The following is a 55,864-nucleotide window of genomic DNA, read 5'->3' on the forward strand; positions in this document are numbered from 1 at the left end:
TGCGGTCGCCGTCCACCGTCTTGCGGGAGCGTGTCCGAGTCGAGCACCCGATTCGCAAGTTCGACCAGCGCCTCGGCCCACCGCCGCGCGGCGGATCGGGTGTCGTCTTTCCCAGCGGGCCTGGCCAGCGGCGACAGCGCGGCTTTCAACACTTCGGCGCATTCGGGTGACAACCTGCCGCGCACCATGATCATGCCGTCAGTGTCGTCGACCATGGACAGTTCCATGCGTTTGCGGGCTTGTTGTTCGTCGAGGACGACCTGTTCGGGCTGTAGGTGTGCTCGGATACGGGTGGCCACCTGCCCGAGTTTCACGGGGTCGAAGACTGTGGCTTCTTCTACGAGCCGCTGTTCGACCTCGGGGTGATGCTCGACCGGGAGCTTGTCGAGGGTGGTGCGCACGATGTGCACTTGATCGCGGCTGATCGTCCCGTCCGCGAGTGCCTGTGCCGTCACGGGGAGCCGTGGCTCGATCGGCTGTCCGGTCAACGTCGCGGAGCCGAACAACGCGTTGGCGTCCTCCACCCGCCGTCGCGCGTCGGCCGGGCTGATGCGTAGTCGGCCGCGCAACAACACCGGCGTGGAGTAGGCGCCCATTTCCCTAGCGATGCCTTCATCCTCTATCTTCTTGATGAGCCGTAGTTGTTCGAATTGTTGTTTTCGGATCGCTATTTCGCGAGCGTGTAGCTCGTCGAGTAGTTGTTGTCCCCTCATACCTCGATTCTACCGAAAATGATCGGCCACTATGGGGTGAACAATGGGAGCAAGGTGGCGGCGCGGACAATTCGGGGCAGGCCCCCGGCCTGCCCCGATGTCGCCTGCCTTAGGGCCGATCGAGGCTCACAAGTCCAGGGCGAACCCCGCCAAGGGGTGAGTCGGCGAAGCCGACGCCGAAGGCGCCCTTGACTTGTGAGAATCGGCCCGCACAATTCCGCGCCGCCACACCCCAAGCCACAACAACGATGCGACTCAAAGCCACGACGGCGCAACTCGCGCGATGCACAGCGCGGAACTCACCAGTGCACAGCGCGGAACTCGCGAACCAGCCGACTACCGTGAACCCGTGGACCCGATCGAGATCAACGCCGGCGCGTACTACCTACGCGCACTCCGCGCCGACGACCGCCTCGACGACCGCCCGAGGATCGTCGAGGGCTTCACCGACCCGGTGTTCCGGGACTGGTCCCCCGGATTCACGATCACCGACCTGACCGCCGCCGGCCAGTACGTCGAGCACCGCGCCGAGCAGTGGGCGGACGAAACCCGCCTGTCGTGGGCGATCGCGGAGCCCACCACCGGCCTGCTCCTCGGCGAGGTCGGCCTCAAGCGACTCGACCTCACCGCCGGCACCGCGGACGCCTCCGTCTGGCTGCACCCCGACTCCCGGGGCAAGGGAATCGCCACCGAGTGCCTCGGCGCGATCATCCGATTCGGCTTCGGCGCGTTGGACCTCCGTGAGGTCTACTACCGCCACGCGCCGGGCAACGACGCCTCGGCCGCCATCGCCGAACGCCTCGGCTTCACCCGAAACGGTACCGAGAACCACCTCGTGCACTGGTTCAAGTCCGCCTGACCGCCGGCGTCAGTAGGCTGGAACGCGGGAAAGGGAGGCCCCCAACACATGATCACGAGCACCGAGCCCATCACGATCTCCGAGGTCGAGTTCGACGTCCTCTGGAAGCACCTCGACCTCGACGAGACGCCGCTGATCCTCGACGTCGCCTCGCCCGGCGCGACCTGGGACGAACGCAAACAGATCGAGCGCGCCACCTGGGACGAGCTCGGCCGCCGAGGGCTCGGCGTGCCGTCCAACGTGGACTACCGGCTCGAAGACCTGATGCGCCTGCTGTTCCAGCCGAAGCGGGAGATCGACGCGCGGCTGTGGGTGGGCCACCTCCTCCGCGCGATCATCGCCACCGACGGCAGGCGCGCGGTGCAGGCCACCTGGGAGCACGGCCAGATCGCGCTGCGTGAGGCGGACGTGACCGGCCTGCCGAGGCACGCGCTGGCCCTGCTGCCGCAGACGCCGGCCGGCCCCGGCGCCTCGGTGACCCTGCGCTCGGAGGACTTCGCCGCCGTGGCCCAGGCCGCCACGCCGCAGGAGTTCGAGCAGGAGCTGCGCGCCAGGGGTGTGCGCGCCCAGGACGTCGAGACGCTGAAAACGATGTTCGGCAAGGTGCTCGCCCAGGGGCAGTTCGGCAGCGCCGCGCGCGACTCGTGGGGCAGCCGGCACCGCGCCGACCGGGTGATCAGCTTCTACGACACCGAGGAAGGCGGCCGCTACCTCCAGGCGCGCAAGGAATCCGTGTCCAGCGAGGCGTGGACCACGATCTCGCCGGCCGACCCGCGCCGCATGCTGCAGCAGATCACCCAACTGCACGAGGAGAACGTCAACAACGCGGAACGCTAGCGCGCGCGGGGGCGCGCCCGCAGCCGAGTGGTGGGCAGTGGCGGAGCGGGCAGCCGCTCGTCGTGGTCGGGCACGTCACCGAACCGCTCGTCGCCGCGCTCCCATTCCTCGTGCACCCGCACGATCTCGTCGTGGTCGCGGGCCACGAAGTTCCACCACATCACCAGTTCCTCGGCGAACGGCTCGCCGCCGAGCAGCAGCACCACAGCCGGCTCGTCGGCCGCCAGCTCCACCTCGGTCCGCCCGGTCCCGAGGTACAGCAGCGGCCCGGCGACCAGCCCCTCACCGTCCACAGTGGACGATCCGCGCAGCACGAGCGCGCCGTGCTCGAACGCCGGGTCCAGCGGCAGCCGCACCGACGCGCCGGCGGCCAGATCGATCTGCGCGCCCACGATCGGCGAGAACATGCGCGCGGTGGACCGGGCATCGCCCACCGAGCCGACGATCACGGTGATCTCCGCGCCACCGTCGCGCACCACCGGCAGATCGGCGTGGTGGGAGAAACTCGGTGGCACGTCACGGCTTTCGTTCGGCAGCGCCACCCACAACTGCACGCCGTGCAACTCCGGCGGAGGCGCGGCCGGTGACTCCTCCGCGTGCGCGATTCCCCGTCCCGCCGTCATCAGGCTCAGCTCGCCCGGCCGCACGAGCTGCCGGGACCCGACGCTGTCGGCGTGCAGCACCTCGCCGGACACCAGCCAGGTGACGGTCTGCAGGCCGATGTGCGGGTGCGGCGGCACCCGCATGCCCGGTCCACCGCGGACGGACAACGGGCCGTAGCTGTCCAGGAAGCACCACGCGCCGATCATGCGCCGGTCCCGGTGCGGCAGGAGCCGGTCCACCATGATCGTCCGAGGGCCGAGTTGCACCTCGCGCGGCTCCAGCACCTCGTGCACCGGGTCCGCCGTCGCGGTCGCGTTGCACACCGTCTCTTGTGGACGGACCTGCATGTCGCTCACGGCGCCTCCACTGTGGACAGAGTGAAACCGTTGTCAGCTAACGGGTTCCATGATCTCCGGACGTGCCTCGGGTGCGGCGGAGCGCCTGGCGTCAGCCGCCTGATCGTCCGGTTGGGACTGTGAGTCGCGCTCGGCCTCGACCCGCGCGTTGTACACCTCGACCTCGCGCGCGACCCGGGCGTCGTCCCAGCCGAGCACCTCGGCCATCAGCTCGGCCACCTGCTTGGCGCAGTCCACGCCGCGATGCGGGTACTCGATCGAGATCCGGGTGCGCCGCGCCAGCGTGTCCTCCACGTGCAGGGCGCCCTCGTGGCTGGCCGCGTACACCGCCTCGACGGCGAGGTAGTCCGGCGCGCCGGCCAGCGGCTTGAGCCATTCCGGGTGACCGTCGGCCAGCCCCAGCACCTCGTGCACCAGCGAGCCGTAGCGGTCCAGCAGGTGCCGCACCCGGTACGGGTGCAGCCCGTGCCGCGCGGCGAGCTGATCGGCCTGGTTCACCAGCGCGTGGTAGCCGTCCGCGCCGAGCAGCGGCACCTGGTCGGTGATCGACGGCCGCAGCCGGCCGGGCAGGTCGGGCGCGGCGGCGTCCACCGCGTCGGCGGCCATCACCCGGTAGGTCGTGTACTTCCCGCCGGCGATCGCCACCAGGCCGGGCGACACGCGAGCCACCGCGTGCTCGCGGGACAGCTTCGAGGTCGACTCGCTCTCACCGGCCAGCAGCGGCCGCAGTCCGGCGTACACGCCCTCGATGTCGGCGGTCGTCAGCGGCGTGGCGAGTACGGAGTTGACCTGCTCGAGGATGTAGTCGATGTCGCGCTTGGTGGCCGCCGGGTGGGCGAGGTCCAGGTTCCAGTCGGTGTCCGTGGTGCCCACGATCCAGTGATTGCGCCACGGGATGACGAACAGCACCGACTTCGTCGTGCGCAGGATCAGCCCGGACTCGGACACGATCCGGTCGCGCGGCACCACGATGTGCACGCCCTTGCTCGCCCGCACCCGGAACCGCCCGCGCGAACCGGACAGCCGCTGCAGCTCGTCGGTCCACACGCCGGTGCAGTTGATCACCGCGTTGGCCTGGACCGTGGTCTCGCGACCGTCCTCCGAGTCCCGCACCCGCACGCCGGACACGCGGTCGGCCTCGCGCACGAAGTCGACCACCTGGGTGGAGGTGCGCACGACCGCGCCGTAGTGCGCGGCGGTGCGCGCGACGGTCATGGTGTGCCGCGCGTCGTCGGCCTGCGCGTCGAAGTACCGGATCCCGCCGACCAGCGCGTTGCGCTTGAGCGCGGGCACCATGCGCAGCGCGCCCGCCCGGGTCAGGTGCTTCTGGCCGGGCACCGACCGCGCGCCGCCCATCGTGTCGTAGAGGAACAGACCGGCCGCGGTGTACGGCCGTTCCCACACCCGGTGCGCCAGCGGGTACAGAAAGCTGACCGGCTTCACCAGGTGCGGGGCGAGTCGGGTGAGCATCAGCTCGCGTTCCCGCAGCGCCTCGCGCACCAGGCCGAACTCGAGCTGTTCCAGGTAGCGCAGGCCGCCGTGGAACAGCTTCGAGGACCGGCTGGACGTGCCGGACGCGAGATCGCGCGCCTCGACCAGCGCGACCCGAAGGCCTCGGGTGGCCGCGTCGAGCGCGGTACCGACGCCCACGACGCCACCGCCGATCACCACGACGTCGAACGTCTCCTCACCGAGCCGGCGCCAGGCCAGCTCGCGTTCGTCGTCACCGAGCCGGCCGGTGATCGGGTCCGGTGTGGAGGGCTTGCGGTTCGCCACGTCCCGCCTCCGTGTGCTCGAGGAGCTGACCTCGACCACGCTACCTCCAAACGTGATCGACTACCCCTCGCCGCGTCGACCATTCGGGTACCAGGGCCGTAGACAGTTGACCTTCCGTCCCGTAGCGTCCCGCCTCACTCAGGGTAGGCACCGGCGCCGGTCCCCTGGCTGAAGGTCGGTCGCCTGCCCCTCCGTCACGCGCGAGGGAGACCGGTGGTGAACCTGAACTTCGGCGAGATCATCCTCTGGGAAATGATGGGCACGGCCATGTTGACGCTGCTCGGCGTCGGTGTGGTGGCCAACGTCGTGCTGAAGAAGACGCTCGGAAACAACGGCGGCTGGTTACTGATCAACATCGGCTGGGGTTTCGCGGTGTTCGTGGGTGCGAGCATCGCGGCGCCGGCCGGGGCGCACCTCAACCCGGCCGTCACGCTCGGTGTCGCACTGGCCGACGCGGACGCGAAGATGGGTGGCTGGGGCAACTTTCCCGCGTACCTGATCGGGCAGATCGTCGGCGCGTTCCTTGGCGCGGTGCTGGCGTGGGCGGCGTACAAGCTGCAGTTCGACACGCACGACGAGCCGAGGAACACACGCGGGATCTTCTGCACCGGTCCAACCGTTCCGAACTACCTGTGGAACACCGTCACCGAGGTCATCGGCACGTTCGTGCTCGTCGCCTGGATCCTGCTCTCGCCGGGGGCGAAGGTCGGAGCCGGCTCGATCGAATTCGGCAACTCCGCACTCGGCTACGCGGCCGTCGCGTTCGTGGTGATCGGCATCGGCAGCTCGCTCGGTGGCCCGACCGGGTACGCCATCAACCCGGTCCGTGACCTCGGGCCACGTATCGCGTACGCCGTGCTTCCGATCAAGGGCAAGGGTTCCCCCGAATGGAACTACTCCTGGGTGCCGATCGTGGGCCCGCTGCTCGGCGGCTTGCTCGCCGGCCTCCTGTACCTGATCGTCACGTAATGAAGGTCGTGCTTGAGTTGCGTGGAACTCACGTAGGGCACGCCCAGGCGGCGATCTACGGCGTTGGCGCCCGCTCGAGTATGCCCAATACGAGTCGCGAACGCCGCCTTGTAGCTCATCCACCTGGGCGCGCCCGGCTGGGTCGACCTGCGAGGGCGGCAAACCAAGAACGAAGAGAGAGGGCGCGAACAAATGGCTCAGTACGTTGCGGCGATCGACCAGGGCACGACGTCCACGCGGTGCATGATCTTCTCCCATTCCGGTGAAGTGGTCGCGGTCGACCAGAAGGAGCACAAGCAGATCTTCCCGAGGGCCGGGTGGGTGGAGCACGATCCGGAGGAGGTCTGGACGAACACCCGCGAGGTGACCGCGGGTGCGCTCGCCAAGGCAGACCTGCACGCGCCGGACATCGCGGCGGTCGGGATCACCAACCAGCGCGAGACCTCGGTCGTGTGGGAGAAGTCCACCGGCAAGCCGGTGTACAACGCGATCGTCTGGCAGGACACCCGTACGGACAAGATCTGCCAGGATCTCGGCGCGCTCGGCGGCGGCCAGGAGCGCTACCGGTCCAAGGTGGGCCTCCCGCTGGCCACCTACTTCTCCGGTCCGAAGATCCGCTGGATCCTGGACAACGTCGAGGGCGCGCGGGCCAGGGCCGAGGCCGGCGAGCTGCTGTTCGGCAACATGGACACCTGGGTGCTGTGGAACATGACCGGCGGACCGGACGGCGGGGTGCACGTCACCGATCCGACCAACGCGTCCCGCACACTGCTCATGGATCTGTCCACTTTGGACTGGGATCCGGAGATCTGCGCCGAGGTCGGGGTGCCGATGTCGATGCTGCCCGAGATCCGCTCGTCCTCGGAGGAGTACGGAAAGGTCCGCGAGCGGGGTGCGCTCGCCGGTGTGACCATCTCCGGCATCCTCGGCGACCAGCAGGCGGCCACGTTCGGGCAGGCGTGCCTGACCCCCGGCGAGGCCAAGAACACTTATGGCACAGGCAACTTCGTGCTGCTGAACACCGGCACGGAGAAGGTGATGAGCGACAACGGCCTGCTCACCACCGTGTGCTACAAGATCGGCTCGAACGACACCGTGTACGCGCTGGAGGGCGCGATCGCGGTGACCGGCTCACTGGTGCAGTGGGTCCGGGACAACCTCGGCATGATCGCCACCGCGGCCGACATCGAGACCGACGCGAAGTCGGTGGAGGACAACGGCGGGTGCTACTTCGTGCCGGCGTTCTCGGGTCTGTTCGCACCGTACTGGCGGTCCGACGCACGCGGCGCGATCGTCGGGCTCACCCGGTTCGTCAACCGCGGCCACCTCGCACGGGCCGTACTGGAGGCGACGGCGTACCAGACCCGCGAGGTGATCGAGGCGATGAACGCGGACTCGGGTGTGCCGCTGAAATCGCTCAAGGTGGACGGCGGCATGGTGGTCAACGAGACCCTCATGCAGTTCCAGGCTGATCTTCTGGACGTGCCGGTGATCCGCCCGGTGGTCAACGAGACGACCGCGCTGGGTGCCGCCTACGCCGCCGGCCTCGCCGTCGGGTTCTGGGCCAGTGAGGACGACATCCGCAACAACTGGGCGCAGGACAAGCAGTGGAACCCCGCGATGGACGAGGCCACCCGGGAGAAGCTCTACGCCGGCTGGAAGAAGGCCGTCACCCGCACCTTCGACTGGGTCGAGTCCGAGGACTGACCGTCCACAGTGGACAACGGCCCGGCGCGCGAGCGCCGGGCCGTTCTTTGATTCTGATCGAAATCCACCCTCCCCTTCGTTACCGGCGAGCTAGCGTCCCCGCCGACGGAGGGAAGGAAGACGATGCGAAGTCGACTGGTGGGGTGCCTCGCGGCGGCCGCAGTTCTCGTAGCCGGGTGCACGGGCGGCGAACCGTCGTCATCGTCCGCGACGCCGGCGCCGCCGCCCCCGCGACAGCACGTCGAGCCACCCACGTTGGAACCGATCAAGGTGGACCCATCGCCGCTGTGGGACAGCGACTCCATTCCGCTCAAGATCGGCTACCACCAGCGGTTCGCGACCAGGCCGGAGATCCGAGGGGACACGGTGATCCTCTTCGGCACAGGCGACGACCTCAGAACCTCCGCGCTCGCCGTCGTCGACGCCCCGATCGGAAAGCCGCTGTGGTCCTATCGCGAAGGCGAGCGCCTCCGCAGCGGAAAGGGCGAGGCCTTCGTGTCGACCGGGGCGATCAAGACCGTGGATCTTCCCGGTGGGAGATGGGGTGTCCTGGTCGTGTTCGGTTTCCCCACGAAGCCCTACGGGTTGGTCGAGGCGCGTGGTCAGGCGCTGCTCGCACAAGACGGTCAGGTGTTGTGGACGTCCCCGATCGACGGGTCCCTGACGGCGATGGCGGCGAACGACAAGACGGTGTTCACGTGGCGCGGCTCCAATGCCGACAGGGCGACGGTCGCGATCGACATCGCCACCGGCAAGCGGATCTGGGACAACATCGGATCGATTCCCTACGCCGTGGCCAGTGGCACTGTGGTGTCTCTGCGGCCCACACCCGAGACCGCGGGTGGCAACCTCGACGACCAGGCCGGCGCGATCACCGGTGTCGACTCGGCTACCGGTACGCAACGGTGGGACCTGGGCGCCAGGTACCCGAAGGCGCGGCCGATCGCGACAGCAGGTCATTTGGTGCTGGTGCACACCGACTACGCGAAGTACGAGGCACGCCGCGTAATCGTGCTCGACGCGCGCACCGGCACGGAGATCGCCGATCTCGGCGAGGCGCCGTCGGACGCATGTGGGGGTGACGGCCGGACAATCGTCGCCTGTGCCGTGCGAGACAGGTCGGCACCGGCCTACCAGTACGACCTTCGATCCGTTCGAGCCGACGAGGGCAGGGTCCATATCTCGGCCAGAACCGTTACCGCAGGCCGGATTGACGGCATCTGGGCAGGACGGATCTTTCTCACCGATTTCCCGATGGGGAAGCACCCGCACGGAACGACAATTGTCGATCGCGAGGGTAACCAACTCAGCCAGAAGCTCCTCATGCTCGGCACCGCCGCGGTGTCCGACACGTACGTGGCTGTCCAGCAGCCGTCGGGTGTCGGCCCGATCGCGATACACCGCATCGTGCGGTGAGCAACTGCCCCGGGCCGTTTCGTCAACGGATCCCGTCGAGCGCGGCCAGGATGTCGGCGGGTTCGGCGCGCACGGTGTAGTCCGTGTCGACGAAGGCCCAGCGGATCACTCCGTGGGTGTCGATGACGTAGGTCGCGGGCAGCGGCAGGGTGCGCGCGTGTCCGGCGTTGACGTGCTGGAGGTCGAAGCCCAGCCGGTCGTACAGCGCGCCCAGTTCGTCGGAGAGGTCGAAGGCGATGCCGTACTGCTTGGCGGTGTCGGAGCCGATGTCGGTGAGGACGTCGAAGTCCAGTTCGTGCTTCTCGGTGAGTGAGAGGGACTCGTCGGGAACCTGTGGAGAGACGGCCACCAGGTGCGCGCCGCGTTCACGGATCGCGTCGTGGTGTAGCTGCAGGGCCCGCAAGGCGAGATTGCAGTACGGGCACCAGGCACCGCGGTAGAAGGTCAGCACCAGGGGCCCTCGGGTCAGCAGTTCGTCCAGCGTGACGTGCTCGCCGGTGGCCGAGGGAAGGCTGAATCGCGGGGCGACGGCGCCGACGCCCAGTGCGTGCTCGGACAGTCCGGAGTCGGCGAGCTCGTGCGCGCCCCGCTTCATGGTTTCGCGGACATCCGCGGGCAGTCGCAGGTGGCCGTTCTCGTACAGGGTGCGTAGTTCGTCGCGGAGACTCATCTCGTGCGGCCCTCTCGCCGTCAGGATCATCTTGGAATGTCCGTTCCAAGATGTCAGTGCGGAGGGGCGCTCGTCAAGGACTATCTTGGAATCGTCATTCCAAGAACCCGGGGAGCCGGTCATGCCCGACATCAAGCACTTCGACCCGGACGTGGCCCTGGAACGCGTCGAGGAGCTGTTCTGGCAACGCGGTGCGGCCACCACGTCGATCCAGGCCGTCGCCACCACGACCGGGCTCAACCGGTCCAGCCTCTACGCCACCTTTGGCGACAAGCGAGACCTCTACCTCGCCGCCCTGCGCCGCTACGTCCGCGTGCGCGCCGAACCGGCGCTGCGACGACTCGCCCAGGACGAGCGGGGACTGCCCGCCATCCGAGAATTCTTCGCCGAGCTGATCGAGGCGCGCTGCTCGGGCGCCTATGCCGGCTGGGGCTGCATGATCGTCAACGCCCACGCCGGCGCCGAGTGCGCGGACCCGGCCGTCCAAACGCTGCTGAACCAGCACTTCGAGTACTTGCGGGACGCGTTGCGCGACGCACTCGACACCGCCTGCCACCAGGACCAGGTGGCCGAGGGGATCACCGCCGAGGCCGCCGACGTGCTGACGCTCCTCGCCTACGGTGTCAACCTCCGCTCCCGCGCCGGAGCCGATGCCGACACGCTCCACCACGCCGTCACCGTCACCCTCGCACAGCTGGCCCGCGATCTCTGACCGGCCGCGTTTCCCTTGTGCCACAACGAAAAACGGGCGCACCGCGTGGGTGCGCCCGTCTCGTGGTCACTCGGTCACACGATGCCGCCGCCGGTCTCCACCCCGCCGACCGGCACCTCGACCACCTGGGTCGGCGCCTGCTTCGTGTCACTGCCAGAAACGGTGAACGACGCGGAGTAGGTCCGCTCCGGGCACTTCACCGACACGCTGTGCGTGCCCGACTTCCCAGTCACCGTGGCACTCCAGTGCCGCGTGCTGGTCAGCGCGAAGTCGCGCAGTGCGGACGAGGCCGGCTTGGCGTTCGCGTCGTTGCGGCAGCCGGCGTTCACCTCGACCTTGTCACCGGCCTGAACCCGTTGCGGCACAACGGAGATGAAGCCGCAGGAACCGGTCGAGCCCGGCTCGGGGTAACAGTCCTCGCTCGATCCGCCGATGGTGAACTTCGCGGTGACCGGGCTCGTCCAGTCCGGGCACTTGATGCTCGCGGTGTACGTGCCGGCCTGGCCGATCGCCTTGCCCTGGCCCGCGTACTCGCCGTTGCCGGCCGGGTGCATCGTGACGGCGCCGTCCAAGCCGGACGAGCTCACGGCGCTGGCCGGCGGATTCGGTGCCGGGCAGTACGACTTGAACTGCACGATGCCGCCCGGCTTCACCGTCACCGGACTGGCGATCAGGCTCGGCGGTCTTGTGGCGGACGCGGTGCCGCTGATCAACAGGCCCGCCAGCACGGCGACGAACACCGCCACCAGCGTGATGGTCTTGGTTCTCACGTCTTCCTCCCGTGGTACACCCTGGATTTCCCTTGTCCCGCAATCCCTCTACGTCAGCTGCGCGTAGACGATGATGTTGTCCTGGTAGCTGCGAGCCGACCTGTCGAACACACCACCACAGGTGATGAGCCGCAACTCGGCGCCGGCCGTGTCCCCGTACACGGCCTGCGTCGGGAACTCCGCCTTGGCCACCTGGTCGACCCGAGTGACCCGGAACCGCGCGGTGTTCCCGTCCTGACGCGCGACGACGACCTCGTCGCCGGGCGCCATCTCACGCAGCCGGAAGAAGATTCCCGGCTGCTTGTTGCCGTCGACGTGCCCGAGAATGATCGCCGGCCCGCGCTCACCCGGCGTGGGCGCCGCGGTGTACCAACCGGCCTGCATGGGCTGCTCCACCGGCGGCACCTGAACGGTCTTGTCCTTGTTGAGCCCCAACGGAACCAGCGACGAACGAGCACCGATCTTCGCGATCTCCACGGACACCGGCTCCGACTTGGGCAGCACCTTGTCCGAGGACGGCGGAGCGGCTTGCGGCGGAGAAGCCTGCTGGCTCACCGACGTGTTCGGCGCCTGTTGACCCGACTCGGCCGGCGGTGTGGAGCACGCGGCGCATAACAGTCCACAAAGGACCGCTAACGCGATGAGAAACCGTGTGTGCACCGGGCACCTCCGTCGAGAGGCCTGACGACCGAACACCGTTAACACGCCGTCACGACGGAAACGGTTGCCACGAAAGAAGTGTGGGCTGCTCGCCGGGGCGAGGGCGGCACCAGCGAGCAGCCCACACGGGGTGGTCAACCGATGGTGGCCGTCCCGCCACCGCCGGTGTCCACCGGTCCTTGGGGAATCTCCTTGACCTGCGTCCCCTGCTTGCGCTCCAGCACGGTGAAGTGCTGGGTCACCGGGTCACCGCCGCAGTGGAACGACACCGGGTAGGACCCCGGCTTCACGTCCTTGATGACCGTCTCGGCGAAGAAGGCCCACGGCTGGTGTCCGTCAGGGTTCGAGCCGAACGGCTCGGTCTGGCGCAGCGCGACCGCGGTCAGCGGTGACACCTCGCCGCGATCGCACGCCGCCGCGACGGACACCTTCTCACCCGGGTAGCCGCTGTATGCCGACAGCCGCAGCCACACCAGATCGGGGCCCGGCTGCGACGAACTGGTCGTCGTGGTCGGCTTCGACGTGGTGGTCGTCGGTTTCGGCGTGGTCGTCGTCGTGGACGAATCCTCTTGTGCCGCAACGGACACGGCACCAGCGACAACCAGAGTGATGCCCGCGAGTCCAGTACCCGCGGCACGCAGTGCTCGGTTCATGGCTACCTCTCCCCGAAGAGGGTCGCCGCCACAGCTTGGCGTTGTGGTGGTACTCAGAGGACGCTTCGGCCATGCTCGAGGTTGCCCGCTGGCCCCGGATCACCCATCCGGCGGACAGTCCGGTGACGCGGCCCTAGCTCTGGCAGCAGACCGGCTGCGGCCATTCCGGCTGGTGCCACCAGGGTTCGTCGCTGTTCACCCTGGTGTGCTCCCCCTCGGGACCGCTGGCGGCGTCGGCGTGCTGGAGCAGCCGCTGGTACTCGATGACCCCGCCGGCCCGGAGGACGTCACGGCGGCTCAGGTCCGCAGGTGTCATGTCGCCGATCATGGTGGATCAAGCGGCGCCAGGTACACCCCGTTTTCGGGCTAGTCCAAATCGTCGTGGCGCATGAGCTGGCGGCCGGCCTCGGTGATCGAACCCGACAGCGACGGGTACACCGAGAAGGTCAGCGCCAGGTGCTCGACGGTGAGCTGGTTCTGTACCGCCAGCGCGATCGGCATGACCAGTTCGCTGGCCGTCGGCGCCACCACGACACCGCCGATCACCACACCGGTCGCCGGGCGGCAGAACAGCTTCACGAAGCCGCGCCGCAGGCCCTGCATCTTGGCGCGCGCGTTGGTGGCCAGCGGCAGCATGATCGTGCGCGCCGGCACCTCGCCGGAGTCGATCGCCTGCTGGCTGATGCCCACGGTGGCGATCTCCGGGTGGGTGAACACGTTGGCCGCCACGGTTTTCAGCTTGATCGGCGCCACGCCCTCGCCGAGCGCGTGCCACATCGCGATCCGCCCCTGCATCGCGGCGACGGAGGCCAGCATCAGCACGCCGGTGCAGTCGCCGGCCGCGTACACGCCGGGCACGCTGGTGCGCGACACACGGTCCACCGAGATGAACCCGCCCGGCCCCGGCTCGATGCCGACCGTCTCCAGCCCGAGGTCCTCGGTGTTGGGCACCGATCCGACGGTCATCAGCGCGTGGCTCGCCTCGACCGTGCCGCCGCCCTGCAGGTGCACCACGACGCCCCCATCGGCGCCACTGCCGACCCGCTCCACCTTGGTGGCGCGCGAGTTGTTCACGACCGTGGTGCCGTGCTCGGTGAAGACCTCCTCGAGCACCGCGGCCGCGTCGGCGTCCTCGTGCGGCAGCACCCGGTCCCGGCTGGAGACCAGCGTCACCTTCACGCCCATCTCGGTGTACGCCGAGGCGAACTCCGCACCGGTGACACCCGAGCCGATCACCACCAGGTGCTCGGGCAGCTCGGCCAGGTCGTAGATCTGCCGCCAGGTGAGGATTCGCTCGCCGTCCGGCCGCGCGTCGGGCAGGATCCTCGGGGTCGCGCCGGTGGCGATCAGCACCACGTCGGCCGCCAGTTCCTCGGACTTGCCATCCGGCGCGGTGAAGGTGACCTCGTGCGCGGCCAGGCCCAGGTTGTCGTCGGAGAACCGGGCCGTGCCGGTGATCAGGTTCACGCCCTCGCGCTGCAGCCGGGAGCGCACGTCGGCGGACTGCGCGAGCGCCAGCCCTTTCACCCGACCGTGTACGACCGGCACGTCCACGCTGGCGTCGCCGGTGGGGTGAATGCCCAGTTCGTCGGCGTCCCGGAAGGCGGCGCGCGCGCCGGAGGAGGCGATGAAGGTCTTCGACGGCACGCAGTCGGACAGCACGCACGCGCCGCCGGCGCCGTCCCGTTCGATCACGGTCACCTCGGCTCCGTGCTGCGCGGCGACGAGTGCCGCCTCGTAGCCCGCCGGGCCGCCGCCCATGATCACGATCCGCGTCACTGTGCGTCCTCCTGCCGCGCCGTCACCGCTTCGCGGACAACCGTACGCTGGCGGTTTTCCCGCGCCGCGATCCGGTGATCCCCGTGGCGGCTCCCGTCGAACCGCGCGGGAAGTCGCTACGCTGTCCGACGTGCCGCTCTATGCCGCGTACGGGTCCAACATGGACCCGAACCAGATGATGGAGCGAGCCCCGTACTCCCCGATGGCGGGGACCGGCTGGCTCGTGGGCTGGCGCATGACCTTCGGCGGTGAGGACCTCGGCTGGGAGGGCGCGCTCGCCACGATCGTGGAGGACCCCGACTCGCAGGTGTTCGTGGTGCTCTACGACGTGAGCCCGCGCGACGAGTCGCGGCTGGACCGGTGGGACGGCGCGCTCGGCCTGTACAACCGCATCCGATTGCGGGTGCAGACGCTCGAAGGGTCCGTGCTGGCCTGGCTGTACGTACTGGACGCCTACGAGGGCGGGCTGCCGTCCGCGCGCTACATCGGCGTTGTGGCCGACGCCGCCGAGGCGGCCGGCGCGCCCGACGACTACGTGAACGACCTGCGCACCCGACCGTGCCGAGGATTGGCCAACTAGCTAGCCCGCCCACGCGATCGCCGGCAACCTCGCTCGCCAAACCCGAATGGTATTCAGCGGGCTTATTCACGCCTGCCAAGCGGGATCCAGCGGGCTCAAACCCACTTGACCTGGGCCCATAGGCGCGCAGCCGCCGAACGCGAATGGTATTCAGCGGGCTTATTCACACGTGCAGAGCGGGGATTCAGCAGGCTCGATCCCGCAGGGCGGTGCTTTGCTGGGCTACGATCCGGGCCACAACTGCATGCACGGCCCGAGGGGAAAGTCCGGTCCAAGTCCGGCGCTGACCCGCAACGGTAGGCCCGCGTTCCGCGCGGGCGAGCCCGATCACCCGACGGCCGTATGACACCAGCTCGCCCGTCGTGGTCTACGGGCGGAGCCCTCTGACTTTCGGCGGTGTGCGGGCCGGGGCGTGGGTTCCGTCCAGCGGGCCCGCCCCCGAAAGGTATCCGTGGCCGCCTTCTTACCCCGCCGCGTCGCTCCACTGGCCGGCGTGCTGCTCGGCGCGCTCGCGGTGTCCGTGTTGTGCGGCGTGGCACTCGGTCCGGTCAGCGTGCCGCTCGGTGACGTCCTGCGCTACCTGCGCGCCGCGATCACCTCCGGTGTGATCGACAACACCGAGGCCGGCACGTACCACATCGTGTGGGAGATCCGGCTCCCCCGCGTGCTGCTCGCCGCGGTGGTCGGCGCCGGGCTGTCCGTGGTCGGCGTGGTGGTGCAGACCATGGTGCGGAACGCGCTGGCCGACCCGTTCGTGCTCGGGCTGTCCTCCGGCGCGTCGGTCGGCGCGGCGAGCGTCGTGGTGTTCGGCGCGTTCGCCTCGCTCGGACTGTTCGCGATCTCCGCGGCCGCATCCCTCGGCGCGCTGGCCGCCATGGCGCTGGTGTACCTGGCCGCGCGCACCGCCGCCGGCCTCACGCCGCTGCGGCTGGTGCTCACCGGTTCCGCCATGGGCTACGCGTTCGCCGCGGTCACCACCGTGGTGATCTTTCTCGCACCGCACGGCGAGGCGGCTCGCGCGGTGTTGTTCTGGCTACTCGGCGGGCTCGGCGCGGCGACCTGGACCGCACTGCCGCTGGCCTCGATCGTGGTCCTCGCCGGGCTGGCCTACCTGCGGCTGATCGCGCGCTCGCTGAACGCGCTGTCCACCGGCGACGAGACGGCCCGGACGCTCGGCGTGGACCCGGACGTGCTGCGCCGGCGGCTGTTCGTGGTGTCCTCGGTGCTCACCGGCGCGCTGGTCGCGGTGAGCGGGGCGGTCGGATTCGTCGGGCTGGTCGTGCCGCACCTGGTGCGCATGGTCGTCGGCGCCGACCACCGGCGGGTGCTCACGGTCGCTCCCCTTGCCGGCGCGGTGTTCCTGATCTGGGCGGACTTGGCCGCGCGCACGATCGTGGCGCCCCAGGAGCTGCCACTCGGCGTGATCACCGCGGCCGTCGGCGTGCCGTGCTTCGTGTTCCTCATGCGCAGCCGCGCCTACGTGTTCGGGGGTCGCTGATGGACGTCGAACTGGACGGCGTCACGGTCGGCACGATCGTGTCCGACCTGTCGCTGCGGGCCGAGGCCGGCACCGTGGTCGGGTTGGTCGGGCCGAACGGCAGCGGCAAGACCACGACGCTGCGCTGTGTGTACCGGGCGCTGCGGCCCTCCGGCGGTGCGGTGCGCCTGGGTGGCGAGCCGCTCGCGTCGATGAGCACGCGGGACAGCGCGCGGGTGCTGGCCGCCGTCACGCAGGACAGCGAGCTGGACTTCGACTTCACGGTGCGCGAGGTGGTGGCGATGGCGCGGCTGCCGCACCAGAGCGCGTTCGACCGGGAATCCTTGCGGGACAAGGAGATCTGCGCGGAGGCGCTGCGTCGGGTGGACGCCGGGCACCTCGCCGAGCGGGGTGTGCTGAGCCTGTCCGGCGGCGAACGCCAGCGGGTGCTGATCGCCAGGGCGCTCGCCCAGCGGCCGCGCGTGCTGGTGCTCGACGAGCCGACCAACCACCTCGACATCGGGCACCAGCACGAGGTGCTGTCGCTGGTCGCGTCCACCGGGCTGACCGTGCTCACCGTGTTGCACGACCTGAATCTGGCCGCCGCGTACTGCGACCAGGTGCACGTGCTGTCCGACGGGCGGATCACGGCGAGCGGGCCACCGTCCGAGGTGTTCACGCCCGAGCTCGTCGGCGAGGTGTTCGGCGTGCGCGCGCACCTCGTGCCGCACCCGGTTTCCGGTGTGCCCCAACTGTTGTACGACCGTCGGCCCCGACAAGAGGAGATCCCGTGAGGAAAGCCGCCCTGGCGTTGACCGCTGTCCTGGTGACGAGCGCGTGCGGTGCGCAGATCGCGCCGGCGAGCACCACTCCGGCGTCCGGCTACCCGGTGACCGTGCGGAACTGCGGTGCCGACGTGAGGTTCGACCGCGCGCCGTCCAGGGTGGTGGCCAACGACATCGGCATCACCGAGATCATGTTCGCGCTGGGGCTCGCCGACCGGATGGCCGGCTACACGGTCGACCACGGCCAGGATCGCGGCATCGCCAGCTCGCCGTGGCGCGCCGACTTCGAGCGGGTGAAGCGGGTCGCCGAGGACGTGGCGCTGGAGCCGGTGCAGGGCGTGAACGCGGACATGGTGTTCGCCGGGTGGAACTACGGCTTCCGCGAGACGACCGGGTTCACCCCGGACCGGCTGCGCTCGCTGGGCATCGCGTCGTACCTGCTGACCGAGTCGTGCCGGAACGGGACCGGCAACCAGCGCGGGATCATGCCGCCGCTGGAGGCGCTGTACACCGATCTGCGCAACCTGGGCACGATCTTCGGCGTACGGGACCGGGCCGACCGTCTCGTGGAGCAGTATCAGCGGCAGGTCGCCGGGTTCGAGGCGACGCTCCCGGCGGGTGCGCGGCCGAAGGTGTTCCTCTACGACGACGGGATCGACCAGCCGCTCACGTCCGGCCGCACCGCGGGCCCGCAGGAGATCATCACGCGGGCCGGCGGGGTGAACGTGTTCGCCGATCTCAACGACAGTTGGACGCGGGTGAGCTGGGAGACCGTGGTGCGGCGCTCGCCGGACGTGATTCTGATCAACGACTACGGCGCGGGTGCGGACGAGTCGATCGAGGCGAAGAAGCGATTCCTGCTGTCGCACCCGGGGCTGGCGACCGTGCCGGCGGTGCGGAACCAGCGGTTCTTCGTGCTGCCGTACGCCGCACTCGTGGAGGGCCCGCGCAACCCGGCGGCGATCGTGGAGTTCGGCCGGTACCTGGCGAGCGTGCGCTGATGGCCTTTGGACCCCAATTCGGACACGCGGTGCAACCACCAGTATGGCGGCACGTCCTCCTCGCATGACCGCGACCGCGGTCGATGCGCGAGGAGAACTCGTTATGTGGCAACGAAAAGCACTGCTCGGACGGTTAACGGCAACCCTGGCGCTGCTCGCGTCGGCCGCCGTCATGATGGTCGGCGCCGGTTCGGCGTCGGCTACCCAAGGTTACTGCGGTCTCAGTTGGGGGTCGCTCGACAAGAGCGCTGCCTCCACCGAGACGGGTCAGCTCACCGACGTGCGCGGCGGCCGGCACGAGTGCTGGGACCGGCTCGTGCTGGACGTCCGTACGCCGGGCGCGGACGGATACTCGGTGCGGTACGTCCCGCAGGTGACCGAGGACGGGTCGGGCTTCCCGGTTCCGCTGCGCGGCGGCGCGTTTCTCGAGGTCGTGGCGATCGCCCCGGCCTACGACGACGCCGGCAACCCGACGTACAACCCGGCCAACCGGCGGGAACTGGTGAACGTGGCCGGCTGGCCGACGTTCCGCCAGGTCGCGTGGGCCGGCAGCTTCGAGGGACAGACGACGATCGGCCTCGGCGTGCGCGCCCGCCTGCCGTTCCGGGTGTTCGTGCTGGACGGCCCGGCCGGCGGCTCGCGCATCGTCATCGACGTCGCGCACCGCTGGTCGTAAAACCGTTGCGGGGCGGTCGATTCCGGCCGCCCCGCTACCTCGTGAGCAGCAGCGCGTCGCCGACCGCCCGCTGGCCCGTGGCGTCCGAGGGCATCGTGATCATCGTGCCGTTCAGCACCATCGTGGTGGAGCCGCCGCCGTCGAGGTTGACCGCGTCCACCGCGCCGAGCGACCTGATCAGCTCCGCGGACTCGGCCACGCCGAGCCCGTCGCTGTAGCCCGGCTGGCGGCCCGCCGAGGTCAGCAGCAGGATCCGGCCGCGCCGGTCCACCCCGAGCACCATCCTCGGGTTGCGCTTGATCGCCCAGGCGTACGGGAACGACGGCTCGCCGGGCCGGTCGATGCCGTCGGCGCGGAAGTCGATCTCCACCCGCCCGTCGCGCACCAGCCGAGGACCGCCGTTGACGATGTCGTCGCCCGGCCCGAGCCGCACCTCGCGGCCCTGCTCGTCGGTGATCACGTGGCGCACGGCCAGCGTCGCGCCCGGCTTCCCGTGTGCCCGCAGCCAGGTCTCCCCGGAGCCGATGCCGGCCAGCACGCCGCCGCCCGCGGGCACCGGCCCGCCGCGCGGCCGCAGTTCGAGCACCAGACCCGCACTGTCCAGGACCGCCTCCACACCCGGTCCGGCCGGTGTCGGCACGCCCAGCTCTGGCGTGAAGGCCACGATCTCGTCCGGGTCGGTGCAGGTCACGTCGTGCAGCGGCCGTTCGGTCGGCTGGTCGCCGCCGACGCCGCCGCAGTTGCGGATCTTGCCCGGCACCCGGTTGATGCCGTCGACCAGCTCGACGGTCTGTCCCGAGTGGACGGTCGAGCGGGTGCTCATCCGTCCGAACTCCGGCCGCAAACCGTTGCCGCGCAACGTGATCGCCACCCGCCCGTTGGTCGCCGCACTCTGTGGACGGCCGTCGTAGGCGGCGATCCCGGCCGAGGCGCCCGGCACGCCGTCGACCGCCTCCATCACGAAGAAGCCCGCGTTCACGCCGAGCAGCGCGCCGGCCGCCATGTCGGTCGTCAACTCCCGGCCGGCGACCGCCGTGCCGTAGCTGCCGCGCAGCTCGCCCCGGTAGCGGTGTGGGTCGATCACGGCCACCTTCACCTGGGCCGTCCCGGTACCGGGCACGCCGTCGCCGCCGGTCCACTCGCTGACCGCGTCGAAACCGGCCGCCTTGATCGCGTCGCGCTGCCGGTCGGCCTGGTTCTGGCCGCCGAACTCGCCGACCCGCACCCGGCTGCCGAGCGCTCCGGACACGTCGGCGCCGTCCGGCCAGCGCACCTGTTCAACCCGGGCGGCCAGGCCGGCGGCGGTGAGCCGGTCGGCGGTGGCCCGCGCGTCGGCGTCCGTGCCGAGGTGCGCGCCGTCGACCAGGACGGTCACCGTCCAGTGGTCCGCGCCCGGACGACCGGTGATCACGCGGTGGTATAGCTCGACGCCGTCCGCGACGTGCTGGTGCCGCCAGTGCGTGAACGGGTCGCGCGCCTGGGACGCGGAGTGGGCGACGCTGCCGGGCACCACGAGGGTGCCGACCACGGCGGCGAGCAGAAGCGTTCGGGTGCGGTTCATGCCGGGCATTCGACCACCGCAGCACGTCGCACGTCCGATCGGCGGGTGTCCGCCCGGCGAACTCTCATCCCCGCGAGGCTCGACCGCCTCCCCGGCATTTCCCAGTAATGGGTGCCTTCCAGCGCAGTGCCGTGCCGTCGTCACCGGGGCTGGGTCGCGTCCCGTTCCCCTAAGGTGCGGCTGCTTGGCACTCGCGAGTCCCGCGCCCTGCACCCGCGAGTCCCGCGCTGTGCACCCGCGAGTCCCGCGCTGTGCACCGGTGAGTTCCGCGCTCTGCATCACCGGTCCGCCTACGCCGCGACGTGGTGGAACCGGAGGGCGTCGCGCAGCTCGTTGATCATCCGGGTCGGATCGCGAAGATCGTCAGCCGCCGCACGCACCACCGTCCAGCCCCGCCGGCGCAGGTCAGTCGCCCGCGCGGCATCGGCCACCTCGCGCCCGAGGTGCGCCTCATAGCCGTCGTATTCCAGCGCCAGCCGAGCCTCCGTCCAGGCGAAGTCGAGGCGGTACAGCACCCGGCCGTGCCGATCGTGGACTTCGTGCTGCGGCTCCGGCAACGGCAGGCCCGCGTCGAACAGGATCAACAGCAGCCAGCTCTCCGCCGGCGACTCCGGCAGCCCGGTCGCGAGATCCAGCAACGTGGCACCTCGGCGCCGGCCACGCGGGTCGTCCCGATCGGCGATCCGCGCGTCGATCTCGGCCCACAGCTCCGCCTTGCGCTCACGCGGAGCCAGCGCCAAGGCCTGATCGGCGCACGCCAACGCCGTGCCGGGCTGTGACCGGCAGAGCAGGTCCGCGATGACCTTGTCGAGCGCCAGCACCCGAAGCCCGTCGACCTCGACCACGTCCGACGGCTCGAACCGCCCGTGGTGCACCACGAGACCGATATGCCGCCGGTGGAGTTTGCGGCCGTATCCGACCAGGACGTGCACGGCGCCGGGATCGGCCGCGGTGCATCCATGCAGGTAGGCGGCGGTATGACTGGTCAGCACCGCGTCCGGGCCGACCATTGTCAGCGCCGCGCACGCGCGTGCCCTGAACTCGCCGGCCTGTCGCCGTTGGATCAGCACTCCACGGCAGTAGCGCACCAGCTCACCGCGGTTGATCAGTCGGCCGACCGCGGAGCGGCCGATGCGCGACGCGAGATCTGCCTGGACGTACACGCCGTAGCGGCTTGGGGGTAGATCGGTCATGCCCCACGGTGACCCGCCGCACGGGCGCATCGGGTCGGCCGGCGGCAATCTGTGGATAACCCGGGCCTGTGGACAACTGCCTGAGCGCGGGACTCACCGGTGCGGGGCGCGGGACTCGCGAGTTACCCGGCGGCCATCCCGGCAAGCGCGGCGTGAACCATCACCCGGACGCCGGCGAGCAGGGCGCGCTCGTCGAGCTGGAAGGTCGGTTGGTGCAGGTCGTAGGTCGGGCCGACGCCGTCCCACACGCCGAGACGGGCGAAGGAGCCCGGCACGTGCTCGAGGTACCAGCCGAAGTCCTCGCCACCGGAGGACTGCTTCGTGCCGGCCAGCGCGTCCTCGCCGAGAGCCGCCTCCACGCCGGCCCGCAGCAGCGCGGTCGCCTCGCGGTCGTTCACCACCGGCGGCACGCCTCGGCTGTGCTTCAGCTCGAACCCGACACCGGTGGGCACCAGCAGCGAGCTGACCAGGTCCTCGACCAGCGGCCTCAGATCGGCCCACACCTCGTGGTCCCCGGTGCGCAGGGTGCCGCGCAGCACGCCGTCCTGCGGCACCGCGTTGGGCGCCTCGCCCGCGTGCACCGCACCCCACACCAGCACGGTCCCGGACCGCGGATCGATCCGCCGGGACAGCAGCGCCGGCAGCCCGGTGATCACCGTGCCGAGCGCGTGCACGAGGTCGGCGGTCAGGTGCGGCCGGGACGTGTGCCCACCCGGCGAGGTGAGCCGCAGCTCCAACAGATCGGTCGCGGAGGTGATCGCGCCGACGCGGGTTCCCACCCTGCCGACCTCGATGCGCGGGTCGCAGTGCAGGCCGAAGATCGACTTCACGTCGTCGAGCCCGCCGGAGGCGATCACGTCCAGCGCGCCGCCGGGCATGACCTCCTCGGCCGGCTGGAAGATCAGCCGCACGCCGCCGGGCAGCTCGGGCGCGGACGCCAGGGCCAGCCCGGTGGCGATCAGGATCGCCGTGTGCGCGTCGTGACCGCACGCGTGGCACGAGCCGGAAACCGTTGAGGCGTAAGGCAGTCCGGACATCTCGGTGAGCGGCAGCGCGTCCATGTCGGCGCGCAGGGCAACGCGCCCGCCGTCGCCGGGGCCGATGTCGCACAGCACGCCGGTGCCGGTCTCCAGGACGATCGGATTCAGACCGACCGAGCGCAGCACGTTCGCCACCATCTCGCTGGTGCCGAACTCGCGCCGGGACAGCTCCGGGTTCGCGTGGATGTGGCGGTACCAGGCCATCACGTCGCCGGCGTGCTCGGCCAGCCACTGGTCGAGCCAGGACGGACCTCTTCCGGCGCCGACATCGGTCACAGAGGGCATCCTCACCCCACTGCTGGTGATCAGCACATCGGAGCCGTTCCCATCGGAACGACGACTCCGGTCCCCCGGCAACTCGGGCCGGGAGTCAAGCACAGTCACGGACCCTCCACACGGTGGAATCCCCAGGCGGGCCTAATACTGCAACATGGACGGGTTGCGCAACTATCGAGTTCCGACTTCACCCGTTCGCCGGTACGCGTCGTGCGGCGAACGGTAGTCGATCTTCACTGCCGCCGTCCCGTGCTCACATAGTGGGACGACAGGCGGTCGGGACTACGAGCCCTGGACCTTCGCCCGGTGCTTCGTGCGCGCCCGGCGGCCGACCACGACGAGCACCAGCAGCACTCCGCAGGTGATGCCCATGGTCAGCTTGCGGCGCGATTCCGTGCGCTGTGCCTCGGTCTGCGCCGGGTCGAGCTGCGGACCGGCCGGCGCGGTGGTGGACGGTGCCGGCACGGGCCGGGTGCCACTGGGCGGGGGCTGCTCCACCCCGGCCGCCTGCACGGCGACGGGTGCCGGAGCAGGCGTCGCGACGGCCTGCGGTGCGGTGAGAACCGCGAGCAGCGCGACAGCCGCCGCGAGGAGCAGCCGGAATGACACCTGACCTCCACGAGTCAACAGACGAGCGCACCACAGAGTAGTGGACGAACTACACGATTCGGTGACGACGAGCCATCAGTGCCAATACGTCGCCGGCGGCCCGGCCAGTTCGGGCTGCGGGCCCGGCACCGGCGGCCGCGCCTGCGCGGACACCGCCGCCTTGATCTTCGCGATCCCGTACAGCAGGTAGCCCGCGGCGATCACCCCACCGAGGAACCCGAGCACCACCAGCGCGAAGTCCTCGTCGTCCGGATCGAGGAAACTGCCGTACAGGCCGAAGTCGCCGATCAGGAAGTACACGAGGTACGCCGACGGGAACACGATCCAGGTCAGCGGGTGCCACCAGCGCGCGTTCGCCTGGTCGCGCCCGACCGCGATCCAGTCGATCAGCACCACCAACGGTGTGATCAGGTGCTCGAACAGCGACCACGTCTCGTCCAGATCGCCTTCCATGATCGTCAGGAAGGTGATCGCGACCAGCAGCAGCGTCACCGTCAGCGCGCCGCGCAGCCAGGGCGACCGGGGCTCGTGCGCACGCCCGCCGGTGAACGCCGGATAGAGCAGCAGCCCGAGGTAGCACACGCCGACGAGCAGACTGGCGAGTTGACTCAGGCCGGCCCACGGGTCGCCCATGGTCGCCACCGCCGCGAAGAACCCGGTCAGCGCGCACGCGACGATCACCAGCCGCCACACGGTCACGCCGATCAGCACCCCGGCCGGCACCTTCGCAGGCGCGTGCATCGGTTGGTACATCGGCGGTTGCGGCGGATACGGCTGCTGGTACATGCCGAGATCAAATCACGATCGGCGATCGAACTCGTCGAGTATCCGCTCCGCCGCCAGCGTCGGGGTGAGCCGCCCGTCCCGCACCTGACTGTCCACATCGGACGCGAGCGCGCGCACGCCGGGGTGTTCGGCAAGCCGGGACAGCAGCGTCTCGCGCACCATCGTCCAGGTCCAGTCGACCTGCTGGGCGCGCCGCTTCTCCTCCAGCTCGCCGTTGGCCGACAGCGTCTCGTGGTGTTCGGTGATCTTGTCCCACACCGCGTCGAGCCCGATGTCGTTCAACCCGCTGCAGGTCAGCACCGGCACCTTCCACGTGGCGTCCGGCGCGCGCAGCAGCCGCAGCGCGCCGGCCAGCTCACGGGCGGCCTTGCGCGCGTCGGGCTCGTGCTCACCGTCGGCCTTGTTCACCGCGATCACGTCGGCCAGCTCCAGGACGCCCTTCTTGATGCCCTGCAACTGGTCGCCGGTGCGGGCCAGGGTGAGGAACAGGAAGCAGTCGACCATGTTGGCGACCGTCACCTCGGACTGGCCGACGCCGACGGTCTCCACCAGCACCACGTCGTAGCCGGCCGCCTCCATCAGCACGATCGTCTCCCGGGTGGCCCGCGCGACGCCGCCGAGCGTGCCGGACGTGGGCGACGGGCGGATGAACGCGTGCGGATCGACTGCCAGCCGCGCCATGCGGGTCTTGTCGCCGAGGATCGAGCCGCCGGTGCGGGTGGAGGACGGGTCGACGGCGAGCACGGCGACCTTGTGCCCGGCCGCCGTCAGGTTGCTGCCGAGCGCGTCGATGAAGGTCGACTTGCCCACACCCGGCACGCCGGTGATCCCGACCCGGTGCGCGCCTCCGGCCTGCGGCAGCAGCTCGACGAGCAGTTCCTGTGCCAGCGCGCGGTGGTCGGCGCGAGTGGACTCGACCAGGGTGATCGCCTTGGCGAGGATCCCTCGCTGCCCGGCGAGCACCCCCTTGGCGTACTCGGCGACGGCTATCCCGCCTCCCCGAAATTTTTCCGTCGTCACGTTGACATCCAAAGTTTCGCTGCGCGGGTCACCGTGGTCGGCTTGCGTCCCGTTCCCCTTAGGCGCGGTCCCAGCGTCGACACCTACTCACCGGGGCTAGGAGTGTGACCTTGTTGTTCGGCGAGTTTGGCGAGCAGACCGGCAGCCGCGTCGGCGATCACCGTTCCGGGTGGGAAGATCGCCGCGGCGCCGGCTTCGCGCAGCGCGTCGAAGTCCTGCGGCGGGATCACACCACCCACCACGATCATGATGTCCTCGCGGCCCAGCTCGGCCAGCTCCTCGCGGAGCGCGGGCACCAGCGTGAGGTGCCCGGCGGCCAGCGAGTTCACGCCGACGATGTGCACGTCCGCCTCGACCGCCTGGCGCGCGACCTCGCCCGGGGTCTGGAACAGCGGGCCGACGTCCACGTCGAAGCCGAGGTCGGCGAACGCGGTGGCGATCACCTTCTGGCCGCGGTCGTGCCCGTCCTGGCCCATCTTGGCGACCAGGATGCGCGGCCGGCGGCCCTCCGCCTCTGCGAACGCCTCCACGGTGCGCCGCGCATCGTCCACATTGGACTGCGAGCCGTCCTTGCCGACCTCGTCGCGGTACACGCCGGAGATCGTACGGATCTGCGCGGAGTGCCGGCCCCACACCTTGCCGAGCGCCTCGGAGATCTCGCCGACGGTGGCCTTCGCCCGCGCCGCCCGGACCGCGAGCGCCAACAGGTTGTCGTCCGTGTTCGCCGCACGCGTCAGATCGTCCAAAGTGGACTGAACGGCCGACTCGTCACGTTCTTCGCGCAGCCGCCGCAGTTTCTCCAGTTGCTGCGTGCGCACGCCGGCGTTGTCGACCTTGAGCACGTCGATATCCTCGTCGGCGTCCACGGTGTACTTGTTGACGCCGATCACCGGCTGGCGCCCGGAGTCGATGCGCGCCTGGGTGCGCGCGGCCGCCTCCTCGATGCGCATCTTCGGGATGCCGGCATCGATCGCCTTGGCCATGCCGCCGGCCTCGGACACCTCGGAGATGTGCGCCCAGGCCTTGCGCGCCAGCTCGTAGGTCAGCCGCTCCACGAACGCGCTGCCGCCCCACGGGTCGATCACCCGCGTGGTGCCGCTTTCCTGCTGTAGCACCAGTTGGGTGTTGCGGGCGATGCGCGCGGAGAAGTCGGTCGGCAGGGCCAGCGCCTCGTCCAACGCGTTGGTGTGCAACGACTGCGTGTGCCCCTGGGTGGCGGCCATCGCCTCGACGCAGGTGCGGATCACGTTGTTGTAGACGTCCTGGGCGGTCAGCGACCAGCCGGAGGTCTGGCAGTGCGTGCGCAGGCTCAGCGACTTCGGCGACGTGGGATCGAACTGCTTGACCAGCTTGGCCCACAGCAGCCGGGCCGCGCGCAGTTTGGCGACCTCCATGAAGAAGTTCATGCCGATCGCCCAGAAGAACGACAGGCGCGGGGCGAACGCGTCCACGTCGAGCCCGGCGTCGATGCCCGCTTGGATGTACTCCACGCCGTCGGCGAGCGTGTAGGCCAGCTCCAGATCGGCCGTCGCGCCGGCTTCCTGCATGTGGTAGCCGGAGATCGAGATGGAGTTGAACTTCGGCATTTCCGTGCTGGTGAAGGAAAAGATGTCGGAGATGATCCGCATGGACGGCTGCGGCGGGTAGATGTAGGTGTTGCGGACCATGAACTCTTTGAGGATGTCGTTCTGAATGGTCCCGGAGAGCTTGCCGTGCGGCACGCCCTGTTCCTCGGCCGCCACGATGTAGAGCGCCATGACCGGCAGCACGGCGCCGTTCATGGTCATCGAGACCGACATCTTGTCCAGCGGGATGCCGTCGAACAGCTGGCGCATGTCGTAGATCGAGTCGATCGCCACACCCGCCATGCCGACGTCACCGGCGACGCGCGGGTGGTCGGAGTCGTAGCCGCGGTGGGTGGCCAGGTCGAAGGCGACCGAGAGGCCCTTCTGCCCGGCGGCGAGGTTGCGCCGGTAGAACGCGTTGGACTCCTCGGCGGTGGAGAAGCCGGCGTACTGGCGGATCGTCCACGGCTGGCCGACGTACATGGTCGGGTACGGGCCGCGCAGGTACGGCGCGATGCCGGGGTACGTGTCCAGGAAGTCCACTGTGGACAGATCGTCGTCGGTGTACACCGGCTTGATGCCGATGCCCTCCGGTGTCTCCCAGGCCAGCGCGTCGACGTCCTTGCCGGTGCTCTCGGCGACGGCCGCGCGCCACTCCTCGTAGCTCGTGCCGCGTGGCTCGCCGAGCTCGACGGTGGAGAAATCGGGAATGCTGGCACCCATCCTGGGATGGTACGACCGCCGCGCGCACACCCCCAGTCGACTGTTACCAATGCCTCACGTGCCGCGAGTCCCGCGCTCAGACACCCCGAGTCCCGCGCCCTGCATCGTGCACAGCGCGGGACTCACCGGTGCACAGCGCGGGACTCGCGAAACAAGTAGGACTCGATCGGTCCTACTTGTGCGGCACACTCGAGGAATGTCGGAAACCACGCCGGCGAGGTTGCTCCGCCTGCTGTCCCTGCTGCAGATGCACCGGGACTGGACCGGCACGGAGTTGGCCGGCCGCCTCGGCGTCACCACCAGGACCGTGCGCCGCGACGTCGACCGGCTGCGTGAACTGGGCTATCCGGTCAACGCCACCATGGGCGCGGTCGGCGGCTACCGGCTCGGCGCCGGCGCGGCCATGCCTCCGCTGCTGCTGGACGACGACGAGGCGGTCGCGGTCGCCGTCGGCCTGCGCACCGCGGCCGGCGGCAGTGTCACCGGCGTCGAGGAGCCGTCCCTGCGCGCGCTGACCAAGCTGGAACAGGTCCTGCCGTCCCGGCTGCGGCACCGCGTTGACGCCATGGGGCGCGCGATGGTGTCGATGCGCCCGACCGGTGCGCCGACCGTGGACGCGGAGACGCTCACCACGATCTCGGCGGCGATCCGCGCGACCGAGACGCTGCGGTTCGACTACGTGCGCCACGACGGCGGCGAGTCCCGCCGGAACGTCGAGCCGCACAAGGTCGTCTCCTGGGGCCGCAAGTGGTACCTGATCGGCTGGGACACCGCACGGACGGACTGGCGCACCTTCCGCGTGGACCGCATATCGCCGCGCACCCCGAACGGGCCGAGGTTCGCCCACCGGGAGCCGCCGGACGGCGACGTGGTGGCCTATCTGAAGCGCACGATGGGCTTCGAGATGTGGCCCTACCGTTGCCGCGTCCGCCTCCCCGTCCCGGCGTCGGAGATCGAGGGCACCGTCGACGGCGTCGTCACGCCGATCGGCGAGCGGTCCTGTCGCGTGGAGATGCCCACCGAGTCGTTCGACATCGTGATCATGGTGCTCGGCATGCTGGACATGGACTTCACCGCCGAGTCGCCGCCGGAGTTCGTGGCGCACGTGCGGAAAATGTCGCGACGGCTCGGTGCCGCGACGAGTTGAATGGTCAAGGTGGATCTCGCCGACGCCATGGAGCGCAACCTCGCCGCGCACTGCCACCTGCACCGCGCGACGCCCGGCATGACCGTGGTGGAGACCAGCGACCTGCTGACTACGTCGGCCACGTCGACGGCGTGCCGGTCGCGTCCGGCGAGGCGTTCTTCGGCGGCGGTTCGGATGCACATTCCCGGCCAGGGTGAGCGCGCCGTGAGAGAACGATGAGAAGACTCTCATCCACGCTCGGTCAGGACAGGAATTCCACCGTGGAACGCAGCACGGCGAGCGCGTCGCAGCCGGTGTAGACGAACCCGTCCACGCCGGCTTGCTCCCACGCCTCATCGGGCTTGCCGGCCAGCAGCACCTTCTTCGCGCCGGCCTGCTTGAGCGCGGCGGCCACCGGCCCGGCGTAGTCCTCGTAGGACCGGTTCGACCCGCACAGACACGCCACCGTCGCCCCGCTGTCCACGAAGGACTTCGCGATGTCGTCGGGCGTCTCGGTGGGCCCGGCGTCCGGCGTCTCGATCCCGGCCGCGCCGAACAGGTTCGCCGCGAACGTCGCCCGCGCGGTGTAGAACGACGGTTTGCCAAGCGTGGCAAGGAAAACCGTCGGACGGCTGCCGGTCGACTCCAGGTGCCGGTCGGACCAGTCGCGCAGTTTCTCGAAGTCCTCGGCGTAGCGCCGCTTGGGCAGCCCGCCGCTCGGTGCGGCCGGTGCCGGCTCCCGTCGCGGCAGCTTCTCGGCGACGTTCGGGAACTCGCTCACACCGGTGATCGCGTCCGTCCTGGTGGCGATGTTGCTCGCCCGTTCGGCGGCCGTCGCGGCCAGCCGCTCCGCGACCAGCCCACTGTCCACTGTGGACACGATCCCGCCGGCCGCCTCGATCTCGGTGAACCAGGCCCAGGCCGCGCGGGCCAGATCGTCGGAAAGCTTTTCCACGTACCAGGATCCGCCTGCCGGGTCGATCACACCGGCCACCTTGGACTCTTCGAGCAGCACCGACTGGGTGTTGCGCGCGATCCGCCGGGCGAACGAGTCCGGCAGCCCGAGTGCGGCGTCGAAGGGTTGCACCGTAACGGAATCCGCGCCGCCGACGCCCGCGCCGAAGCAGGCCAGCGTGGTGCGCAGCATGTTCACCCACGGGTCGCGGCGGGTCATCATCGCCGAGGAGGTGACCGCGTGTTGTAGTTGCGGCTGCGGCGCTGCACCGGACACCTCCAGCACCCTGGCCCACAGCCGGCGCGCGGCGCGCAGCTTCGCGATCGTGAGGAACTGGTCGGCCGTCGCGGCGTAGCGGAACTCGAGCTGACCGGCCGCCTGATCGACCGACAGCCCGGCGCCGGTGAGCGCGCGCAGGTAGGCCACCGCGGTGGCCAGCGAGCAGCCGAGTTCCTGCGCGTCCGAGCCGCCCGCGTCGTGGTACGGCAGCGCGTCCACCATGATCGTGCGCAGTGACGGATAGCTCGGCGCCACCCGCGCGGCCAGCGCCGCCGCACCGTCCACATCGGACGGTTGACCGGTGGCTGCGTGCCTGCCGATCGGGTCGGCGCCGAGGTTGCCGCGCACGGCACTGGCCGGCACGCCCTTGTCGGAGTGCACAGCCAGCAGCTCGTCGGCCGCGGCGGCGAAGTCGGCACCCGCGTCCAGCGTCACCGGCGCGAGGTCGGTGTACACCTCGTGCAGCACGTCGGCCAGCGAGCCGAGCGGCAGGCCGGCGTCGCCGAGCACGAGCCACAGCGAGGTGACGCCGTTCTCCAGGTCGGCGAGCACGGCGCGCTTGGCCGCGACCGGATCGGGGTCGGCGTGCCGGGCGCGCACGTCCCAGCCGGTGGCCAGGTGCCCCTCGGGACGGCTGCCTCTGGTGAACGGCGGCAGGCCGGGCATGCCGGCGGGCGGCGACACGTCGTCGGAGGTGTAGAGCGGGCGCAGCGTGATGCCGTCGTAGGTGGTGCTGGCGAGCAGTTCCTCCGCGTCACCGGTGAAGTTCTCGCCCACCGCGCCGAGCTTGCGCAGCACGCCGGCCACCAGGCGCTGCCACTCGGCGCGCTCGGGCGCGGCGAACTCGGCGGCGAGGCTCAGCTCTTCCGGCGGAGTCGTCATGCGTCGCAATGCTACGGAAACGCCGCGTCAACGCCAGGTCACGGCCGTGTGAGGCTGCCTACTTCTGGAAAACCCACGCACGAGCGCGGAACTCACCGGTGCAGAGCGCGGGACTCGCGGGTGCAGGGCGCGGGACTCGCGCCCACGACGTGGCCGTCCAGCTCAACCGGAGTCCCGGGGACGGCGGCCTTGTCCGAGATATCGTGACACCGTGCCCGAAGCGTCTCCACCCGTCCCCGAGCGATTGATCGCCGGCCGGTACCGGCTGCGCACGCTGGTCGGGCAGGGCTCGATGGGCACCGTGTGGGAGGCCTACGACGAGTATCTTCACCGCCCGGTCGCGGTGAAGGAGGTGCGCTTGCCGCCCGGCGTGCCGCAGGCGGAGGCCGACGAACTGCGCGAGCGGACGCTGCGCGAGGCGCGCGCCATCGCCGTGCTGGCCCACCCCAACGTGATCACGCTGCACGACGTGGCCCGCGAGGACGGCGAGCCGTTCGTGGTCATGGAGTACATGCGCGCCCGCAGCCTGGCCGACCTGATCAAGTCGCACGGTCCGCTGGCCACCGCGCAGGCCGCGGCGATCGCCGACGCGGTGGCCGCCGCGCTGCAGGCCGCGCACCAGGCGGGCATCACGCACCGGGATGTCAAGCCAGGCAACGTGCTGGTCGGCGAGGACGGCCGGGTGAAGCTGACCGACTTCGGCATCGCGCGCAACGTCAGCGAGCGCACCATGACCCGCACCGGGATCATGCTCGGTTCGCCGGCGTTCATCGCGCCCGAGGTGGCCACCGGCGACGACGTGACACCGGCCGCCGACCTGTGGGGCCTCGGCGCGACGCTGTTCGCCGCCGTGGAGGGCCGCGCGCCCTACGACCCGGACGGCGAGGCGCTGGCGACGATCTCCGCCGTCGTGCACGGCGACATCCCGCAGCCGGAGAGCACCGGTCCGCTGCGCGAGGTGATCACCGCGCTGATGGTGAAGGACCCGAACCGGCGCATCGACCTCGCCGAGATGCGCAGGCGGATCTTCCCGCTGCTCCCCGAGCCGGACCGGCCGCTGTTCACGACGGAGGAGTTCCACGCGCCGCTGCCGGACGAGCCGGAGCACGACGAGACCGACCTGATCGACCCCGTCTCCGACGCCGAGGCGCCCGCCGCGCCGCCGACCCCGCCGCTGGCCCCGGACCCGGGTCCGCTGCCGTTCCGCACCGCCCCGCACCGCACGACGGGCCGCCGGCGCCGCACCGCGCTCGCCCGCACGTTCGTGGTGCTCACCGCGATCGTGCTGTTCGTGATCGCCACGGCCGCCGGGTTCGCCGCGACGAGAACGCTCGGCGGCAAGGAGCTGCTGCCTCCGGCCGCGGAGACCGGCACGAACCTGCTGCCGGGGAACACCGCGCCGATCCGCGAGGCCGAGCTGCAACTGCAGCCGGCGGACGCCAGCACGCTCAAGGGCAGCCGCGGCGGCGGGTTCATGGTCACCGCGCCGAAGGACTGGGCGAAGTTCGTCGAGCAGCGCGAGAACAAGTCGCTGCTGTCCAGCGTGCGCGTGCACTTCGTGTCACCGGACGGGAAGAACGTGCTGGCGGTCGAACGGTTCCCGATGTTCTTCCCCGGCCGCACCGTGCGCCAGTACATCGACGCGCTGCGCGCCGGCGCGGGTGGGCAGGACTTCCGCACGATCGAGCCGCGCGAGTTGCCGCCGCGCTCGGCCACCGGCGAGGAGCGGCCCACACAGTTGGACTACCGCACCGCGGAGCGCGGGGCGTCGTCGAAGGACGATCAGCAGGCGTTCGCCAGGCGGACCACGTTCAGCCAGATCATCCCGCTGGACGCGGACCTCTGGGTGATCAGCCTGACCGTGCCGATCGAGGCGGAGAACAGCGGCCGCGACCTGTTCACCAAGATCGCGCCGATGTTCATGATCACTGGGTGAGGCCGCGTTCCCGGAACAGGCGAGCCGAGGCGTCGACGTGCGCCATCCGCCTGATCGCGGCGAACGCCGCCTCGCCGAGAATGGTGCCGATGACCACGCCTTCGAGGATGGCCTCCAGGCCGCCGAGCTTGCTCACGTAGTCGAGATCCTCACGCGCGATCCGTTGTGCCGCATCGAAATACACGTCGAAGTGCTTGCTCAGCTCGCTGTGGCCGAGCTGGTCGAGCCCGACGAGTACGCCGGCCAGTTCGTCGCGGTGCGGGTTGCCCTGATCCACGTGCCAGCCGTGCCGCTGGACCATCTCGTCCACGGTCGCCCGCGCCTCGGCGAACGACTCACCCTCGCCTGAGGTCGTCCGGCCGATGCTCTTGGCGACCACGCCGAGCATCTCGTGCAAGGGCTCGTCGGCGGCGGTGTCGATCGCGTCGAGCACGTCGCGCACCTTGGCGACGGGGAGTCCGCCGACGTCGATCAGCGCCCTGATCAACCGCAGTCTGCGCAGGTGACCGTCGTCGTAGCTGGCCTGGTTCGGGCCGGTCCGCTCGCCGGCGGGCAGCAGGCCCTCGCGCAGGTAGTACTTGATCGTCGGCACCGGCACGTCCGACCGGCGGCTCAGCTCCGCGATGCGCATTCGTTCTCTTTCCGTTCGACAAGGACCTTGCTGAAACCGTCCTCAGTGTGGATAGTGTAACTATCGATAGTAGATAGCACCACTATCCACACCTGGGAGTCCCCCGATGACCACCGTTTCCGTACGGCCCGCCCTGAGACGAGCGATGGACTGGCACCGGCCGCTGATGTACTTCGCCGTACTGATGGCCGTAACCGGAGTCTTCTCGCTCGGCGGCATGCTGTTCGACGACCGCATCCTCACCGGAGTGCCGGTGTGGCTCAAGCCGTTCAAGTTCTCCGTCTCGCTCGGCATCTACGCCGTGACCTGGGCGTGGATGATGTCGCTTCAGCAACGCCCGCGCCGCTGGATGTGGTGGGCCGGCACGGCGATCGCCGTCCTACTCGCCGCCGGCGAGATGATCACGATCGTCACGCAGGCGGCGCGCGGCGAGCTGAGCCACTTCAACAACACCTCGGCCTTCGAGTCGAACCTGTTCACGATCATGGGCGCCTCGATCGCGATCGTGTGGGTGCTCAACGTCGTCCAGGGTGTCGTGCTGCTGCGCGAACGCCTCGCCGCGCGGCCGTTGGCCTGGGCGATCCGACTCGGCGTGATCCTGTCGCTGGCCGGCATGGCGGTGGCGTTCTTCATGGCCGCCGGACCGACGCCCGAGCAGCAGCAACTCCTCGAGCAGGGCGTTGAGCCGGGCGCGATCGGCGGGCACGGCGTCGGTGTCGTGGACGGCGGGCCGGGCCTGCCGATCACCGGCTGGAGCACCACCGGCGGTGACCTGCGGGTGCCGCACTTCATCGGCATCCACGCCATGCAGGCGCTGCCGCTGCTGGCCGGTCTGCTCGGCCTGGCCGCCAGCCGGTGGACGCGGCTGCGTTCGGAGATCGTGCGCACCAGGTTGGTCGTGGCCGGCGCGATCGGCTACGGCGGGTTGCTGGCGATCACCACCTGGCAGGCGTTTCGCGGGCAGTCGCTGGTGGCGCCGGACGGGCCGACGCTGATCGCGTTCGGGGTGGTCGTGGTGATCGCCACGCTCACCGCCCTGAGCGCGCTGTCGTCCGCGGACCGCGAGGAGGTGACCCGATGAGCGCGGTGTTCGACTGGTCGTTCTTCGTGACGATTCCCTTCTGGGGCTTGATGATCCTCGCTCCGACGTGGTCGTGGACGCGGCGCATCGCCGGCTCGCCGTTCATCGTGCTGCCGACACTGGTGACCTGGCTGATCGCGGCCGTGCCGGTATTCGGTCCACTGTGGACATTGGTCACCAACCCGTCGCTGACCGGGTTCCAGGAACTCCTCGCCGACCCGGCCGCGGTGACCGCGATCTGGGCCCAGATCATCGCCTGGGACCTGTTCATCGGGCGCTGGATGTACCTGGACAGCCGCGATCGCGGCGTGCACCCGCTGATCATGGCGCCGGTACTGGTGCTGACCATCCTGCTGTCCCCGGTCGGTCTGCCGCTGTACTTCGCGATCCGTTCGCTCGTCCGGACGCCGGCGCCTCACGTAGGCTCCCCGGCGTGACGGGCGCAACGGACATCGCCGAGGCCGCTGCGGCGGAACTCGGCAAGCGGACAGGGGTCGAGAAGCACGACGTGGCGGTCGTGCTCGGATCGGGATGGCGGCCGGCCGCCGACGTGATCGGCGAGCCGGAGTCGGAAGTCGAGGCGGCCGAACTGCCGGGCTTCGCCGCCCCGACCGCGGTCGGCCACGGCGGCACGATCCGCTCGCTTTCCCTTGGTAGCAAACGGGTTCTGGTCGTACTCGGGCGCACGCACCTGTACGAGGGCAACGGCGTCGCGCAGGTCGTGCACGGCGTACGCACCGCGGCCGCGGCCGGGTGCCGCACGGTCGTGCTGACCAACGCGGCCGGCGGGCTGCGCGACGAGTTCCAGGTCGGCCAGCCGGTGCTGATCTCCGACCACCTGAACCTGACCGCCACCTCCCCGCTGGTCGGCGCGAACTTCGTGGACCTGCTCGACCTGTACTCCGCGAGGCTGCGCACGATCGCGCGGGAGATCGACCCGTCGCTCGCCGAGGGCGTGTACGCCGGGCTCCCCGGGCCGCACTTCGAGACGCCGGCCGAGATCCGCATGCTGCGCACGATGGGCGCAGACCTGGTCGGCATGTCCACCGTGCTGGAGGCGATCGCCGCGCGGGCGGCCGGCGTGGAGGTGTTCGGGCTGTCGTTGGTGACCAACCTGGCCGCAGGCATCACCGGCGAGCCGCTCAACCACCAGGAGGTCATCGAGGCGGGCGCGGCGGCGGCCACCCGGATGGGCTCGCTGTTGCGCGAGCTTGTCACCCGGGTGTAGCCGCCGTCCCTGTCAGGCCTGCGTCGCCTTGGCCTTCTCGGCGGCGCGGGCCAACACCTTGCGGCCGTACACGTGCCGCGCCACGACCGCGAGGCCCCGGTTCACCAGGTGCTGCGGCAGCGGCATCGGACGCAGCACGTCGACGATCAACACGACCCGCTCCTGCGGACAGTCGTTGTACACCTCGTGGTTCCAGCTGTCGTCGAACAGCACGCTCTCGCCCTCGCGCCAGGTGTACTCGGTGTCCTTGACCCGGATCCGCGGCGGGCGCTCGTCCGGCACGACCATGCCGAGGTGGTAGCGGAGGTAGCCGCAGTACGGCCCCTCGTGCTCCGGCACCGACTTGCCCGGCTCCAGCACCGAGAAGAACGCCTGGAACAGGTTCGGGATCTTGGCCAGCGCGGCGGTCGTCGCCGGGCAGCGCGACGAGTTCGGCTCGGCGCGCTCGCCCATGGCCCACAGGTAGAAGATCTTCCACTGCTCCGGTGAGGCGTCGGAGATCGTCGCCTGGTCGGGATCGAGATCGTGGTACGCCGGCAGCGTGTCCCGGTTGCGCAGCACCTCGTCCAGCTCCGCGCGGATCTCCGGATACGCGGCGTCCAACTGCAGTAAGGACGGGTAGGTCTTCTCGACGTCGAACATCACCGGACGGTTTTCGCCGCCCGCGGTCTTGCGGAACCAATCGCTGACCGTGCGCTGAACGGGTTTGAGGTCCATCTGGTTACCTCCATTGGCGGGACCTGCTCTTCTGGGGAACCAGACTTCCCGTGATCCGGGCGTGCACGGCTCGGGGAACGACCCTGACTTTTCCCTGAGCCCGGCGTCGTCTCCAGGCGTACGCCGGCACACCACCAACCCCGGTCATTCGATCGTCCCCACGAGACCGTGCTACCAGCACTCGTCCCTGCTCGCCACAACGTTTCGGGCACACTGACCCCATGACTGCCGTAGTGATCACCGAGGCGCCGGGACGAATCGGACGAACGCCGTACACCGGACGCGGCCTGGACGGTGTGGCATGACCGAGCGACTGACGTCCGACCTACGGGATCGTACGTTCCGGTGGATCGCCGACGACCCGGACAGCGCCGCGCAGGCCGAGCTGCAGCAATTGCTCGCCCGCGCGATGGGGGCCGACCCGACCGCGGTGACGGAGCTGGCCGACCGGATGGACGGCACGCTCCAGTTCGGCACCGCCGGTCTGCGCGGGAAGGTGCGCGCGGGGTCCAACGGGATGAACACCGCGGTCGTGGCCACCACCACGGCGGGCGTCGTGCAATGGTTGCGCCTCAAGGGAAACCTCACCGGCACGGTGGTCGTGGGCCGGGACGCGCGGCACGGCTCCGACCGGTTCGCGGCGGAGGCGGCCGGCGTGTTCGCGGCGGCCGGGTTCGACGTGCGCACGCTGTCCGAGCCGTCGCCCACCCCGCTGCTGGCCTTCGCCGTGCGGCACCTCGGCGCGGTGGCCGGCGTGCAGATCACCGCGTCGCACAACCCGCCGGCGGACAACGGGTACAAGCTCTACGACGAGTCGGGCGCGCAGATCGTGTCGCCGGCGGACCGGGAGATCGAGGCGGCCATCGGCGGGGCCGGAGCGGCCGTCATGGTGGACCGCGGCGGCGCGTCCACGCCGGTGGGCGATGACCTGCTGGAGGCGTACCTTTCGCGGGTTTCCTTGCTGGCCAAGGGATCCACTCGCACACTGCGGATCGCGGCGACCACCTTGCACGGCGTCGGGGCGGCCACGTTGCGCGCCGCGCTGGAGCGCGCCGGGTTCACCGACACGCACCTGGTCGCCGAGCAGGCCGAGCCGGACCCGGACTTCTCCACGGTGGCGTTCCCCAACCCCGAGGAGCACGGCGCGACCGACCTGCTGCTGGCGCTGGCCGCACGGGTGGAGGCGGATCTGGCGATCGCGCTCGACCCGGACGCGGACCGGTGCGCGCTCGGCGTGCCGGGCCCCGACGGCGCGTGGCGAATGCTGCGCGGCGACGAGACCGGCGTGCTGCTCGGCGACCGCGTACTGTCCACTGTGGACAGACTGACGCAGCCGGATCCCTTGGTGGCCACCACGATCGTGTCATCATCGATGCTGCGATCGGTCGCGGAGAAGCACGGCGCGCGGTACGCCGAGACGCTGACCGGGTTCAAGAACCTGGTGCGCGCCGGCGACGGCCTGGTGTACGCCTACGAGGAGGCGCTCGGGCTGTGCGTGGACCCGGCGTCGGTGCGCGACAAGGACGGGATCTCGGCGGCCGTCCTCGCCTGTGACCTGGCCGCCGAGCTGAAGGCGGCCGGACGGACGGTGCTCGACGCGCTGGACGACCTGGACGTCGCGCACGGCGTGCACCTCACCGGGCCGGTGACCGTGCGTACCGAGGAGCCGGGACGGCTGCTCGCCCGCGTTCGGGAGAACCCACCGTCCACAGTGGACGGCAAGCCGGCCGCCGTCGAGGACCTGTTGCCGCGCACCAACGGCCTGCGGATCACGACCGACGGCGTGCGGGTGGTGATCCGTCCGTCCGGGACCGAGCCGAAGCTCAAGGCGTACGTCGAGGTCGTCGAGCCCGTCGCCGACGCCGACGCGCTGGCCGCCACCCGGGAACGCGCTGCGGCACGCCTGTCGACCGTGTCCGGCGAGATCGAGTCCCTGCTGGTCTGAGATTCGTCAGCTCTGCTCGGCGACCCATTGCTCGGCGGCGGCTCTGATCTCCTCGGCCGGGACGTCGCGGTCGTGGCGGGCGAGGCACCAGCGGATGCCGAACGGGCAGCGCAGCACGCCGATCCGATCGCCCGAGAAGACGTCCTCCGGCTTGCTGATCGCGGTCGCGCCACGCTGGATCGCCCGCTCGAAGATCCCGTCCACATTAGGCGACATCGTGCGAGACCTCTTGTGCGACAAGGAGAGCTTGCCCGCCCCCGGCATTTCCCAGTATTGGGAGCCTTTCGCGAACAACTGCGGTTGCGTCGTCACCGTGGCTGGGTGACGTCACGGTACCCCTTGGGTGCGGCTGCTTTGAGCAGTGAGAACCGAATTCGTCCACGACTTCCGCCGCGCCGGTCCCTACCTGATCACCACGGCACGATGCCCTCGTCGGAGTGGAACTCGGCGGTCGGCGGATTGTCCATCGTGGACAGTCGCACGGCGCTCGTGGCCGCCTCGGCCACCGTACGGATGCCCTGGTGGTCGTTCATGTCGGTGGCGGTGTAGCCGGGATCCATCGCGTTGACCGTGATCCCCTCGTCGCGCAGTTCGTTGGCCAGCATGATCGTCAACGCGTTGAGCGCGGCCTTGGACGAGTTGTAGGCGGCGAACGGCTTCGACGCCGCCACACCGGCCGGGTCGGACAGCACCGTGAGCGACCCCAGCGCGCTCGACACGTTCACGATCCGTGCGCGATCGGCCTTGCGCAGCAAGGGGAGCATCTCGTTGGTGACGGTCAGCACGCCGCCCACGTTGGTCGCGTAGGTCTGCCACAGGACCTCGAGCGTCGCGCCGACCACCGGGCTCTCACCGGCGCTCAGGATGCCCACGTTGTTCACCAGCACGTCCAGCCGCCCGTGGTCCCGCTCGATCTCCTTGGCCGCGTCGGCGACCGACTCCGCGTCGGTCACGTCCAGCTTCGCCAGCCGCACGTCGGCACCGCCGGCCACGAGGTTGTCCACGGCCGCCCGGCCGCGTCCCTCGTCCCGCGCGCCGACGAGCACCGTGAACCCGTGCTCGCCGAGCTGCCGGGCGATCTCCTTGCCGATTCCCTTGTTCGCGCCGGTGATGAGCGCGATCTTCTTCGTTGCCATGCCACCACCGTGGCCGGGCGGCGCGCGGCGCGGCAGAGACGGCCGAGCCGGGGACCGGCGATCCCTGCCTGAGCGCGCCCACGTTTGTCATGCTGGGTGTCATGGACCGCCGTGAACTCGCCGACTTCCTGCGCAGTCGCCGGGAACGGGTGCGCCCGTCGGACATCGGCCTGCCGGTCGGCCGGCGGCGGCGCACGCCAGGGCTTCGACGCGAAGAGGTCGCCGCGCTCGCCACGATCTCGGTCGACTACTACACCAGGCTGGAGCAGGCACGCGGCCCGCGACCGTCCCGCCAGGTGCTCGGCGCGCTGGGCCGCGCGCTGCGGCTGTCCGACGACGAGCGCGCGTACCTGTTCCGGCTCGCCGGCGAGCAGCCGGAACCGCTCAACGGGCCGCCGAGCACGGTCCGGCACGGTGTGCTGCACCTGCTGGAACGGCTGGACGACACACCGGCGATGGTGATCGACGCCAAGCACGAGGTGATCGCCTGGAACCGGCTCGCTGCCGCGCTGATCGCCGACTTCGGTTCACTGCCGCCGCGCGACCGCAACATCCTGCGACGCCGATTCCTGTTGTGCGACAAGGACGGTTCACGTTTCGGCAGCGAGGAGTCCGACCAGTTCGCACGCGAGGCGGTCGCCGATCTGCGTGCCGCCGCCGCGCGCTATCCGGACGACCCCGCGATCCGCGCGCTGATCGACGAGTTGCTCGCGGGCAGCGAGGAGTTCGCCGGGCTGTGGGCCGAGCGCGAGGTAAGGGTGCAGCGCGGCCTGTGCAAGACGATCATCCATCCGGTGATCGGCCCGATCGTGCTCCAGTGCGAGACGCTCCTGGTGCCCGACCTGGACCAGCGGGTCGTGATCTACAGCGCGGAACCCGGCACGCCGTCACACGACGCGCTGCGACTGCTCAAGGTGATCGGCACCCAGGACATGCGCTCGGAGACGGTCTGAACCGCCTGTCACGACACGTCCCCTGGCCGGATCGTGACCGGGCGTAGTTCCCCGATCCGGCAGGCGTCCGGAGCGGACATCACACGGAGGTACCGCGCTTCCTCCGGATCTCCGGGAGGAGGCAGACCGAGCACCGCGCGAATCGGCCAGACCGGGTTCTCCGAGCCGTAGAACCACGACACCCACTCGGGCATGAGCGGATCGGCCACGTCTGGCGTGCGAAAGGCGACGCTCTTTCGATGGCTGTGCAAGATCACGACGTCCGCCCTGGTCGGCCACGGGAAGATGGCCGCGATGACCTCCGGCGCCTCTCTCGCGCCGATCAGGCGCCGGCAGGGCCGTGGCTGGGCACGAGCCGGGAGGGTTCAGAGGCCGCTCGTGTCATGCCGTTGGGGAGGTGTGGCGTCGTCCATCCGCAAGAGACGGACCGTGCACGTGGCGGCCCTGCCGACACCTTGAGCTTCGGTGGCGGGAGCACCGGTCCCAAGGACCGACGCGTCTACACTCGGCTACATGTCCGGCGACCTCGCGGAGTCGCTGAGGGCCGCGCGGGTAGCCGCTGATGTCTCGCTCGCCGCACTCGCGCGACGAACGCACTTCTCCAAGGCCGCCTTGGGCCACATCGAGACCGGCCGCCGCGCGGTGCGTCCGGAACATGTGGTCGCCTACGCACAAGCCCTCGGCGTCCCCGTGGCCGCGCTCTACGGGCCGCCCACGGACCCGCTCCGCCGCGCACACGAGTGGCTTGTCTCGTCCCCTGTCACCGAGCATGCCCGCGCCGGCCGGTATGTCGGCGACTCACTGGTGGCCACGTTGGAACGCCGCGTCGTCGAGCTTCGCAGACTGGACGACGAACTAGGCGGGCGCGACCTGTATCCCTTGGTGCGTAATGAACTCAGCGACGCGGAGGCGCTCGCGAGAGAAGCGTCCTACGCGGACGCGACGGGTCGGCGTCTACTCGCCGTCGTCGGACAGCTATCGCAACTCGCGGGTTGGGTCGCAAGCGACGCGGGCCGGCACACGGAAGCGGAACACGTCTACCTGTCCGGTGTGCACGCGGCAGATGCGGCGGGAGACCGCACCCTCGGCGCACAGCTCCTTTCAACCTTGAGTTACCAGCTTGCGAACGTCGGTGACCCGCGCGACGCGGCCTTGCTCGCGCAGACGGCTGTCGCTGGAGCTGAGGACGCGCCGCCGATAGCTCGCGCGCTCCTCCTGGAGCGCGTCGCCTGGGCATCCGCCCGCGCGGGTGAACGTGGTGCGGCCGCGCGGGCGCTGGACGCCGTGGACGATGCCTACGCCGACCGTGGAGGCGACGCGGAGCCCGACTGGGTGTACTGGCTCGACCGGCGTGAGATCGACGTCATGGCGGGCCGTGTATTCATCGCGACTGGCGAACCGGAGCGTGCCGAACCGCTGATCACGTCCGCGCTCGACGGCTACGGCGGGTCAGCTCGAGAGCGCGGCCTCTACCTGGCGTGGCTGGCGGACGGATACGCCCGTGCCGGGAACCTCGACGCCGCGCGAACCACGCTGGTCAAGGCACGGAAGGCGGCCGACGGCGTCGGATCGACCCGGCTGGATCGCGTCCTGGCGGACGTTGCCCCCGGAAGCTCGGCGCAACCACGGTCCGGCCGGCCGGCGTCTGGCGGCTACTGAGCGGCACCCGGCCTCAGGGCGTGGACTGACCGGTGGGAGCGGTGCTGTTCCCGCCGGTCGGGGTGGGCGTCGTGGTGGGAGGCGTGCTGGTCGTCGGCGGTGTCGTGGTGGGCGGCGGCTCGGCCGGCCGAGTGGTCGTGGCGGACGAGCCGCCGCTGGGGCGCTCACCGCTCGGGGTCGGTGAGGTCGAGGAGGGCTCCTCGATCGGCCCGCCGTCCGGCTGCCGTCGCTGCTCGCCGCCCTTCGATCCGCCGCCGATCTGGCCGATCGTGGTCTTGCCGTCGGTCCCGGTGATCGCGCCGCCGGTGGCGTACTCGATACCGGTCAGCGCGAGCATGCCGATCACGAACGCGATCGCGCTGGTGCCGATGATCAACGGCCAGCGGAACTTGCGCGGTCGCCCGGCCCGCTCCGGTTCGGGTGCCACCGTCGCCGCTGACGGCGTGACCGGTGGCACGATCCGGGTGCGTTCGGTCCGCGTGACCGACAGCGCGGCGGCGGCGTCCTTGGTGCGCTTGAGCGAACGCACGTACAGCTCACCGCCCACGGTGGTCACCACGCTGGCGATCCCCGCGCCCATCACCGTTCCGGCCACGCCCAGCGTCGACCCCAGAATCGCCGCCGTCACCGCCGCGAGCGCGGCGGCGATCACCTGCACCGGCCGAACGCCATTGTCGTTACTGTCGTTGTCCCGTGTCTTTTCCTCGCTCATGATCCCGATCTGTTCGCCGACCTCTCCACCACGCGAACGGCCGAGCGTCCCGCGGTGCTCCCGAAACAGCGGGAAGGTGAGCATCACAACAACGAGGCAACCGTCCACAGTGGACCGAAGTCAGTCCACTGTGGACGCGATCTGGACTTGCCGAATGGCCATGGCTGACGGCAGGCTCGGGGCGTGTCTCGTTTGCTGATCGTGCACCACACGCCGTCGCCGCACACCCAGACGATGTTCGAGGCGGTGGTGTCCGGGGCGACCGATCCGGAGATCACCGGCGTCGAGGTCGTCCGCCGGGCGGCGCTGGCCGCCACCGCGGTGGACGTGCTGGAGGCGGACGGCTACCTGCTCGGCACGCCGGCCAACATCGGGTACATGAGCGGCGCGTTGAAGCACTTCTTCGACACGGTCTACTACCCGTGTCTGGACTCGACGCGGGGCCGGCCGTACGCGCTGTACGTGCACGGCAACCAGGGAACCGAGGGCGCCGTGCGCGCGGTGGAGAGCATCGTGACCGGCCTCGGCTGGGAGAAGGCGGCCAAGCCGGTGGTGATCATGGGCGAGCCGTCCAAGCAGGACACGCAAGCCTGCTGGGAGTTGGGTGCCACCGTCGCCGCGAGCCTCACGGGCTGACGCCAGGGCCGCCCGCGAGTCAGAAAGTCCGGCCGGCGCGTTCAAAACGCTCCTCGGATCGATCGGAGTGTGCGGCCTCTGCGGCGGTCCCGCGATCGGTAGCGGGAAGCGCAAGGACGACGGCACAACCAACTCCTACGATTCTCGACCCGCTTGGCACCCGGACATAAAAGGGAAATGTCATGTCGACTTTCCGATAGATCTCATTGATTACGACGGGCAAAGGTTTCTATGTCGGCAGGTGCGATGCACGGCTACAATTACGTTCCATAATTTTTCTGGCGTCTTTTGGCGCCGAACGGGCACGAGTGACCCGTATGTATATGTCGATCCACACGAGACACCCGAAGTTCAGGCCGCTTTGGAGGAGGCCAGGACTGCTAAGTTGGCGCACCGCCGTGAGCTACGGGAGAAGGCGCTACAGCGGCTCGCGGAGAAATCCGACAACGGCGAGTAAGGCGAGGTGCAACCCCGCCTTGCGCTCTGCTAGCTGTTCGGCACCTGCCGATGCGCGAGGCGGACATGCGCCGTAATGGCCAACTCCGCCCAGTCCGCGCCGATGCGGCGCCCGTCGACTCGGTGGCCGCACTCGTATGGGCAGACGGCCCATATTCCCGTTTCCTGCTGCTCGCGAGGCGGCTCACTCGCGTTTTCGCGCGGACGCATTCGTCAGCCCTCCCGGCTTGTCCCTGCGCCGGCAAGGCCGCTGGGACCGGGGGCAGTCCCGCGCTAGAGGGTTGTCCGCTAGGCGGTTCCGCGCGAGTCCTGCCGGGTGGGTGGGAGTGCGTCGCCCATTCCAGTGAATGCACTGAACTGAACGCGGCTATTCCAGCGGCCCTGCCGACGTGATCAAGGATCGGCGGATTGGGGGAGCCGAGAGGTACAAATCATCCCCGGTCGGCTTGGGGTACAGCTTCTACCTGTCGATGATGCCTAGTTCGCCGGCAAACCGCACCGCGTCGCGCCGGACAGTCGCGCCGCCGTTCGCGGCCATGTCCGCGACGACGGAGCGCGTGAACAGGTTGAATCGCGCGGTTTCCGGCGCTTCCTGGTAGGCGCGCTGTACCAGCGCGAGGGTAGCCACATGCTCGCGCTGTTGGTGGTAGGCGCGGGCGGTCTCGATGGTGTGGAACGCGGAGCGCGTCGCGGAGCCGATGCCGTCCAAGTCCACTCGGTCCGCTCGGGTCACAGCGTCTCCGCCGCGCATGAGGTCCGCCAAGATCGTGATCGCATAGGCATCAACCATCGGGCGGCCGAACTTCAGCCAAGGATGCGAGTATCCGAGCGGCAGCGCTCGCGCCGCTTCATCCGCGTCATCCCAGTAGCGCCACGCGTCGCCCTCGCGGCCCACCTTCGCGAAGGACAGCGCGACGGCGAGACTGAGCAGTCCCCAAAGCGCGCGGTCTTCGTCGGCGCTCTCCGGGTGGAGCAGGCCGCGAGCGTCGAGCGCGAGCTGCACCCGCGCTTCGTGCTGTTGGCCAGCATCGCGGTACACGTGGTTGGAGTACCAAGCAGACGCGGCGATCGTGTGCGGGTCGTCGGTGTCCAACGCGGCAGTCATCGCCCGGTCTCCCGCGAGGGTCACCAACTCTGGAACCGGTTGGAACGAAAGGAAAAGCTGCGTGAGGTGATACACCTGCGCGAGTGAGCCCAGTGCCGCCCGCCGGCCCTCTCCGCGCGTCGCAACGCGGGCGTCGTGAAGTAGCCCCGGGAGGAGTGTCGCGACGGCCGTGCGATGCCGTCGGGTGCCGTGCCACAGGTCCCAGGTCTGCGCGACGCGGGCGGCGAGGTCGCCGGCATCAACCTGGGCACTGTCGCCGGCCGTGATGGGGTGCCGCGCGAGAGCGTCCGCGATCTCGGGAAGCTGCTCGTGCGCCGTCTTGCCGTAGCTGACGGAGGTAACTCGTTCGTCGCCCGTGAGCGCGGCCAGATCGTCCGCCTGAAGGGCTTGCGCGAGCTGTAGCAGCACAGGCAGACGCGGAGGCAGTAGCCGCCCGTTCTCCAAGCCTTTAACCCACTCGGCGGATTTCCCGACCAGCCCGCCCAAGACCGGCCGAGACATGCCGCGCTGTTCGCGGAGAGCACGTAGTCGCTGCCCGAAGGTCATAGACACCTCCTCGCAGCTTCCAGGGTACGACAACGTCGCGCCGTGGCGGACGTAGCACCGGGAAGCGCAGCAGCGACCTAACCCCTACAAGCGAAAGCGGGTGGTGCCGATGTTCCCCGGAGTACCTATCCCTGTTGCACTGCTGGGCGGGTGGCTTGCGCTCGTGGTTGCAGGATTGATGATCGACACGTTGCCCGCGAACCTACATACGCCCCTCAAGGGGTTTTCGGCGCTGGCTATTGTGTTGATAGTTATCGCGGCAATCCGCTATCGCATTCGGATGAAGCGCGAGCAATCACAGTAGCGAAGTACCGGATCGTTTCGTCGTGGTCGAGCTCGTCTATGTCTCGACCGTTAGCGGCACACCATTCGCGTATCTCGTCAAACCAGGCACACCACCCACGATAGGCGCGATACGCCGGATCGACGTGCGCCATGTCCACCCATTCACGTGGGTCAGGCGCCGTAACCCACTCGGGCGGCGCCGCCGGCTCTGTCTTTGGTGGCGCAACTCCGACACATGCCCACGCAATACGCGTTGCCCCATAGATCCGCTCGTTTCGAGAGTATTCGCTGCCGCGAGATCGACTTCAAGCCGTGCGATCAGGTCTGCCGTCACGCACGCCGTATACAACACCTCGTTCTCGATTGGGTGAACGTCGGCACCTACCAGAAGGGCCAGGATCACCAGCGCTGGACGCTGATGGTCCCGTAGCGCCCGAACGTCCACTGTGGACGGCGTGACCGTCCACAGTGGACGAATTCGGGTCAGCGGTTGAGCGAACCCAGCTGCGACTCGTGGTACCGAGTGCCGGCGACCGCCTCGGCTGGCACGACCTTCTCGACCGCGGCCACATCGGCGTCGGACAGCTCGACGCCGACCGCGGCGAGGTTCTCCTCCAGGTACTTGCGCCGCTTGGTACCCGGAATCGGCACGACGTCGGAGCCCTGCCGTTGCACCCAGGCCAGCGCGAGCTGGCCGGGCGTCACACCACGCTCAGCCGCCAAGGCGCGCAACGCCTCCACGATCGCGAGGTTCCGCTCGAAGTTGCCCTCGGCGAACCGGGGCTGGCCGACCTTGCGGAAGTCGTCGTCGGCCAGGTCGGCGGTCGAGTTGAACCGCCCGGCGAGCATGCCGCGGCCCAGCGGCGAGTAGGGCACGATGCCGATGCCCAGCTCACGACAGGTGGGCACGACCTCGTCCTCGATCTCCCGCGACCACAGCGACCACTCGGTCTGCACCGCGGTGATCGGATGCACCGCGTGCGCGCGCCGGATGGTCGCCGCACCCGCCTCGGACAGCCCGATGTGGCGCACCTTGCCGGCGGCGACCAGTTCGGCCATCGCGCCGACCGTCTCCTCGATCGGAGTGTTCGGATCCACCCGGTGCTGGTAGTACAGATCGATGTGGTCGACACCGAGCCGCTCGAGCGACGCGTCGCACGCCTGGTGCACGTACGGCGCGTCACCACGAATGCCGCGCGCCATCGGGTCGTTCGGGTCGAGCACGATGGCGAACTTCGTGGCCAGCACGACCTGGTCGCGACGGTCGGCGATCGCCTTGCCGACGAGCCGCTCGTTGGTGTGCGGGCCGTACATGTCGGCCGTGTCCAGCAGCGTCACGCCGAGGTCCAGCGCGCGGTGGATGGTGGCGATCGACTCCGGTTCGTCGGTCTGGCCGTAGAAGGCGCTCATGCCCATGCAGCCGAGCCCCTGCGCGCCGACCTCCAACTCGCCGAGCCGGCGGGTGGGCAGTGTGGTCATGCGGAAACCTCCTGTGGCACGTCAAGTGCGAATTCGGGGAGTTGCTCGGCCATCCGGCGCTCGCAGTCGGCGTAGTTCGCGATCTTGTAGTCGAGGATCTCCAGGCACGCGTTGAGCTCCGCGATCTGCTCGACGACAGCCTTGCGGTGCTCGATCAGCAACTGCTTGCGCGGTGTGGAGCTGGCGATGCCCTGATGCCTGAGCTTGGCGTACTCGCGCAGCATCCGGATGGGCATGCCGGTGCTGCGCATCTTCATCAGGAACCCGATCCAGGCCAGGTCCTGCTCGGAGTAGGTTCGACGGCCGCCCGAGTCGCGAGCCGGCGCGTCGATCAACTCGATTCGCTCGTAGTAACGCAGGGTGTCGATGGACAACCCGGTGCGACGAGCCGTTTCCGCGATCGAATAGGTCACGACGTCGACGTTAGAACCTGGAGTGCACTCCAGGTCAAATGGATCAGTCTGTTTTCGGCAGCGCCCAGGCCTCGAGGTGCTGCGCGACGGCGGGCACGTCGGCCTCGCCCCGGCCGAGTTCGCGGACCAGGTCGAGCGCCTTGTCCTCGTCGGCGTCGATCCAGGAGCCGTTCAGATCGCACATGGTGACGGCGGCGACCCAGCCGAGCCGCCAGTTGCCTTCGACGAGCGGGCGGGTGCGCACGATGGAGTCGAGCAGGGCGGCGGACTTGAGCCAGAGCGTCGGGTAGGCCTCGACGCCGAGGACGGTCGCGCGCGGGCGGTGCGCCGCCGCGTCGAGCAGGCCGATGTCGCGAACGACGAGATCGCCGCCGATCACCGCGGCGGCGAGGACGAGCAGGTCACTGGCATCCAGATACTTGATCAACTATTCCCTGCTCCACGAAACCGTTGTCCGACAAGGACTTCCACTCACCGCGGTCCACGAACAACAGTCCACAGTGGACTCTCTACACCGCTACACCGTTGTGGCTGCCCCCACCCGCACCGGGGGGCACCCCGCTTGCCAGTGTAGTCGGCGGGACCGACAGGGAGGGGCGAGGTGATCGACTTGTGGATAACGCGGAGGCTGTGGATAACTACGTGGTGCCGATGCGGTCCAGCAGGGTGCGGTAGCGCGGGAGCACGCGGGAGAGAACCTCTTCGAGCTTCTCCTCGGACCGCGAGCGCGCCCAGCGATCGGCCAGCGCCAGCCGGATGACCTCCTGCTTGGAGCGTCCCTCGGATTCGGCCAATTCGGCCAACCTGCGGTTCTCCTCGTCATCAAGCCGGAGCGTCATGGCCATGACCCTAGGCCCACCCTTTCCACTCATCGAAGTGCGGCCCCCGACCTCCCGATGGTACCACCGCGATACCGCCGCGCCGGAGTATCCAGAACGCCGTTACCAAACTCGACCAGCGCGGTAACCTGTCCGCCATGCCCAGGCCACGCACGCATGACGAGGCGCTGCGGGTGCGCCTGCTCGACCGTGCCGGCCGACTCCTGTCCTCCGAGGGCGCCGCCGCGCTGAGCCTGCGCCGCCTCGCCGCCGACGTCGGCACCTCCACCACCGCCGTCTACTCCCTGTTCGGCGGCAAACCCGCGCTCCTGCGCGAGCTCTACGTCGAGGGCTTCCGCCGCTTCAACGCCCGCCTGCGCGCCGTCGAACACACCGGAGACCCGGCAGAGGACCTGGTCCGCATCGGCATCGTCTACCGGCAGAGCGCACTCGCCGACCCGCACCTGTACTCGATCATGTTCACCCGCGTGCTGCCCGACTTCGAGCCGGACGCCGACGCCATCGCCGAGTCCACCGCCGCGTTCATGCCGTTGGTCGAGGTGGTGCGCGAGGCGATCGAGTCCGGCGTGTTCACCCAGACCGCGCCGGACACCGTCGCGATCACCTCGTGGGGCCTCGTGCACGGGCTGGTTTCCTTGGAGCTCAACGGAAATCTGCCGCCGGGGATGGACGTGGCCGGCGCCTACGAGGACGCGCTGCGCGCCAACGTCCGGGGCTGGCTCAAGACCTAACCGGCGCCGCCGTGGTAGACGAACTCGCCCAGCCCGATCGTGAACACCAGGCAGCCGTACAACGCGTGCTCCACCGAGGCGACCAGCACCGAGCCGGTCTTGCGGTACCGCGCGGCGAAGATCAACCCGCCGATCAGGGTCAGCCCGACCGAGACCCAGTTGCCGAAGATGACGTGCGCGAACCCGAACGAGATCGCGCTGGCCGCGACCACCGGAGCACCCGTGCCGAACAGCGGCTTGTAGCGGTGGAACAGGAACGCGCGGAAGATCATCTCCTGCGGGTACACGCTCAGCAGCGGATACAGCACCATCACCAGCGCCCAGACGACCGGCTCCTGGCGCGGGAACACCAGCAGCCGCTCCGGGCTGAAGATCAACAGCAGCACGGTGATCACCGCGGCGGACGCCGCCCACCAGCCGAGCATGCTTGGCAGTTCGGCACGCAGCTTGCCCAGCCCGCCGAACGTCGAGCGGTCCAGGTCCGGCTGCCGCACCAGGTACACGGTCACCGCGACGGCCAACACCACCAGCACCGGAATCGGGCTGCCGGGACTGCCGATCGCGGCGTAGACGCCCACCGCGACGAAGAACAACGCCGCGAACTCGACGGCGAGCCACGCCCACCGGATTCCGCGCGTCACCCGTCCGAGACTACCGACGATCGCCCCGCACGGCCCCAACGCGACCTGGGCATTCTCTGCGGCCGAGGGACTTTAGCGGGCTAAAGTACGCGAAACATGAACGGCGTGATCGCTAAGTTTCGGACATCGGGCACTAGACCGCGCCGTACTGGCGATCGCCCGCGTCGCCGAGGCCGGGCACGATGAAGCCCGACTCGTTGAGCCGCTCGTCCACGCTCCCGGTCACCAGCCGCACCGGCAGGCCGGACTTGTCCAGCCGCTCGATTCCCTCGGGCGCGGCCAGCGCGCACACCGCGGTCACGTCGGTCGCGCCACGGTCGATCAGCAGCCGGATCGTGTGCTCCATCGACCCGCCGGTGGCCAGCATCGGGTCGAGCACCAGCACCGGACGGTCGGCCAGACTCTCCGGCAGCGACTCCATGTACGGCACCGGCTTGAGCGTCTGCTCGTCGCGCGCCAGCCCGACGAACCCCATCTGCGCGTCCGGGATCAGCTTGTGCGCGTGATCGGCCATGCCGAGACCGGCCCGCAGCACCGGCACCAGCAGCGGCGGATTCGCCAGCCAGTACCCTTCGGTGCGCGCCACCGGCGTGTGAATGCGCTCGCGGCGCACCGGCGCGTCCCGCATCGCCTCGTAGATCAGCATGTCGGTCAGCTCGTGCAGCGCCGCGCGGAAGGTCGCGTTGTCGGTACGGGCGTCCCGCATGACGGTGAGTCGGGCCTTGGCCAGCGGGTGATCTACGGCGAGCACGTCCATGACGGAACACCGTAGCCGGTACCGTCCCCGATATGGCTGAACCGACCGCGCGAGCGAGCATCGAGATCGCGGCTTCTCCGGCCGCCGTGTACGACCTGGTCTCCGACGTGACCACGCTGCCGGAGTGGGCGGCGGAGACCGAGCGCTGCACCTGGCTGGGCGGCGCCGACCGGGCCGCGGTGGGCGCCCAGTTCCGCGGCCGCAACAAGCACAAGGGCCGCCCGTGGGGCACCACCTGCACGGTGACCGCGGCCGATCCCGGCAAGCGGTTCGCCTTCGGCGTACGGGTCGCCGGCCTGCCCAGCGCGAAGTGGAGCTACGACATCGAGCCGACCGAGGGCGGCTGCCGGGTCACCGAGAGCACCACGCGGTTGGCGCCGCGCCCGCTCGCGCTGGTGGCCAACCGGGTGCTGTTCGGCATTCCCGACCGCGACAAGCACAACCAGGCCAACATCGAGAAGACGTTGGCACAGTTGAAGAAGCGGGCCGAAGCTACGGCTTGACCGCCAGGTCCGCGACCAGGTTCTGCGAGCCGATGTCGGTGAAGTGGCTGGACACCATTGGGCGCCCCACCACTTCGCTTCCGTCAGTTGTGCGGGCAGTTGCCCTCGAAGGCGCTGATCTTCGGGTCACTCGTGGGCAGCGGGCAGAGGAATTGTTCGTACCGGGTGTCGTTGTCCACGAAGCGCTTCAACCACGACAGGCTGTACTTGGCGATCGTGACATTGGGTACGGTCGGGGCGTTGTGACCCGCTCCGGCCAGCTGGATGTGGGCGCGATTCAACGTGGGCGACAGACTCTGATAGAACGTCCGGGCCATCGTGGCCCAGTTGTCCGCCTGGGCGCTGACGATCAGCGTGGGGGTTTTCACCGCGGAGAAGTCGGACGCCAAGTCCCAGGGGGTCAGCGGAACGGTGGCCTTGAGCGCCGGAACCTTCAGTGCTGCCTCCAGCGAGCCGCCGCCACCCATGGAGTGACCCATCACGGCCAGTCGGGAGGGGTCCGCGGCACTCTTGGCCTCGCTCGTGTCCACCACATATTTCAGCGCGGCGAGCAACTGCTCGGCCCGCTGGGTCGGGAAGTCCACCGGGGCGTTGGTGGAGATGGTGATGACCACGAATCCCTGGCTGGCCAGTCGGGGGCCGTACCAGGAAATGAAGGGCTCCGCGCTCATGAACCCGGGCGAGACGGCAACCACGCCGAAGGTGCCCTGCGCGGTGTCGGTCGGGTACCAGAGCTTGCCCCCGCCGAAGCCCTGCCCACCGGGCACGGCCACTTGCTTGATCGCGAACGTCCCCGTCGGCGCCTCGATACTCGCCTTCGTCGGAGCCGAACCACGCTCGTAGGGGTTGCCCGCGGCCTGGGCATGCGGGCTTGCGCCCGGAAGCGTTGCGACCGCCAGCGCGGCGGCGGCCACCAATCCCGTCAGAACCGTCCACGTTCGACGGAGCCCACGCCCCCGCCGGGCCGTGGGCTCCGCTTCGGTGTTGCCTCGGATGGTCATCAGATGCCTCCAGTTCGGAACGCTGTCGCTGTCAGATCGTGAGTGTGGGTCTCCCGCACCTTGCCGTTGACCACGACGTCGACCCAGACCTTCGCGGCGCCCTCGATGCTGGTGGCACCGACGAGTTCGAGGCCCGAGATAGCCGCGCCGCTCAGGGTCACGGCAGCGCTGTAGTCCTGGTGACCTTCGTCGCGTCAGGCGTGCCGTGACCGTCCGTGATCTTGAACGTGGCCACGGTGTTGTCCTGGCCAGGGCCCTGCTCGCAGTTCGCGTTGAAGGTGCTGAGGCCGGTGTCGGTGCCGTCCGCCTTCTTGGGGGTCAGTTCGGCCTCGATGTCTCCGACGGCGAGCTTCCCGCTGCCGGTCTGCGGGAATGTCAGTGCCGGGGACTTGCCGGTGGCGATGACCACGAATTCGCCAGACTCGGGATCGGGGTCGTCGGGAACTTCAGGGAAATCTGGACCGGTGGGACCTCCACGCCAGGGGCCGTCACCTTCACCACGGGCTTGAAGGACCCTTCAAGGGCCTTGGCGCCGACGATGCTCAGGCCCCCAGCCTCCGGGAGGGCGATCGTCGCCTTGAAGTCGAAGACCGTCTCCTGGCCGGCAGACACGGAGTCGGGAGTCACCTCGATCTTCGCGGTCATGGGCTGCTCGCCGACGACCGGGAGCGCGCAGGTGTAGGCCAGGGTCGAGCCGGCCGCCGAGCCGGAGCCCGTGCCGACGAAGCCCATCATGCCTGCCACCAGTGCTCCCGCGGCGACACCCGTCAGTATGCGGCGGGACCTGAGTCCCAGTGTTGTTTTCATTTTCTCCCGGTACGAAAATGAACTGAATTTCATGACAAATTGCAGGGTGGGGAGACGTCGCAGTTTCAGGCGATTCACCGCATCCCATGAAGGAACAGCATTTTCCACGGTGGTCATCGGGTGAGGGTGCCGTAGTCGATTCCGCCGTGGCGCAGGGTGGGGAGCACCGGCCACTGGCGTTTCCAGGGCGCGAGTTCGGAGGAGGGCAGGATCTGGAGCCAGCGGGGATCGCGGCGGCTGGGGTCGGCGAGGGTCTTTTCCTTGACCATGGAGTCGTACTGATCCAGGGAATCTTCGAGGGTGTTGGCGTTGGGGACGATCTCGCGCCCGTAGAAGCGGGCGTGGTTGCGCACGCCGGGGATGCGGGACAGTTCGGGTTGCCAGTTGTCGGCGGACACGCCGTTCTCGGAGGAGACCCACACGCCGTCGGGTGTGTTGAGCACCAGGGAGTGGTTGCCGTCGGTGTGGCCGGGGGTCCAGAGCAGGCTGACGCCGACGCCGAGTTCCACGTCGCCCTCGAACGCGGTGACGCGGTTGTCGGGGACGCCGTCCATGCCGCCGTCCACGTACCACGCCCACTGCATGGGGTGTGGCGATTCGAAGGTGCCGAGTTCCCTGCGGTGCACCAGAAGCCGGGCGTTGGGGAACAGCGGCTTTCGCGGTTCGCGCTCGCCCGGAATGGGGGTGTCACTGCCCATGATCATGCGGACGTCCTGGACGTGCAGGTGGTCGAAGCTGACGTAGTCCACGTCCTCGGGGCGCAGTCCGCTGTCGGGAAGGACGGCGTCGGGGTCGCGGTAGTAGCGGGTGAACACCTTGTGGGACAGGAACTTTCCGACCATTCGCTCCAGTTGGGCGTAGAACGGCGCGGTGGCGCTGCCCGCGGCGACGGTGGGCTCCCACACCAGCATCTTCCGGCGGCCGTCGAAGCCCTCGAACTGCACTACCAGCATGCGGTTGACGATGCTGACGAACGGGTTCGGGCCGATGGCCGCACCGTGGAAGGCGAACTTCGTGGGGTAGGGCGCCGCGGCGATGTCGAAGCTGCGCACCCCGGTGACCTGCCCCTGCCGGGTGAAGCGCTTCTTGTACCGGACCGCGGCCTCACGCACGGCGGTCAGCCGTGCCCCCCGGGGCCAGATGTCGTGCACCCCCTCGAACTCGGGGATCGGTCGCAGGGCGGTCGCGGTCCGGGTAGTGGCCATCGGCTTGACCTCTCGTCGTCAGGATCGTCGGAGTTGATCAGGGACCACCAGGCGGTAGAGCAGGTCGCGCAGCGGGTCCGGGAGGAGCGCGGCCAGGCGGGGGACGACACCGATGTGTTTGGGCACGAACACCTCGAACCGGGGGCGCAGGATGACGCGCAGCACCGCGGCCGCGACGTCCTCGGGCCGCAGCAGCCGCACCGGGCCGGTGCTGGTGCCCACGGCCAAGGCGGTGTCCACGACGCCCGGCAGCACCATGGACACGTCGACGCCGCTGCCGCGCAGTTCGGCGCGGACCGCGGAGCAGTACCCGTACACGGCGTGCTTGGTGGCGGTGTAGGTCGCCTCGCCCGCAGGGGCGAGCTTGCTCGCGGCGGAGGCGATGGTGACGACGTGACCCTGCCCGCGGCGGCGCATCGCGGGGATGGCGAGCTTCATCCCGTGCAGCACGCCGTGCAGGTTCACCGTGATCTGCCGCGCGGCCTCCTCCGCGGGCTCGTCGGCGAACGGTCCGACCCACATGACCCCGGCGTTGTTGACCAGCACGTCCACCGGCCCGAATGCGGCTTCGGCACCGTGGAGGAACTCGGCGAAGTCCCGGGCGTAGGTCACGTCCAGGGAAAGGCCGCCGACGCGCGCTCCGGTCTGTTCGCTGATCTCGTGTGCCGCGCGCTCGGCCGCCGCGCCGTCGAGATCGCCGATCAGCACGTCGGCGCCCGCGCGAGCCAGCGAGAAGGCGATCGCGCGGCCGATGCCCTGGCCGCCGCCGGTCACGGCGACCACTTTTCCGGTCAGCGGCCGGTTGGTCGGCATGTGCACCTCTCATGTGACACGCGATCGTGTCACTTCATCTGACACGGGAGCGTGTCAGAGGTGGTTGAATGCCGTCAACACCAGCGGGAAGAGGGCGCACGACCATGACAAATCCCCGGTCCGGCGCACGTCGATACCGAGGAATGGACGCGGACCAACGGCGCGCGGACCGGCGGGCGCGGCTGCTGGAGGCAGGACTGGAACTGTTCGGCACCACCGGGTACGCGACGGCGTCGGTCAAGCAGGTGTGCCAGGCCGCGGGGCTGACCGAGCGGTACTTCTACGAGTCCTTCCGCGACCGGGAAGACCTGCTGACCTGCGTCTACAACGACCTGATCAGCCAGGTCCAGCAAGCCACCCTGGCCGCGCTGGGCACCTCGGAGTCGTCCGTGCGGGCGCTGGCGCGCACCGGCATCGACACCTTCGTCCGCACGCTGGCCGCCGACGGACGACGCGCGCGGGTGGTCTTCATCGAGGTGGTCGGGGTCAGCCCAGCACTGGAACGGCGGCGGCGGGCCGTGATGCGCGAGTTCGCCCAGCTCATCACGGCGATCGGTCTGGCCCACGTCGGCGTGCCCACCAACAACCGGCTGGAGGTCGGGTCGATGTTCTTCGTCGGCGGGCTCACCGAGCTC

The 55,864-nt window shown here is 69.7% G+C and carries 60 protein-coding genes (1 of these 60 cut by a window edge); 24 read left to right on the forward strand and 36 right to left on the reverse strand.

The genetic code is table 11. The features are described 5' to 3' along the window. A partial coding sequence (locus EV193_RS18340; RefSeq protein WP_130345409.1) for a DUF222 domain-containing protein occupies positions 1-713 on the reverse strand: 713 nt, incomplete at its 3' end. Between the two features lie 349 nt (positions 714-1,062). On the opposite strand from EV193_RS18340, the gene EV193_RS18345 reads away from it, so the two are divergent. Further along, positions 1,063-1,572, forward strand: a complete 510-nt coding sequence (locus tag EV193_RS18345) for a GNAT family N-acetyltransferase (protein ID WP_130345410.1) — start codon at positions 1,063-1,065, stop codon at positions 1,570-1,572. Positions 1,573-1,620: 48 nt separating this feature from the next. Continuing rightward, complete coding sequence (locus EV193_RS18350) at positions 1,621-2,409, forward strand: ESX secretion-associated protein EspG (protein ID WP_130345411.1); 789 nt, start codon at positions 1,621-1,623, stop codon at positions 2,407-2,409. Here EV193_RS18350 and EV193_RS18355 read toward each other — a convergent pair. Beyond that, positions 2,406-3,359 (reverse strand): pirin family protein, encoded by a 954-nt coding sequence (locus tag EV193_RS18355; protein ID WP_242613521.1) that lies wholly within the window; start codon positions 3,357-3,359, stop codon positions 2,406-2,408. The genes EV193_RS18350 and EV193_RS18355 overlap by 4 nt on opposite strands. 42 nt (positions 3,360-3,401) lie before the next feature. Continuing rightward, positions 3,402-5,144 carry a glycerol-3-phosphate dehydrogenase/oxidase gene (locus EV193_RS18360; protein WP_242613489.1) on the reverse strand — a complete coding sequence of 581 codons (1,743 nt, stop codon included), beginning with the start codon at positions 5,142-5,144 and terminating at the stop codon, positions 3,402-3,404. 222 nt (positions 5,145-5,366) lie between these two features. Between EV193_RS18360 and EV193_RS18365 the strand changes: the two genes are divergently transcribed. From EV193_RS18365 to EV193_RS18375, 3 genes are all read left to right on the forward strand, one after another. Then, entirely contained in the window at positions 5,367-6,113 is a 747-nt protein-coding gene (locus tag EV193_RS18365) for an MIP/aquaporin family protein (protein WP_130345782.1), read from the forward strand. Between the two features lie 192 nt (positions 6,114-6,305). Further along, positions 6,306-7,820, forward strand: coding sequence for a glycerol kinase GlpK (gene glpK / locus EV193_RS18370; protein WP_130345413.1), 1,515 nt, complete (start codon positions 6,306-6,308; stop codon positions 7,818-7,820). A gap of 255 nt (positions 7,821-8,075) precedes the next feature. Continuing rightward, on the forward strand, positions 8,076-9,236 hold the full coding sequence (locus EV193_RS18375) for an outer membrane protein assembly factor BamB family protein (protein WP_165401404.1): 1,161 nt from the start codon (positions 8,076-8,078) through the stop codon (positions 9,234-9,236). Between the two features lie 22 nt (positions 9,237-9,258). Here the strand turns inward: EV193_RS18375 and EV193_RS18380 are convergent, their stop codons facing one another. After that, on the reverse strand, positions 9,259-9,906 hold the full coding sequence (locus EV193_RS18380; RefSeq protein WP_130345415.1) for a peroxiredoxin-like family protein: 648 nt from the start codon (positions 9,904-9,906) through the stop codon (positions 9,259-9,261). A gap of 121 nt (positions 9,907-10,027) precedes the next feature. Here EV193_RS18380 and EV193_RS18385 point away from each other — a divergent pair, with 121 nt between their 5' ends. Then, the gene (locus EV193_RS18385) at positions 10,028-10,618 is read left to right on the forward strand and encodes a TetR/AcrR family transcriptional regulator (protein WP_130345416.1); all 591 of its coding nucleotides are present in this window, start codon (positions 10,028-10,030) and stop codon (positions 10,616-10,618) included. Positions 10,619-10,692: 74 nt separating this feature from the next. Here EV193_RS18385 and EV193_RS18390 read toward each other — a convergent pair whose 3' ends face one another. The 5 genes from EV193_RS18390 to EV193_RS18410 form a co-directional block, all read right to left on the reverse strand. Further along, complete coding sequence (locus EV193_RS18390; protein WP_130345417.1) at positions 10,693-11,388, reverse strand: hypothetical protein; 696 nt, start codon at positions 11,386-11,388, stop codon at positions 10,693-10,695. A 48-nt stretch (positions 11,389-11,436) separates the two neighbouring features. Further along, positions 11,437-12,048 (reverse strand): class F sortase, encoded by a 612-nt coding sequence (locus tag EV193_RS18395; protein WP_130345418.1) that lies wholly within the window; start codon positions 12,046-12,048, stop codon positions 11,437-11,439. A 134-nt stretch (positions 12,049-12,182) separates the two neighbouring features. Beyond that, on the reverse strand, positions 12,183-12,701 hold the full coding sequence (locus EV193_RS18400; RefSeq protein WP_130345419.1) for a hypothetical protein: 519 nt from the start codon (positions 12,699-12,701) through the stop codon (positions 12,183-12,185). Positions 12,702-12,834: 133 nt separating this feature from the next. Next, positions 12,835-13,017, reverse strand: a complete 183-nt coding sequence (locus EV193_RS18405; protein ID WP_130345420.1) for a hypothetical protein — start codon at positions 13,015-13,017, stop codon at positions 12,835-12,837. 50 nt (positions 13,018-13,067) lie between these two features. Then, complete coding sequence (locus EV193_RS18410) at positions 13,068-14,480, reverse strand: NAD(P)H-quinone dehydrogenase (protein ID WP_130345421.1); 1,413 nt, start codon at positions 14,478-14,480, stop codon at positions 13,068-13,070. A 130-nt stretch (positions 14,481-14,610) separates the two neighbouring features. On the opposite strand from EV193_RS18410, the gene EV193_RS18415 reads away from it, so the two are divergent. The 5 genes from EV193_RS18415 (at position 14,611) to EV193_RS18435 (ending at position 18,999) form a co-directional block, all read left to right on the forward strand. After that, entirely contained in the window at positions 14,611-15,060 is a 450-nt protein-coding gene (locus EV193_RS18415) for a gamma-glutamylcyclotransferase family protein (RefSeq protein WP_130345422.1), read from the forward strand. Between the two features lie 451 nt (positions 15,061-15,511). Continuing rightward, a complete protein-coding gene (locus EV193_RS18420) occupies positions 15,512-16,558 on the forward strand; it encodes a FecCD family ABC transporter permease (protein WP_130345423.1) in 1,047 nt (348 codons plus the stop codon). Continuing rightward, a complete protein-coding gene (locus EV193_RS18425; protein WP_130345424.1) occupies positions 16,558-17,331 on the forward strand; it encodes an ABC transporter ATP-binding protein in 774 nt (257 codons plus the stop codon). Before EV193_RS18420 ends, EV193_RS18425 begins: the two co-directional genes overlap by 1 nt. Next, positions 17,328-18,323: an ABC transporter substrate-binding protein gene (locus EV193_RS18430; RefSeq protein WP_130345425.1), complete on the forward strand. Its 996-nt coding sequence runs from the start codon at positions 17,328-17,330 to the stop codon at positions 18,321-18,323. The genes EV193_RS18425 and EV193_RS18430 overlap by 4 nt, the downstream gene beginning before the upstream one ends. Positions 18,324-18,426: 103 nt before the next feature. Beyond that, positions 18,427-18,999 carry an AMIN-like domain-containing (lipo)protein gene (locus EV193_RS18435; protein ID WP_130345426.1) on the forward strand — a complete coding sequence of 191 codons (573 nt, stop codon included), beginning with the start codon at positions 18,427-18,429 and terminating at the stop codon, positions 18,997-18,999. A gap of 34 nt (positions 19,000-19,033) precedes the next feature. Here the strand turns inward: EV193_RS18435 and EV193_RS18440 are convergent, their stop codons facing one another. From EV193_RS18440 to scpA, 7 genes are all read right to left on the reverse strand, one after another. Next, positions 19,034-20,560, reverse strand: a complete 1,527-nt coding sequence (locus EV193_RS18440) for a phosphodiester glycosidase family protein (protein ID WP_207222702.1) — start codon at positions 20,558-20,560, stop codon at positions 19,034-19,036. A 290-nt stretch (positions 20,561-20,850) separates the two neighbouring features. Further along, complete coding sequence (locus EV193_RS18445; protein WP_242613490.1) at positions 20,851-21,753, reverse strand: DUF559 domain-containing protein; 903 nt, start codon at positions 21,751-21,753, stop codon at positions 20,851-20,853. 122 nt (positions 21,754-21,875) lie between these two features. Then, positions 21,876-23,177: an amidohydrolase gene (locus EV193_RS18450; RefSeq protein ID WP_130345428.1), complete on the reverse strand. Its 1,302-nt coding sequence runs from the start codon at positions 23,175-23,177 to the stop codon at positions 21,876-21,878. Positions 23,178-23,351: 174 nt separating this feature from the next. Further along, positions 23,352-23,678 (reverse strand): hypothetical protein, encoded by a 327-nt coding sequence (locus tag EV193_RS18455; protein WP_130345429.1) that lies wholly within the window; start codon positions 23,676-23,678, stop codon positions 23,352-23,354. 75 nt (positions 23,679-23,753) lie between these two features. Then, the gene (locus tag EV193_RS18460) at positions 23,754-24,464 is read right to left on the reverse strand and encodes a hypothetical protein (protein ID WP_207222703.1); all 711 of its coding nucleotides are present in this window, start codon (positions 24,462-24,464) and stop codon (positions 23,754-23,756) included. A 12-nt stretch (positions 24,465-24,476) separates the two neighbouring features. Next, positions 24,477-25,484, reverse strand: a complete 1,008-nt coding sequence (gene meaB / locus EV193_RS18465) for a methylmalonyl Co-A mutase-associated GTPase MeaB (RefSeq protein WP_423202185.1) — start codon at positions 25,482-25,484, stop codon at positions 24,477-24,479. 83 nt (positions 25,485-25,567) lie between these two features. Continuing rightward, complete coding sequence (gene scpA / locus EV193_RS18470; protein ID WP_130345430.1) at positions 25,568-27,772, reverse strand: methylmalonyl-CoA mutase; 2,205 nt, start codon at positions 27,770-27,772, stop codon at positions 25,568-25,570. Positions 27,773-27,968: 196 nt separating this feature from the next. Here scpA and EV193_RS18475 point away from each other — a divergent pair, with 196 nt between their 5' ends. Further along, positions 27,969-28,919 (forward strand): helix-turn-helix transcriptional regulator, encoded by a 951-nt coding sequence (locus tag EV193_RS18475; RefSeq protein ID WP_165401405.1) that lies wholly within the window; start codon positions 27,969-27,971, stop codon positions 28,917-28,919. Continuing rightward, positions 28,920-29,138, forward strand: coding sequence for a hypothetical protein (locus tag EV193_RS33765; RefSeq protein WP_207222704.1), 219 nt, complete (start codon positions 28,920-28,922; stop codon positions 29,136-29,138). It abuts the gene before it with no gap. A 22-nt stretch (positions 29,139-29,160) separates the two neighbouring features. On the opposite strand, the gene EV193_RS18485 is transcribed toward EV193_RS33765, so the two are convergent. Then, positions 29,161-31,014: a methylmalonyl-CoA mutase family protein gene (locus EV193_RS18485; RefSeq protein ID WP_130345432.1), complete on the reverse strand. Its 1,854-nt coding sequence runs from the start codon at positions 31,012-31,014 to the stop codon at positions 29,161-29,163. Between the two features lie 292 nt (positions 31,015-31,306). Between EV193_RS18485 and EV193_RS18490 the strand changes: the two genes are divergently transcribed. Then, on the forward strand, positions 31,307-32,950 hold the full coding sequence (locus EV193_RS18490) for a serine/threonine-protein kinase (protein ID WP_130345785.1): 1,644 nt from the start codon (positions 31,307-31,309) through the stop codon (positions 32,948-32,950). Here EV193_RS18490 and EV193_RS18495 read toward each other — a convergent pair. After that, on the reverse strand, positions 32,940-33,581 hold the full coding sequence (locus tag EV193_RS18495) for a MerR family transcriptional regulator (protein WP_130345433.1): 642 nt from the start codon (positions 33,579-33,581) through the stop codon (positions 32,940-32,942). The genes EV193_RS18490 and EV193_RS18495 overlap by 11 nt on opposite strands. Before the next feature lie 106 nt (positions 33,582-33,687). On the opposite strand from EV193_RS18495, the gene EV193_RS18500 reads away from it, so the two are divergent. Genes EV193_RS18500 through EV193_RS18510 form a run of 3 tightly spaced genes read left to right on the forward strand, consistent with a single transcriptional unit; the run spans position 33,688 to position 35,890 of the window. Then, positions 33,688-34,662: a hypothetical protein gene (locus tag EV193_RS18500; RefSeq protein ID WP_130345434.1), complete on the forward strand. Its 975-nt coding sequence runs from the start codon at positions 33,688-33,690 to the stop codon at positions 34,660-34,662. Then, positions 34,659-35,099 carry an ABA4-like family protein gene (locus tag EV193_RS18505; RefSeq protein WP_130345435.1) on the forward strand — a complete coding sequence of 147 codons (441 nt, stop codon included), beginning with the start codon at positions 34,659-34,661 and terminating at the stop codon, positions 35,097-35,099. Before EV193_RS18500 ends, EV193_RS18505 begins: the two co-directional genes overlap by 4 nt. Next, entirely contained in the window at positions 35,096-35,890 is a 795-nt protein-coding gene (locus EV193_RS18510) for a purine-nucleoside phosphorylase (RefSeq protein ID WP_423202186.1), read from the forward strand. The genes EV193_RS18505 and EV193_RS18510 overlap by 4 nt, the downstream gene beginning before the upstream one ends. A gap of 12 nt (positions 35,891-35,902) precedes the next feature. Here EV193_RS18510 and EV193_RS18515 read toward each other — a convergent pair whose 3' ends face one another. Beyond that, positions 35,903-36,607, reverse strand: coding sequence for an aspartyl/asparaginyl beta-hydroxylase domain-containing protein (locus tag EV193_RS18515; RefSeq protein WP_130345436.1), 705 nt, complete (start codon positions 36,605-36,607; stop codon positions 35,903-35,905). Between the two features lie 301 nt (positions 36,608-36,908). Here EV193_RS18515 and EV193_RS18520 point away from each other — a divergent pair, with 301 nt between their 5' ends. After that, the gene (locus EV193_RS18520) at positions 36,909-38,552 is read left to right on the forward strand and encodes a phospho-sugar mutase (RefSeq protein WP_130345437.1); all 1,644 of its coding nucleotides are present in this window, start codon (positions 36,909-36,911) and stop codon (positions 38,550-38,552) included. A 6-nt stretch (positions 38,553-38,558) separates the two neighbouring features. On the opposite strand, the gene EV193_RS18525 is transcribed toward EV193_RS18520, so the two are convergent. Next, a complete protein-coding gene (locus tag EV193_RS18525) occupies positions 38,559-38,864 on the reverse strand; it encodes a VOC family protein (protein WP_130345438.1) in 306 nt (101 codons plus the stop codon). 98 nt (positions 38,865-38,962) lie between these two features. Further along, a complete protein-coding gene (locus EV193_RS18530; RefSeq protein WP_130345439.1) occupies positions 38,963-39,688 on the reverse strand; it encodes an SDR family oxidoreductase in 726 nt (241 codons plus the stop codon). Between the two features lie 101 nt (positions 39,689-39,789). Here EV193_RS18530 and EV193_RS18535 point away from each other — a divergent pair, with 101 nt between their 5' ends. Continuing rightward, positions 39,790-40,641 (forward strand): helix-turn-helix transcriptional regulator, encoded by an 852-nt coding sequence (locus tag EV193_RS18535; protein ID WP_130345440.1) that lies wholly within the window; start codon positions 39,790-39,792, stop codon positions 40,639-40,641. A gap of 8 nt (positions 40,642-40,649) precedes the next feature. On the opposite strand, the gene EV193_RS18540 is transcribed toward EV193_RS18535, so the two are convergent. Continuing rightward, positions 40,650-40,850 carry a hypothetical protein gene (locus EV193_RS18540; protein ID WP_165401406.1) on the reverse strand — a complete coding sequence of 67 codons (201 nt, stop codon included), beginning with the start codon at positions 40,848-40,850 and terminating at the stop codon, positions 40,650-40,652. Positions 40,851-41,154: 304 nt separating this feature from the next. On the opposite strand from EV193_RS18540, the gene EV193_RS18545 reads away from it, so the two are divergent. Then, positions 41,155-42,300: a helix-turn-helix domain-containing protein gene (locus EV193_RS18545; RefSeq protein WP_130345442.1), complete on the forward strand. Its 1,146-nt coding sequence runs from the start codon at positions 41,155-41,157 to the stop codon at positions 42,298-42,300. 13 nt (positions 42,301-42,313) lie between these two features. Here EV193_RS18545 and EV193_RS18550 read toward each other — a convergent pair whose 3' ends face one another. Continuing rightward, positions 42,314-43,012, reverse strand: a complete 699-nt coding sequence (locus EV193_RS18550) for a hypothetical protein (protein ID WP_130345443.1) — start codon at positions 43,010-43,012, stop codon at positions 42,314-42,316. Between the two features lie 183 nt (positions 43,013-43,195). Here EV193_RS18550 and EV193_RS18555 point away from each other — a divergent pair, with 183 nt between their 5' ends. Next, positions 43,196-43,648 carry a flavodoxin family protein gene (locus tag EV193_RS18555; RefSeq protein WP_130345444.1) on the forward strand — a complete coding sequence of 151 codons (453 nt, stop codon included), beginning with the start codon at positions 43,196-43,198 and terminating at the stop codon, positions 43,646-43,648. Between the two features lie 916 nt (positions 43,649-44,564). Here EV193_RS18555 and EV193_RS18560 read toward each other — a convergent pair. The 5 genes from EV193_RS18560 to EV193_RS18580 all read right to left on the reverse strand — a co-directional run bounded on the left by EV193_RS18560 (position 44,565) and on the right by EV193_RS18580 (position 48,771). Further along, positions 44,565-45,755, reverse strand: a complete 1,191-nt coding sequence (locus tag EV193_RS18560; RefSeq protein ID WP_130345445.1) for a helix-turn-helix domain-containing protein — start codon at positions 45,753-45,755, stop codon at positions 44,565-44,567. Positions 45,756-46,523: 768 nt separating this feature from the next. Then, positions 46,524-47,519 (reverse strand): aldo/keto reductase, encoded by a 996-nt coding sequence (locus EV193_RS18565; protein ID WP_130345446.1) that lies wholly within the window; start codon positions 47,517-47,519, stop codon positions 46,524-46,526. Next, positions 47,516-47,932, reverse strand: a complete 417-nt coding sequence (locus tag EV193_RS18570; RefSeq protein WP_130345447.1) for a MerR family transcriptional regulator — start codon at positions 47,930-47,932, stop codon at positions 47,516-47,518. Before EV193_RS18570 ends, EV193_RS18565 begins: the two co-directional genes overlap by 4 nt. 43 nt (positions 47,933-47,975) lie before the next feature. Beyond that, entirely contained in the window at positions 47,976-48,359 is a 384-nt protein-coding gene (locus EV193_RS18575; protein ID WP_130345448.1) for a type II toxin-antitoxin system death-on-curing family toxin, read from the reverse strand. Between the two features lie 211 nt (positions 48,360-48,570). Then, the gene (locus EV193_RS18580; RefSeq protein ID WP_242613491.1) at positions 48,571-48,771 is read right to left on the reverse strand and encodes a ribbon-helix-helix domain-containing protein; all 201 of its coding nucleotides are present in this window, start codon (positions 48,769-48,771) and stop codon (positions 48,571-48,573) included. A gap of 137 nt (positions 48,772-48,908) precedes the next feature. On the opposite strand from EV193_RS18580, the gene EV193_RS18585 reads away from it, so the two are divergent. Then, a complete protein-coding gene (locus tag EV193_RS18585; protein WP_130345450.1) occupies positions 48,909-49,502 on the forward strand; it encodes a TetR/AcrR family transcriptional regulator in 594 nt (197 codons plus the stop codon). On the opposite strand, the gene EV193_RS18590 is transcribed toward EV193_RS18585, so the two are convergent. Further along, on the reverse strand, positions 49,499-50,143 hold the full coding sequence (locus EV193_RS18590) for a CPBP family intramembrane glutamic endopeptidase (protein WP_207222705.1): 645 nt from the start codon (positions 50,141-50,143) through the stop codon (positions 49,499-49,501). The genes EV193_RS18585 and EV193_RS18590 overlap by 4 nt on opposite strands. 133 nt (positions 50,144-50,276) lie before the next feature. Further along, a complete protein-coding gene (gene upp, locus EV193_RS18595) occupies positions 50,277-50,900 on the reverse strand; it encodes a uracil phosphoribosyltransferase (protein WP_130345451.1) in 624 nt (207 codons plus the stop codon). 32 nt (positions 50,901-50,932) lie between these two features. Here upp and EV193_RS18600 point away from each other — a divergent pair, with 32 nt between their 5' ends. Continuing rightward, entirely contained in the window at positions 50,933-51,403 is a 471-nt protein-coding gene (locus tag EV193_RS18600; protein WP_130345452.1) for an SRPBCC family protein, read from the forward strand. Positions 51,404-51,486: 83 nt separating this feature from the next. On the opposite strand, the gene EV193_RS18605 is transcribed toward EV193_RS18600, so the two are convergent. The 6 genes from EV193_RS18605 to EV193_RS18625 are packed head-to-tail and all read right to left on the reverse strand — an operon-like array spanning position 51,487 to position 55,229. Beyond that, the gene (locus EV193_RS18605; protein WP_130345453.1) at positions 51,487-52,404 is read right to left on the reverse strand and encodes a poly(ethylene terephthalate) hydrolase family protein; all 918 of its coding nucleotides are present in this window, start codon (positions 52,402-52,404) and stop codon (positions 51,487-51,489) included. Then, entirely contained in the window at positions 52,404-52,565 is a 162-nt protein-coding gene (locus EV193_RS33390; RefSeq protein ID WP_165401407.1) for a hypothetical protein, read from the reverse strand. Before EV193_RS33390 ends, EV193_RS18605 begins: the two co-directional genes overlap by 1 nt. Further along, a complete protein-coding gene (locus EV193_RS18610) occupies positions 52,562-52,813 on the reverse strand; it encodes a DUF6801 domain-containing protein (protein WP_130345454.1) in 252 nt (83 codons plus the stop codon). The genes EV193_RS33390 and EV193_RS18610 overlap by 4 nt, the downstream gene beginning before the upstream one ends. Next, positions 52,780-53,328 carry a DUF6801 domain-containing protein gene (locus EV193_RS18615; protein WP_130345455.1) on the reverse strand — a complete coding sequence of 183 codons (549 nt, stop codon included), beginning with the start codon at positions 53,326-53,328 and terminating at the stop codon, positions 52,780-52,782. The genes EV193_RS18610 and EV193_RS18615 overlap by 34 nt, the downstream gene beginning before the upstream one ends. Beyond that, positions 53,325-54,416 (reverse strand): MBL fold metallo-hydrolase, encoded by a 1,092-nt coding sequence (locus EV193_RS18620; RefSeq protein WP_130345456.1) that lies wholly within the window; start codon positions 54,414-54,416, stop codon positions 53,325-53,327. Before EV193_RS18620 ends, EV193_RS18615 begins: the two co-directional genes overlap by 4 nt. An 18-nt stretch (positions 54,417-54,434) precedes the next feature. After that, positions 54,435-55,229, reverse strand: coding sequence for an SDR family oxidoreductase (locus EV193_RS18625; RefSeq protein ID WP_130345457.1), 795 nt, complete (start codon positions 55,227-55,229; stop codon positions 54,435-54,437). A gap of 143 nt (positions 55,230-55,372) precedes the next feature. On the opposite strand from EV193_RS18625, the gene EV193_RS18630 reads away from it, so the two are divergent. Further along, a protein-coding gene (locus EV193_RS18630; protein WP_242613492.1) for a TetR/AcrR family transcriptional regulator crosses the window boundary here: on the forward strand, positions 55,373-55,864 show its 5' portion. 120 nt of this gene lie beyond the right edge of the window; only the first 492 of its 612 coding nucleotides appear in the window; its start codon is at positions 55,373-55,375; its stop codon lies off the right edge, out of view.

The sequence above is a fragment of the Herbihabitans rhizosphaerae genome, assembly GCF_004216555.1.
Taxonomy (GTDB): domain Bacteria; phylum Actinomycetota; class Actinomycetes; order Mycobacteriales; family Pseudonocardiaceae; genus Herbihabitans; species Herbihabitans rhizosphaerae.

Coding starts and splice junctions, on each gene's coding strand:
- EV193_RS18380 (WP_130345415.1), bottom strand. CDS start 9,906: ATGAGTCTCCGCGACGAACTACGCACCCTGTACGAGAACGGCCACCTG.
- EV193_RS18505 (WP_130345435.1), top strand. CDS start 34,659: ATGAGCGCGGTGTTCGACTGGTCGTTCTTCGTGACGATTCCCTTCTGG.
- EV193_RS18355 (WP_242613521.1), bottom strand. CDS start 3,359: ATGCAGGTCCGTCCACAAGAGACGGTGTGCAACGCGACCGCGACGGCG.
- EV193_RS18445 (WP_242613490.1), bottom strand. CDS start 21,753: ATGACCGATCTACCCCCAAGCCGCTACGGCGTGTACGTCCAGGCAGAT.
- EV193_RS18500 (WP_130345434.1), top strand. CDS start 33,688: ATGACCACCGTTTCCGTACGGCCCGCCCTGAGACGAGCGATGGACTGG.
- EV193_RS18605 (WP_130345453.1), bottom strand. CDS start 52,404: ATGACCATCCGAGGCAACACCGAAGCGGAGCCCACGGCCCGGCGGGGG.
- EV193_RS18615 (WP_130345455.1), bottom strand. CDS start 53,328: ATGACCACCGTGGAAAATGCTGTTCCTTCATGGGATGCGGTGAATCGC.
- EV193_RS18495 (WP_130345433.1), bottom strand. CDS start 33,581: ATGCGCATCGCGGAGCTGAGCCGCCGGTCGGACGTGCCGGTGCCGACG.
- EV193_RS18485 (WP_130345432.1), bottom strand. CDS start 31,014: ATGACGACTCCGCCGGAAGAGCTGAGCCTCGCCGCCGAGTTCGCCGCG.
- EV193_RS18490 (WP_130345785.1), top strand. CDS start 31,307: ATGGGCACCGTGTGGGAGGCCTACGACGAGTATCTTCACCGCCCGGTC.
- EV193_RS18600 (WP_130345452.1), top strand. CDS start 50,933: ATGGCTGAACCGACCGCGCGAGCGAGCATCGAGATCGCGGCTTCTCCG.
- EV193_RS18585 (WP_130345450.1), top strand. CDS start 48,909: ATGCCCAGGCCACGCACGCATGACGAGGCGCTGCGGGTGCGCCTGCTC.
- EV193_RS18550 (WP_130345443.1), bottom strand. CDS start 43,012: ATGAGCGAGGAAAAGACACGGGACAACGACAGTAACGACAATGGCGTT.
- EV193_RS33765 (WP_207222704.1), top strand. CDS start 28,920: ATGGTCAAGGTGGATCTCGCCGACGCCATGGAGCGCAACCTCGCCGCG.
- EV193_RS18385 (WP_130345416.1), top strand. CDS start 10,028: ATGCCCGACATCAAGCACTTCGACCCGGACGTGGCCCTGGAACGCGTC.
- upp (WP_130345451.1), bottom strand. CDS start 50,900: ATGGACGTGCTCGCCGTAGATCACCCGCTGGCCAAGGCCCGACTCACC.
- EV193_RS18425 (WP_130345424.1), top strand. CDS start 16,558: ATGGACGTCGAACTGGACGGCGTCACGGTCGGCACGATCGTGTCCGAC.
- EV193_RS18440 (WP_207222702.1), bottom strand. CDS start 20,560: ATGAACCGCACCCGAACGCTTCTGCTCGCCGCCGTGGTCGGCACCCTC.
- EV193_RS18545 (WP_130345442.1), top strand. CDS start 41,155: ATGTCCGGCGACCTCGCGGAGTCGCTGAGGGCCGCGCGGGTAGCCGCT.
- EV193_RS18515 (WP_130345436.1), bottom strand. CDS start 36,607: ATGGACCTCAAACCCGTTCAGCGCACGGTCAGCGATTGGTTCCGCAAG.
- EV193_RS18530 (WP_130345439.1), bottom strand. CDS start 39,688: ATGGCAACGAAGAAGATCGCGCTCATCACCGGCGCGAACAAGGGAATC.
- EV193_RS18560 (WP_130345445.1), bottom strand. CDS start 45,755: ATGACCTTCGGGCAGCGACTACGTGCTCTCCGCGAACAGCGCGGCATG.
- EV193_RS18460 (WP_207222703.1), bottom strand. CDS start 24,464: ATGTACCAGCAGCCGTATCCGCCGCAACCGCCGATGTACCAACCGATG.
- EV193_RS18405 (WP_130345420.1), bottom strand. CDS start 13,017: ATGACACCTGCGGACCTGAGCCGCCGTGACGTCCTCCGGGCCGGCGGG.
- scpA (WP_130345430.1), bottom strand. CDS start 27,772: ATGGGTGCCAGCATTCCCGATTTCTCCACCGTCGAGCTCGGCGAGCCA.
- EV193_RS18620 (WP_130345456.1), bottom strand. CDS start 54,416: ATGGCCACTACCCGGACCGCGACCGCCCTGCGACCGATCCCCGAGTTC.
- EV193_RS18350 (WP_130345411.1), top strand. CDS start 1,621: ATGATCACGAGCACCGAGCCCATCACGATCTCCGAGGTCGAGTTCGAC.
- EV193_RS18565 (WP_130345446.1), bottom strand. CDS start 47,519: ATGACCACACTGCCCACCCGCCGGCTCGGCGAGTTGGAGGTCGGCGCG.
- EV193_RS18520 (WP_130345437.1), top strand. CDS start 36,909: ATGACCGAGCGACTGACGTCCGACCTACGGGATCGTACGTTCCGGTGG.
- EV193_RS18475 (WP_165401405.1), top strand. CDS start 27,969: ATGTCGGAAACCACGCCGGCGAGGTTGCTCCGCCTGCTGTCCCTGCTG.
- EV193_RS18580 (WP_242613491.1), bottom strand. CDS start 48,771: ATGACGCTCCGGCTTGATGACGAGGAGAACCGCAGGTTGGCCGAATTG.
- EV193_RS18625 (WP_130345457.1), bottom strand. CDS start 55,229: ATGCCGACCAACCGGCCGCTGACCGGAAAAGTGGTCGCCGTGACCGGC.
- EV193_RS18400 (WP_130345419.1), bottom strand. CDS start 12,701: ATGAACCGAGCACTGCGTGCCGCGGGTACTGGACTCGCGGGCATCACT.
- glpK (WP_130345413.1), top strand. CDS start 6,306: ATGGCTCAGTACGTTGCGGCGATCGACCAGGGCACGACGTCCACGCGG.
- EV193_RS18435 (WP_130345426.1), top strand. CDS start 18,427: ATGTGGCAACGAAAAGCACTGCTCGGACGGTTAACGGCAACCCTGGCG.
- EV193_RS18535 (WP_130345440.1), top strand. CDS start 39,790: ATGGACCGCCGTGAACTCGCCGACTTCCTGCGCAGTCGCCGGGAACGG.